The organism is Paraburkholderia sp. RL17-347-BIC-D (assembly GCF_046027915.1).
In the GTDB taxonomy this organism is placed as follows: Bacteria; Pseudomonadota; Gammaproteobacteria; order Burkholderiales; family Burkholderiaceae; genus Paraburkholderia.
In genome coordinates, this window is record NZ_JARESS010000039.1 from 1 (window position 1) to 57671 (window position 57671).

49 protein-coding genes (1 of these 49 running past the window's edge) are annotated in these 57671 nt (G+C 60.6%); 27 read left to right on the forward strand and 22 right to left on the reverse strand.

Features of this window, described 5'->3' with window-relative positions; genetic code table 11:
* Positions 1–54 precede the first annotated feature (54 nt).
* The 10 genes from P0D96_RS35015 (at position 55) to P0D96_RS35060 (ending at position 12321) form a co-directional block, all read left to right on the forward strand.
* Positions 55–999 (forward strand): PDR/VanB family oxidoreductase, encoded by a 945-nt coding sequence (locus P0D96_RS35015; RefSeq protein ID WP_408318209.1) that lies wholly within the window; start codon positions 55–57, stop codon positions 997–999.
* A gap of 65 nt (positions 1000–1064) precedes the next feature.
* Positions 1065–1826, forward strand: coding sequence for a 3,4-dihydroxyphthalate decarboxylase (gene phtC / locus P0D96_RS35020; RefSeq protein ID WP_408318211.1), 762 nt, complete (start codon positions 1065–1067; stop codon positions 1824–1826).
* 66 nt (positions 1827–1892) lie between these two features.
* Positions 1893–3635: a hydantoinase B/oxoprolinase family protein gene (locus P0D96_RS35025; RefSeq protein WP_408318213.1), complete on the forward strand. Its 1743-nt coding sequence runs from the start codon at positions 1893–1895 to the stop codon at positions 3633–3635.
* Between the two features lie 63 nt (positions 3636–3698).
* Positions 3699–5747 carry a hydantoinase/oxoprolinase family protein gene (locus tag P0D96_RS35030; RefSeq protein WP_408318215.1) on the forward strand — a complete coding sequence of 683 codons (2049 nt, stop codon included), beginning with the start codon at positions 3699–3701 and terminating at the stop codon, positions 5745–5747.
* 91 nt (positions 5748–5838) lie between these two features.
* A complete protein-coding gene (locus P0D96_RS35035; RefSeq protein WP_408318217.1) occupies positions 5839–7323 on the forward strand; it encodes an aldehyde dehydrogenase family protein in 1485 nt (494 codons plus the stop codon).
* 33 nt (positions 7324–7356) lie between these two features.
* Positions 7357–9126: a GMC family oxidoreductase gene (locus P0D96_RS35040; RefSeq protein ID WP_408318219.1), complete on the forward strand. Its 1770-nt coding sequence runs from the start codon at positions 7357–7359 to the stop codon at positions 9124–9126.
* The gene (locus tag P0D96_RS35045) at positions 9123–9971 is read left to right on the forward strand and encodes a TauD/TfdA dioxygenase family protein (protein ID WP_408318221.1); all 849 of its coding nucleotides are present in this window, start codon (positions 9123–9125) and stop codon (positions 9969–9971) included. Before P0D96_RS35040 ends, P0D96_RS35045 begins: the two co-directional genes overlap by 4 nt.
* 39 nt (positions 9972–10010) lie before the next feature.
* On the forward strand, positions 10011–11390 hold the full coding sequence (locus P0D96_RS35050) for an NAD(P)H-dependent oxidoreductase (RefSeq protein ID WP_408318222.1): 1380 nt from the start codon (positions 10011–10013) through the stop codon (positions 11388–11390).
* Between the two features lie 2 nt (positions 11391–11392).
* Positions 11393–11686: a DUF4148 domain-containing protein gene (locus tag P0D96_RS35055; RefSeq protein WP_408318224.1), complete on the forward strand. Its 294-nt coding sequence runs from the start codon at positions 11393–11395 to the stop codon at positions 11684–11686.
* Between the two features lie 41 nt (positions 11687–11727).
* Complete coding sequence (locus P0D96_RS35060) at positions 11728–12321, forward strand: carboxymuconolactone decarboxylase family protein (RefSeq protein ID WP_408318226.1); 594 nt, start codon at positions 11728–11730, stop codon at positions 12319–12321.
* Between the two features lie 66 nt (positions 12322–12387).
* Here the strand turns inward: P0D96_RS35060 and P0D96_RS35065 are convergent, their stop codons facing one another.
* The 3 genes from P0D96_RS35065 to P0D96_RS35075 all read right to left on the reverse strand — a co-directional run bounded on the left by P0D96_RS35065 (position 12388) and on the right by P0D96_RS35075 (position 16062).
* Positions 12388–13674: a Rieske 2Fe-2S domain-containing protein gene (locus P0D96_RS35065; protein ID WP_408318228.1), complete on the reverse strand. Its 1287-nt coding sequence runs from the start codon at positions 13672–13674 to the stop codon at positions 12388–12390.
* A gap of 197 nt (positions 13675–13871) precedes the next feature.
* On the reverse strand, positions 13872–15293 hold the full coding sequence (locus tag P0D96_RS35070) for an MFS transporter (RefSeq protein WP_408318230.1): 1422 nt from the start codon (positions 15291–15293) through the stop codon (positions 13872–13874).
* A gap of 169 nt (positions 15294–15462) precedes the next feature.
* Positions 15463–16062, reverse strand: a complete 600-nt coding sequence (locus P0D96_RS35075; protein WP_408318232.1) for a MarR family winged helix-turn-helix transcriptional regulator — start codon at positions 16060–16062, stop codon at positions 15463–15465.
* A gap of 88 nt (positions 16063–16150) precedes the next feature.
* On the opposite strand from P0D96_RS35075, the gene P0D96_RS35080 reads away from it, so the two are divergent.
* On the forward strand, positions 16151–16456 hold the full coding sequence (locus P0D96_RS35080) for a MafI2 family immunity protein (protein WP_408318234.1): 306 nt from the start codon (positions 16151–16153) through the stop codon (positions 16454–16456).
* A gap of 63 nt (positions 16457–16519) precedes the next feature.
* Here the strand turns inward: P0D96_RS35080 and P0D96_RS35085 are convergent, their stop codons facing one another.
* Complete coding sequence (locus tag P0D96_RS35085) at positions 16520–17494, reverse strand: NAD-dependent epimerase/dehydratase family protein (protein ID WP_408318236.1); 975 nt, start codon at positions 17492–17494, stop codon at positions 16520–16522.
* A 410-nt stretch (positions 17495–17904) separates the two neighbouring features.
* Between P0D96_RS35085 and P0D96_RS35090 the strand changes: the two genes are divergently transcribed.
* The 8 genes from P0D96_RS35090 to P0D96_RS35125 all read left to right on the forward strand — a co-directional run bounded on the left by P0D96_RS35090 (position 17905) and on the right by P0D96_RS35125 (position 28026).
* Positions 17905–18795: a branched-chain amino acid ABC transporter permease gene (locus P0D96_RS35090; RefSeq protein WP_408318238.1), complete on the forward strand. Its 891-nt coding sequence runs from the start codon at positions 17905–17907 to the stop codon at positions 18793–18795.
* On the forward strand, positions 18792–19829 hold the full coding sequence (locus P0D96_RS35095) for a branched-chain amino acid ABC transporter permease (protein ID WP_408318240.1): 1038 nt from the start codon (positions 18792–18794) through the stop codon (positions 19827–19829). The genes P0D96_RS35090 and P0D96_RS35095 overlap by 4 nt, the downstream gene beginning before the upstream one ends.
* Positions 19826–20596: an ABC transporter ATP-binding protein gene (locus P0D96_RS35100; RefSeq protein WP_408318242.1), complete on the forward strand. Its 771-nt coding sequence runs from the start codon at positions 19826–19828 to the stop codon at positions 20594–20596. Before P0D96_RS35095 ends, P0D96_RS35100 begins: the two co-directional genes overlap by 4 nt.
* The gene (locus tag P0D96_RS35105; RefSeq protein WP_408318244.1) at positions 20593–21309 is read left to right on the forward strand and encodes an ABC transporter ATP-binding protein; all 717 of its coding nucleotides are present in this window, start codon (positions 20593–20595) and stop codon (positions 21307–21309) included. The genes P0D96_RS35100 and P0D96_RS35105 overlap by 4 nt, the downstream gene beginning before the upstream one ends.
* 281 nt (positions 21310–21590) lie before the next feature.
* Positions 21591–23666 (forward strand): hydantoinase/oxoprolinase family protein, encoded by a 2076-nt coding sequence (locus tag P0D96_RS35110; RefSeq protein WP_408318246.1) that lies wholly within the window; start codon positions 21591–21593, stop codon positions 23664–23666.
* A 7-nt stretch (positions 23667–23673) separates the two neighbouring features.
* Complete coding sequence (locus P0D96_RS35115) at positions 23674–25389, forward strand: hydantoinase B/oxoprolinase family protein (protein WP_408318248.1); 1716 nt, start codon at positions 23674–23676, stop codon at positions 25387–25389.
* 308 nt (positions 25390–25697) lie between these two features.
* The gene (locus tag P0D96_RS35120) at positions 25698–26768 is read left to right on the forward strand and encodes a porin (RefSeq protein ID WP_408318250.1); all 1071 of its coding nucleotides are present in this window, start codon (positions 25698–25700) and stop codon (positions 26766–26768) included.
* Positions 26769–26808: 40 nt separating this feature from the next.
* A complete protein-coding gene (locus P0D96_RS35125; protein ID WP_408318252.1) occupies positions 26809–28026 on the forward strand; it encodes an ABC transporter substrate-binding protein in 1218 nt (405 codons plus the stop codon).
* 251 nt (positions 28027–28277) lie between these two features.
* On the opposite strand, the gene P0D96_RS35130 is transcribed toward P0D96_RS35125, so the two are convergent.
* Positions 28278–28604 (reverse strand): transposase, encoded by a 327-nt coding sequence (locus P0D96_RS35130; protein WP_408318292.1) that lies wholly within the window; start codon positions 28602–28604, stop codon positions 28278–28280.
* A gap of 796 nt (positions 28605–29400) precedes the next feature.
* Here P0D96_RS35130 and P0D96_RS35135 point away from each other — a divergent pair.
* A complete protein-coding gene (locus tag P0D96_RS35135) occupies positions 29401–29721 on the forward strand; it encodes a DUF4148 domain-containing protein (protein WP_408318254.1) in 321 nt (106 codons plus the stop codon).
* A gap of 789 nt (positions 29722–30510) precedes the next feature.
* On the opposite strand, the gene P0D96_RS35140 is transcribed toward P0D96_RS35135, so the two are convergent.
* Genes P0D96_RS35140 through P0D96_RS35155 form a run of 4 tightly spaced genes read right to left on the reverse strand, consistent with a single transcriptional unit; the run spans position 30511 to position 33709 of the window.
* The gene (locus P0D96_RS35140; RefSeq protein ID WP_408289298.1) at positions 30511–31332 is read right to left on the reverse strand and encodes an amino acid ABC transporter ATP-binding protein; all 822 of its coding nucleotides are present in this window, start codon (positions 31330–31332) and stop codon (positions 30511–30513) included.
* Positions 31333–31352: 20 nt separating this feature from the next.
* Positions 31353–32012 (reverse strand): amino acid ABC transporter permease, encoded by a 660-nt coding sequence (locus tag P0D96_RS35145; RefSeq protein WP_408318256.1) that lies wholly within the window; start codon positions 32010–32012, stop codon positions 31353–31355.
* The gene (locus P0D96_RS35150) at positions 32009–32653 is read right to left on the reverse strand and encodes an amino acid ABC transporter permease (RefSeq protein ID WP_408179627.1); all 645 of its coding nucleotides are present in this window, start codon (positions 32651–32653) and stop codon (positions 32009–32011) included. The genes P0D96_RS35145 and P0D96_RS35150 overlap by 4 nt, the downstream gene beginning before the upstream one ends.
* A 21-nt stretch (positions 32654–32674) precedes the next feature.
* Positions 32675–33709, reverse strand: coding sequence for a transporter substrate-binding domain-containing protein (locus P0D96_RS35155; protein ID WP_408318258.1), 1035 nt, complete (start codon positions 33707–33709; stop codon positions 32675–32677).
* Between the two features lie 289 nt (positions 33710–33998).
* On the opposite strand from P0D96_RS35155, the gene P0D96_RS35160 reads away from it, so the two are divergent.
* The gene (locus tag P0D96_RS35160; protein WP_408179628.1) at positions 33999–34649 is read left to right on the forward strand and encodes a DUF1989 domain-containing protein; all 651 of its coding nucleotides are present in this window, start codon (positions 33999–34001) and stop codon (positions 34647–34649) included.
* 8 nt (positions 34650–34657) lie between these two features.
* Positions 34658–35203, forward strand: a complete 546-nt coding sequence (locus P0D96_RS35165) for a MarR family winged helix-turn-helix transcriptional regulator (protein ID WP_408318260.1) — start codon at positions 34658–34660, stop codon at positions 35201–35203.
* A gap of 146 nt (positions 35204–35349) precedes the next feature.
* Here P0D96_RS35165 and P0D96_RS35170 read toward each other — a convergent pair whose 3' ends face one another.
* The 6 genes from P0D96_RS35170 to P0D96_RS35195 are packed head-to-tail and all read right to left on the reverse strand — an operon-like array spanning position 35350 to position 42294.
* Positions 35350–36531, reverse strand: coding sequence for an oxamate carbamoyltransferase subunit AllG family protein (locus P0D96_RS35170; protein WP_408318261.1), 1182 nt, complete (start codon positions 36529–36531; stop codon positions 35350–35352).
* A complete protein-coding gene (locus P0D96_RS35175) occupies positions 36528–37232 on the reverse strand; it encodes an SRPBCC family protein (protein WP_408289168.1) in 705 nt (234 codons plus the stop codon). The genes P0D96_RS35170 and P0D96_RS35175 overlap by 4 nt, the downstream gene beginning before the upstream one ends.
* Before the next feature lie 29 nt (positions 37233–37261).
* Positions 37262–37780 carry a (2Fe-2S)-binding protein gene (locus P0D96_RS35180; RefSeq protein ID WP_408179632.1) on the reverse strand — a complete coding sequence of 173 codons (519 nt, stop codon included), beginning with the start codon at positions 37778–37780 and terminating at the stop codon, positions 37262–37264.
* Positions 37777–38604 carry an FAD binding domain-containing protein gene (locus tag P0D96_RS35185; protein ID WP_408318263.1) on the reverse strand — a complete coding sequence of 276 codons (828 nt, stop codon included), beginning with the start codon at positions 38602–38604 and terminating at the stop codon, positions 37777–37779. The genes P0D96_RS35180 and P0D96_RS35185 overlap by 4 nt, the downstream gene beginning before the upstream one ends.
* On the reverse strand, positions 38601–41000 hold the full coding sequence (locus tag P0D96_RS35190; protein ID WP_408318265.1) for a xanthine dehydrogenase family protein molybdopterin-binding subunit: 2400 nt from the start codon (positions 40998–41000) through the stop codon (positions 38601–38603). The genes P0D96_RS35185 and P0D96_RS35190 overlap by 4 nt, the downstream gene beginning before the upstream one ends.
* A 31-nt stretch (positions 41001–41031) precedes the next feature.
* Positions 41032–42294: an amidohydrolase/deacetylase family metallohydrolase gene (locus P0D96_RS35195; RefSeq protein ID WP_408318267.1), complete on the reverse strand. Its 1263-nt coding sequence runs from the start codon at positions 42292–42294 to the stop codon at positions 41032–41034.
* Between the two features lie 342 nt (positions 42295–42636).
* On the opposite strand from P0D96_RS35195, the gene P0D96_RS35200 reads away from it, so the two are divergent.
* A complete protein-coding gene (locus P0D96_RS35200; RefSeq protein WP_408318268.1) occupies positions 42637–43164 on the forward strand; it encodes a MarR family winged helix-turn-helix transcriptional regulator in 528 nt (175 codons plus the stop codon).
* A gap of 219 nt (positions 43165–43383) precedes the next feature.
* Here the strand turns inward: P0D96_RS35200 and P0D96_RS35205 are convergent, their stop codons facing one another.
* From P0D96_RS35205 to P0D96_RS35220, 4 genes are all read right to left on the reverse strand, one after another.
* Positions 43384–44424, reverse strand: a complete 1041-nt coding sequence (locus P0D96_RS35205) for a LysR family transcriptional regulator (protein WP_408289150.1) — start codon at positions 44422–44424, stop codon at positions 43384–43386.
* 409 nt (positions 44425–44833) lie between these two features.
* Positions 44834–45457: an FMN-dependent NADH-azoreductase gene (locus P0D96_RS35210; RefSeq protein ID WP_408318270.1), complete on the reverse strand. Its 624-nt coding sequence runs from the start codon at positions 45455–45457 to the stop codon at positions 44834–44836.
* A 371-nt stretch (positions 45458–45828) separates the two neighbouring features.
* Complete coding sequence (locus tag P0D96_RS35215) at positions 45829–46608, reverse strand: alpha/beta hydrolase (protein ID WP_408289142.1); 780 nt, start codon at positions 46606–46608, stop codon at positions 45829–45831.
* Positions 46609–46981: 373 nt separating this feature from the next.
* A complete protein-coding gene (locus P0D96_RS35220; protein ID WP_408289139.1) occupies positions 46982–47236 on the reverse strand; it encodes a hypothetical protein in 255 nt (84 codons plus the stop codon).
* 145 nt (positions 47237–47381) lie between these two features.
* On the opposite strand from P0D96_RS35220, the gene P0D96_RS35225 reads away from it, so the two are divergent.
* The 4 genes from P0D96_RS35225 (at position 47382) to P0D96_RS35240 (ending at position 54938) form a co-directional block, all read left to right on the forward strand.
* Positions 47382–48134, forward strand: a complete 753-nt coding sequence (locus tag P0D96_RS35225) for a tetratricopeptide repeat protein (RefSeq protein ID WP_408318272.1) — start codon at positions 47382–47384, stop codon at positions 48132–48134.
* Positions 48135–49070: 936 nt separating this feature from the next.
* Entirely contained in the window at positions 49071–51491 is a 2421-nt protein-coding gene (locus P0D96_RS35230) for a glycoside hydrolase family 95 protein (protein WP_408318274.1), read from the forward strand.
* Positions 51492–51580: 89 nt separating this feature from the next.
* Positions 51581–53710 carry an alpha-galactosidase D gene (locus P0D96_RS35235; protein ID WP_408318276.1) on the forward strand — a complete coding sequence of 710 codons (2130 nt, stop codon included), beginning with the start codon at positions 51581–51583 and terminating at the stop codon, positions 53708–53710.
* Between the two features lie 22 nt (positions 53711–53732).
* Positions 53733–54938: a hypothetical protein gene (locus P0D96_RS35240; protein WP_408318278.1), complete on the forward strand. Its 1206-nt coding sequence runs from the start codon at positions 53733–53735 to the stop codon at positions 54936–54938.
* 134 nt (positions 54939–55072) lie between these two features.
* Here the strand turns inward: P0D96_RS35240 and P0D96_RS35245 are convergent, their stop codons facing one another.
* The 3 genes from P0D96_RS35245 to P0D96_RS35255 form a co-directional block, all read right to left on the reverse strand.
* Complete coding sequence (locus P0D96_RS35245) at positions 55073–55492, reverse strand: c-type cytochrome (protein ID WP_408289122.1); 420 nt, start codon at positions 55490–55492, stop codon at positions 55073–55075.
* Entirely contained in the window at positions 55485–57053 is a 1569-nt protein-coding gene (locus P0D96_RS35250) for a flavin monoamine oxidase family protein (RefSeq protein ID WP_408289119.1), read from the reverse strand. Before P0D96_RS35250 ends, P0D96_RS35245 begins: the two co-directional genes overlap by 8 nt.
* A gap of 524 nt (positions 57054–57577) precedes the next feature.
* A protein-coding gene (locus P0D96_RS35255; protein ID WP_408179648.1) for a transposase crosses the window boundary here: on the reverse strand, positions 57578–57671 show its end. Its footprint extends 623 nt past the window's final position; the window shows 94 of its 717 coding nt (coding positions 624–717); the start codon falls outside the window, past its right edge — the gene reads right to left on this strand; the stop codon is at positions 57578–57580.

A 57671-nucleotide genomic window follows, 5' to 3' on the forward strand; every position in this document is an offset into this window, starting at 1 on the left:
TTAAAGCAGCGCGGACCGGCAACGAATAGACCGGGAACGTGCACAGGGAGAATCATGAATTTGCTTGTGAGTCACAAAGCGCAGATTGCGGGTGACATCTACCTGTTCGAGGTGCGCGACGCCAACGGCGCCGCGCTGCCCGAGTTCACGCCGGGTGCGCATGTGGAGGTGACTGGCCCGACGGGTCTCGTGCGCAAATATTCGCTGTGCAGTGCGCCCGGAGAAACAGGTTATTACCGTTTCGCCGTGAAGAAAGAACATCACGGTCAGGGCGGTTCGCGAGCGATGATCGAAGGCGTGCATACGGGTGATCGACTGGATGTGTCGACGCCGCGCAATGATTTTCCGCTGGAAGCGTCGGCGGAGAGATTCCTGTTCATTGCGGGCGGCATTGGAATCACGCCGATCTACGCGATGATGCAGCACCTCGACGCGCGTGGCGTTCCTTACGACCTGTACTACTTCGCGCGTACGGCGTCGGTGACCGCATTTCTGAATGAAGTCAATGCGCCGCGCGAGCATTCCAACATCACGGTTTATCACGACGAAGGCGATCCGAGCCGCGCGTTCGATGTCGCCGGATTGCTCGCGGCGCGCGAGCCCGGCACGCATATCTACTGCTGCGGCCCACGTCCGCTGATGGACGCAGTGCGCGAGGCCGCGGCGAACTGGCCACGCGGCACGGTTCATTTCGAGGACTTCGGCTCCGCGAAGGTCGTTGAAGAATCGAACGAGAACCGGCCGTTCCGGTGTCATCTGGCGAAAAGTGGCGTCACGCTCGACATCCCGGCGGACAAGTCCATCGTGCAGGTCATGCGCGAACACGGTTTCGATGTGCCGACCTCATGCGAAACCGGCTCCTGCGCGACATGCAAGACCGCGTTGATCGCGGGCGTCGCGGATCACCGCGATCTCGCGCTGTTCGACGACGAACAGGACACCTTCATCATTCCTTGCGTGTCGCGCGCGAAAACGCAGGAGATCACGATAGATCGCTGACGCGGCGGGATGAGTCGAAGCCGCGCGGTCAACACCGCTGCACTCAATCAGGAGAGGCCGTATATATGGATACCACGCTTGATGAACTTCGTGAAACGATTGCCACGTCGTGCCGGCTCCTGGCTCATCTGGGCCTGGTGCGCGAAACTACGGGCCACGTCAGTGCGCGAATCGAAGGCGAACGCATGCTGATCCGCTGTCGCGGCAAGAGCGAAGCGGGCCTGATCCGCACGCAGGCTGAAGCGGTCCACGCGTGCCGTTTCGACGGTTCCGAACTCGAACATGCGGATGCCTACGAGACGCCCACCGAACTGCCGATTCATGGCGAGTTGTATAAGGCGCGGCCCGAGGTCAACGCGGTCGTGCATGCTCACCCCCGCGCGTCGATGCTTTGCACGATCCTCGGCCTCGAACTGCAACCGATCTTCGGCGCCTACGACCCCAACTCGATGTACCTCGCGGCCGAAGGTGTGCCGATGTTCCCCCGCGCAATGCTTGTGCGCGACGCGGCGACCGGTCAGCAACTCGTCAAGTCGATGCAGAACAAGTCGGTCTGCCTGATGTATGGCCACGGCGTGGCGACAGTGGGCGCGTCGGTGGAAGAAGCGACGATCAAGGCGATCCAGCTCGAAACACTGGCGAGCATCACGCTCGAATGCGCAAAGGCCGGCAAGCCCCCCATGCTGCTCGGCGAAGAGGATCAGATGTACTTCAAACGTCTGCGCGAAGCACAGAACGCCAAGCTCTCGGCGCACAACAAAGACGTGTTCAAGTGGACGTGGCGTCACTATGTGAGCGTGCTTGAAGACCATGAGCGTCGCGCCTAGCCGTATGGTTTCATGCGGTTGCGCGGCGGCGCAGCCACCTTTCACTTCAGCGTCGCGGAGGTTCGGATGGATGGCATCGATCTGGAAGTCATTTTTCAGTCCACATTGCAGATTGCACGTGAGCTGACCATGAACATGCTGCGCACCGGCTATTCGACCGTGATCAAGGAAAGCCAGGATTTCACCTTTGCGATTTTCGACCGCCATGCGCGAATGGTGGCGCAGGGCATTCCCCAGCCGGCGCATATCGGCCCGATAGCCGCGCAAACGCGCGAAATCCATCGGGCTTTTCGCGGCAAGATGGCGCCGGGCGATGCATTCATCGTCAATCATCCGTACCGTGCGTGTCAGAACCATGCAACCGACGTCACGATCGTCTCGCCAGTGTTCTTCGAAGGAGAACTGGTCGCGTATATCGGCAACACGGCGCATAAGCCGGACATCGGCGGCAAAGTGCCGGGCACCAATAGTCCCGACGCGACTGAGGTTTTCCAGGAAGGTCTGCTGATTCCGCCGGTCAAGCTGTACAACGAGGGCGAGTTGAACGCGGCGCTGTACGAACTGATCTGCGCGAACACGCGCACGCCAGAAATGACCTGGGGCGACATCAACGCGCAGGTGCAGACCAACGTTTATGGCATCCGCAAGTTCGGTGAACTCTTCGAGAAGTACGGCACGAAATCGGTGCTCACGTGCTGGACGCGCTGGATGGACATCTGCGAAAAAGAACTGACTGCGCAGATCAAACAGCTCAAGCCCGGCACGTACGGTCCGGTTGTCGACTATCTCGACGACGACGGCATCGACCGCGAGAAGTCGTATCGTATTTCGCTGTCGCTCGAAGTTGCTGGCGACCGGCTCAAGTTCACGCTCGACAGCGATTCGCAAGCGCGCGGTCCGATCAATCTGCGACCATGCGTGTCGCGCAACGTGATCGAGTGCTGGGTGAAGATGGCTTTCGCGCCGCATCTGCCCGTCAACGACGGCATGTCGCGGCCGATCGACGTCGCGTATCCGCCGGAAGGGTCGCTGCTCAATCCGCGCTTTCCAGCGCCGGTCAATATGTATGTGCGTGCGAGTCAGTTGATTAGCACGCTGGTCGCGCGTGTGCTCGGCGAGGTGGCGCCCGACCGCATTCCGGCACCCGGCAGCGGCGCGAGCGGCGGCTTGACCGGTTCGGGCCTCAATCCCCGCACCGGCCGATGGTTTTCGATTCACGAGATCTACAACGGTGGCGGTGGTGCAAGGCCGCATGGCGATGGCGTCAGCGTTCAGGATGAGCTCGTGCTGAACGTGATGAACACGCCGGTCGAAGCGGTCGAAACAGAGTTTCCGTTGCGCATTCGCCGTTACGCGCTGATTCAGGATTCCGCCGGCGCCGGTTTGCATCGCGGCGGTCTTGGCGCGATGCGCGAATGGGAGGTGCTGAGCGACGAAGTGACCTTCAATCTGCGCGCGGATCGCTTCAAGCATGCGTCGCCGGGTTCGCTCGGCGCGTTGCCGGCGCGGGCGTCGAGTGCGGTCCTCAATCGCGGCAAGCCGGATGAGCGTGCGCTGCCGTCCAAAGTGGCTGGGCTGCGCCTGCACGCCGGAGACGTTCTCGCGTGGGGACTCGCGGGCGGCGGCGGCCGTGGCGATCCCTTTGAGCGCGACTCCGAAGCAGTGCGACTGGACGTGTTGCGCGGCTATGTGTCGATCGAGGCGGCTCGCACGCTATACGGCGTCGCGATTCACCCGGAAGACGGCAGCGTCGACGTTGAAGCAACCGCGCACTTGCGCGGCAGCAAGACGCGTTCCGCTACGCACTGACACCCGCACACCAGAAAACACGTCAAAACCCTAATTGCGTCCGTTATCAGAAAAGAGGTGGCTATGAAACTGCGGATCGGCATCGATGTCGGCGGTACATTCACCGATGTGACGGCATTCGACGAAGACCTCGGCGACGTCACGGTAATCCGCAAGTATCTGTCGAACCGGGCAGAGCCGATGCTCGTGATGGACACGATCATGAAGGACCTGCAGACGGAGTTCGGCAAGGACGCGGTATCCCTGATCCTGCACGGCTCGACGGCGGCACTCAACACCTTGCTCGAAGACAATGGCGTGCGCGTCGGGTTGCTGACGACCGCGGGATTTCGCGATGTATATGAAATGGGGCGTCAATGGCGCGGCGGCGATGTGTTCAACCTCTATGCGCCCGCGCCGAAAATGCTGCTGTCGCGCGATCGCATTCACGAAGTGCGCGAGCGCCTCGCGTTCGACGGAACCGTGATCGAGCCGTTGCAACGCGACGACGTGGTCGCCGCGGTAGAGAAATTGCAGGCGCAACAGGTGGAGGCGATCGCTGTGGCGCTGCTATTTGCATACGCAAACGCAGGGCACGAGCAGGAAATTGCGAGAATCATCGAAGAAGTCGCGCCCGGCATGTACGTGTCGCTGTCGAGCGAGGTCAACCCAGAATGGCGCGAATATGAGCGCACGGCATCGACCGTCGCGAATGCGTATATCGGGCCGCCGGCCGCACGTTATCTGAAGGATCTGGAGACGCTTTCGCTCGGCTATTTTCCGGGCGCGCGCGTGCTCATGATGAAATCGGACGGCGGCGCCGCGAGTTCGCGAATGCTCTCGCGCACGCCGATCCAGACGGTGATGTCTGGTCCGGTAGCCGGGACGATCGGCAGCCGCTACCTCGGCTCGGCCAAAGGTGTCGCCAACCTGATTACGTTCGACGTGGGCGGCACCAGCACGGATATGGCCGTGGTTCCGGGCCAGTTGCTGCATAAGTCGGAGGTGTCCGTGGGACGCCATCCGATCCGCACGCACGCGGTCGATATCGATACCGTTGGCGCGGGCGGCGGCAGTCTCGCATCGATCCAGCTCGGCGGCGTATTGAAGGTGGGACCGGAAAGCGCGGGCTCGAATCCCGGACCGGCCTGTTATATGCGCGGCGGCACGCATCCGACGCTCACCGACGCGCTGGTCGTGCTCGGCCATCTGAATCAGCATGCGTTGCTCGAAGGGAAAATGGCGATCTCGCGCGATGCGTCCTACCAGGCGGTCGAAGAGCACGTCGCGCGACCGCTCGGCATGAGCATGCACGAGGCGGCGTGGGGAATTCTGCGGGTGTTGACGACGAACGTCGTGATCGCGATGCGCACGATCAGCGTCGAGCGCGGCTACGATCCGCGCGAGTTTGCGCTGGTGCCGTTCGGCGGCATGGGGCCGACGACAGCCGCGAGAATCGCAGCCGAACTGGGCATCAACCGGATTCTGATCCCGCGCGATCCCGGCACGTTCAGCGCATACGGGATGCTGGTGAGCGACGTGCAGCAGGAGCGCAGCCTGACGCGCATCACGCGAATGGAATCGACCAGTTGCGACGAGCTCAATGCGTTCTATCGCGACATGGAAGCGATCGTACTGAACGACCTCGTCAACGAAAATATTCCGCGCGAGCATCTGACCACCGTGCGCCATGCAGGTATGCGATACGCCGGCCAGTCGTATGAGGTCGATGTGACGGTGCCCGCGCTGAACGGCCCGCAAGACCTCGAGACGTTGCAGCAGCGCTTTCATGAAGCGCATCACCGCCGCTACGGACACATGGCGCAGCAACAACTGGTCGAGATCGTCAACTTCCAGGTGACGGGCGTCGGGCAGATTCCGAAGCCGGCGATGAAAACCTTCGAAATCGCGCAAAACGTCACGCCGGCCCCGTTCGAAACGCGCGATGCGTGGTTCGGTCCGCAAGCGCCAGTTCCGACACCGGTCTATCGCCGCAACGATCTGTATCCGGGCACGCGGCTCATCGGTCCATTGATCGTCGAGGAACGCACGTCGACGACGGTGGTTTATCCGGGCCAGCACGTAGAAGTCGATACGTTCTGCAACATGCTGGTGACGGAGATCGGAGCATGACCGTACCCGCGAAAAGGGGTTACTCCTGACTTGACTTGCTACTGATCCGGCATAAGCTTAGGTATCTTATTTTAAATTTACCAGCGAGCGAATGGTGGAGACGACCTCGGTACGTGCCGGCGACGAGACCGGCTTGCGGGATTATCCGTTGCTGATCGACGGGCAGCTTGGCGCGGGCGTGCGCGGCGAATGGGCGGTCTCGCTGGATCCCGCCGACGAAACGCCAATTGGCCGTAGCGCAATTGCCGACGCTGACGACGTGGAACGCGCGGTCAGTGCAGCCGAGCGCGCGCAACCCTCGTGGGCCGCGCTCGACGTGAGCGATCGGGCCGAGCGGCTACGTGAGCTGGCCCGCCGCCTGATGCAACGCCGCGACGAGATTTTGCAACTCGAAGTGCGCGACACCGGTAACACCATTGGCAAGATGCGCGGCGATCTGGCGGGCGCGGTGCATCTGCTCGAGTACTACGCGAGCATTGCGTGCGAAATCAAGGGCGAGACGCTGCCATTTTCGAAAGAGCGCCTGCATCTGTCGATGCGCGAGCCGTTCGGTGTGGTCGCGCGCATCGTGCCGTTCAACCATCCGATCTATTTCGAAGTAGCAGCGCTCGCGGGACCGCTGATGGCGGGTAACGCCGCGTTGATCAAGCCACCGGAACAGAGCCCGTTGTCGTCCGCGATACTCGGCGAAGTGTGTGCCGATGTATTGCCCGCCGGCATCGTCAATATTCTGCCGGGTCCGGGGCAGATCACCGGCGACGCGATCGTGCGCCATCCGCGTGTGCGGCGCATCGCGTTCACCGGATCGGTGGGCACGGGCATGATGATTCAGCGCCGCGCGGCGGAAGTGTGCGTCAAGCAGGTTTCACTCGAACTGGGCGGCAAGAATCCGATGATCGTGTTTCCCGACGTCGATCCTGATGTGGCGGCGAATGCCGCGATCGCCGGAATGAATTTCGCGTGGCAGGGTCAGTCATGCGGCTCGACGAGCCGCCTGCTCCTGCACGAGTCGATTCATGACGCCGTAGTGGAACGTGTTGTTGCGGCAGTCTCGTCGCTCAAACTCGGCGACCCGCTTGACGAAACCTCCCAAATGGGGCCGATCAATTCGGAGCGTCATTATCGGCGCGTGCTCGAATACATCGACATCGCGAAATCCGACGGCGCGCACCTGGCGACAGGCGGCAAACGGCCGCCGGGTGAATCCTTCGGGCGCGGTTATTGGGTCGAGCCGACCGTCTTTACCGGCGTGACGCGGGACATGCGCATCGCGCGTGAGGAAGTATTCGGTCCGGTGCTCTCGGTGCTGAAATGGCGCTCGCCTGATGAAGCGTTGGCGCTCGCGAACGCGACCGAATACGGTCTGGCCGCGGCACTCTGGTCGAACGATCTGAATGCGGCCTTGAAGATTGCGATGAAGCTCGATTGCGGCTATGTCTGGGTGAACGGCGGCGGTGGCCATTACACGGGCATGCCGTTCGGCGGAACTAAAAACAGCGGCGTGGGGCGTGAGGAGTGTATGGACGAATTGCTCAGCTATACCAGGCAAAAGTCCCTTCACGTCACATTGCGCTAATTGGTCCAATATTTACGTGTTCCGACGGCGCCCATGAGCACAACATCGCGATTCGATTACATCATCATCGGTGCGGGCTCGGCTGGTTGCGCGCTCGCCGCGCGCCTGACCGAGGCGGGCGATACCAATGTTTTGCTGATTGAAGCGGGCGGATGGGATCGCAGCGCGTGGATTCACATTCCACTTGGCTGGGGGCGTTTGCACGGCTCGCCGCGTTTCGATTGGGGTTTGCACAGCGAGCCGGAAGCACGACTCGACAGTAGACGTATTGAGTGCGCGCGGGGCAAGGTGATTGGTGGCTGTTCGTCGGTGAACGCGATGGCTTACGTGCGCGGCCATGCAGGCGACTATGATCGATGGGCCTCGTACGGCTTGCCTGGCTGGTCCTATCAGGACGTGCTGCCGTATTTCCGCAGGCAGGAGCATTGGGAGGCCGGAGCGTCGGAGTTTCGTGGAGGCGTCGGGCCCGTCGCGACATGCACGTCGCAATATCCTGATCCGTTAGTGGACGCATGGATGCGCGCGGCGCACGAAGCCGGCCTGCCGGCCACGCCGGACTATAACGGCCATACGCAGGAAGGGGTAGGCCGCCTGCAATTGACCTTGGCTAACGGTCGCCGTTCGAGCGCGGCTTCCGCGTATCTGCGACCCGTGCTCAATCGCAGCAATCTGCGTGTGATGACGCGCGCCGCGGTGCAGACGCTGCTATTCAGCGGCGACCGCGTGACTGGCGCGCGAGTCGTGGTGGACGGCGAGGCGCAGAACGTCGAAGCCGATCGCGAAGTCATTCTCTGCGCCGGGACGATTCATTCGCCGCATCTTCTGATGCTGTCCGGCATCGGCGACCCCGCGCAGCTCGAACGTCATGGCGTCCCCATCAAGGCCGACGTGCCGGGCGTCGGGCGCAATCTGCAAGACCATCTGTGGGCAAGCGTTGAATTCTCACGAAGCGTACCGGGGATCTTTCAACGTGAGATGCGCCTGGACCGAGTGGCGCGCGGGATCGCCCAGGCGCTTCTGTTCCGCAACGGCTTCTGGACGGACCTGCCGAGCGGCTGGACCGGCTTCCTGAAGACCGACAATGCTTTGGCACTCCCCGACATCCAGTTGCTGTTTCGTGCCTTGCCACCGGGCGCGGGTCCGTGGTTTGCACCGTTTCGCTGCCCCGTAGCTGATGGCTTCGCGTGCCGCGCGGTGCTGCTGCGTCCTCGCAGTCGCGGTCGGATCGAACTCGCGTCGGCAGACCCGCGTACTGCGCCAAAAATTCACTTCAATTTCCTCGAAGACGAACGCGACGCGCGTACGCTGCGCGCTGGCATGCGGCTGATCCGCGAAGTCGCTAGCCAGGCCGCGCTGCAACCGTTCATCGGCAACGAGACGCTGCCGGGCGCCGATCAGACATCCGACGCAGCGCTCGATGCGCATATGCGGCGCACATCGGCCACTTCGCATCACCCGGCGGGCACTTGCCGGATGGGCACCGCCGACGACCCACTCGCCGTTGTCGACGCATCGTTGCGCGTCCGCAATGTGCGCGGCTTGCGGGTGGTGGATGCGTCGGTGATGCCGGACATCGTCGGCGGCAACATCAATGCCGCGGTGCTGATGATCGCGGAGAAGGCGGCGGAGATGATCGCCAGCCGATCCAGCGAGTCGTCCGCGCTGCGCGCATCGGCGACACATCCAACGTCTCAGCAGCAGGACGCGGATGTGCGGGCTATGGTGAACGTTACGCCGAAGCCCGACACCGCATTCACGCATCACACAAGTCGATCCGCAAGCGATTCAAGGAGACAGTTATGAGCGAGCAAACACAGATGGCGGGCCTCGTGACGACACGGCCACTATCCGACGCATTGGGAGCCGAGGTGCAGGGTATCGATTTGCGCGATCTCTCGCCCGAGCAGAATCAGAAGATTCTCGACGCGTGGCATGAGAACTTGGTCGTGCTGATCCGCAACCAGACGTTATCCGAAGAGGACCAGGTGCGCTTCGGCAGGCTGTTCGGAGGTGGCGCGCTGTCATCAGGCCATATTCCGGCTCTCGAACGTGTCGAGGGACTCGTCTACGTGACAAATGTGAAGCAGCCGGATCGTCCGGACGGCATTCTTCCCGACGGCGAGATGCAGTTCCATTCCGACCAGTGCTATCGCGATCACCCGTCAACAGGCACGATGCTGTATGCCATCGAGATTCCGAGCGAAGGCGGCAATACGCTATTCGCCAACACGTACAAGGCGTATGAAACCTTGCCGGACGACGTGAAGCAAAAAATTAAAGGTCTCAGGGCGCTGAACGTGTACGACTACGGGCTGAATCCGACCCGACGCGGACAGCCGAATGCGGAAGCACCCAGCCACGTTCATCCCGTGGTGCGCACTCATCCTGTCACACGGCGCAAATCGCTGTTCGTCAATCGCTTGATGACTGCACGTATTGAAGGCATGCCGGAAGAAGAAAGCGATGCGATGCTCGAGTATCTGTTTGTTCATCAGGAGCAGCAACAATTCATCTACTCGCATCGCTGGCAAGTCGGCGACGTGCTCATCTGGGATAACCGCTGCGCTTTGCACGCACGCACGGACTTCGATCCCAAACAGCGTCGCGTAATGCGGCGCATCACGTTGCCGGCGGAAGCGGTCGAATGACCGGAACGTAATACGCGCCACACGCTGCGGAGGACGTTCATGTCGTTGATCGCGAAGCTCGAAGCCCGGGCTGCGTCGAACCGGCCGATACGTGTCGGCTTGATCGGCGCGGGCAAATTCGGCTCGATGTATCTGTCGCAAGTGCGCACGACACCTGGCGTACATCTGCTCGGGATTGCCGATCTGTCGCCGCAGCGCGCGCGCGATTCGCTGCAACGGGTAGGCTGGTGCGCGTCCGCCTATGCTGCGACGGATTGGCGTGACGCCCTCGACACAGGATCGACGTTCGTTACCGACGACGCGTCCGCGCTCATTGCCTGCGGGGCAGTCGACGTCGTTATCGAAGCGACCGGTCATCCGGCTGCCGGCGTGCGTCACGCGTTGCTGTGCTGCGAGCACCGCAAACATGTGGTGATGGTCAACGTCGAAGCAGACGTGCTCGCGGGTCCGCTGCTGGCGCGCCGCGCTCAGGAGGCGGGTGTTGTCTATTCGATGGCATCGGGCGATCAACCGGCGCTGATTGCGGAACTGGTCGACTGGGCGCGCACCTGTGGCTTCGAAATCGTTTGCGCGGGCAAAGGCACCCGCTATTTGCCGGCTTATCGACAGTCGACGCCGGATACCGTCTGGCGCCACTACGGCTTTACCGACGAGCAGGTGCAAAGCGGAGATTTCAACGCGCAGATGTTCAATTCATTCGTGGACGGCACGAAATCGGCACTTGAAATGGCGGCTGTTGCGAACGCCTGCGCACTCACGCCCGCCACCGATGGACTCGCGTTTCTCGCCTGCGGCGCCGACGATCTTCCGGCACTGTTGAAACCGGTCGACGCCGGTGGTGTGCTGGAGCGGAGCGGCACCGTTGAAGTCGTGTCATCGCTCGAACGCGATGGACGCCCGGTGTTTCGCGATTTGCGCTGGGGCGTGTACGTGGTCATCGAAGCAATGAGCCGCTACGTACGCGAATGCTTCGCGCAATACGGCTTGAGAACGGACGCAAGTGGCCGCTTCGCGGCCATGTACAAACCCTATCACCTGATTGGCCTCGAACTGGGCACGTCGGTGGCGAGCGTGGCGTTGCGCGGCGAAGCAACGGGATCGACCGGCGGCTTCCGGGCCGATGCGGTGGCCACAAGCAAACGCGCGTTGCGCGCGGGCGAGCGCCTCGACGGTGAAGGTGGCTATACCGTGTACGGCAAGCTGATGCCCGCCACGGATTCGCTGGCGATCGGCGCGCTGCCGATCGGTGTCGCGCACGGAATGGAACTGGTCCGCGACATCGCCGCGGGCACGGTGGTGCGATGGCAAGACATGCGCTATGACGCCAAACGCCAGGACGTATGTGTGCGGCGCGAAATGGAAGCGATGTTTGCCGTGGGCGAGGAGAGCTTCACGAAACTAACGAACAAGGAGACATAGCGATGTCGACGGTCACACAATCATGGTTGGTCACGATCATGGCAACAACGCTGATGACGGTTTCGGCAGCGCCGACGTGGGCGCAGGGCTCGGACGCTGCCTCCAGCGCGGCCACGAAAGCCGAGCGCAAGGCGCAACGTAAGGCAGACCGAAAAGCTGCCCATGCGAAGAACAAAGCTGAATTGCGGACGCTCGAAAAGAACGGTTATAAGCCGAATCAGGTGGGATCCACTTATCCGTCGAATCTGCAGGACGCGCAGAAGAAAGCGGGTATCGGACAGGCGGCGAGCCAGTGAGGGCGCAAGGCGCGTCAAGTGCGCGTCACGGAGGCCACACCATGTATCCCATCGACATTGATCCGCAATCGGGCTGCCGGTTGCCGCTACCCGATCGCGCGAGCCTCGACACGGAAGCGCAAGCTATTTTCGATGCGCACGTGAAGCCCGGGGCGCATTCGATACGTGGCCTGCGCGGGCCGGGCGGTCTGCAATTGCACAGTCCGGAACTCGCCAAGCGCAACCGTCCGCTGTTGCGCTATTTGCGCTTTGAAGCGGCATTTTCACCGCGCGTACGTGAGGTCGCGATACTCACCACAGCGCGTTGTTGCGACAGTCAGTTCGAGTGGGCCGTCCATGAAGCGGCCGCGCTCAGCGCGGGCGTACCGGAAGACACCATCGACGCGATTCGGCGCGATCGGCGCCTCGCCGCGCTCGATCAAACCGACGCGCTTGTCATTACGTTGGGCCGGGAAATATTTCGCGCGCATCGCGTGAGTTCGCGCACTTACGAACGGGCGCTCAAGACGTTCGGCAAGCGCTCGCTGATCGATCTGGTGGCGTTGATGGGTAACTACTCGACGATCGCGGCGCTACTGGCCACTTTCGATATGCAGCTCGATCCGGGTGTCGAGCCGCCATTAGTCACCAACTAGCGGTGTCATTTCATTTAGTGGCAATGTGAAGCGGGCGCCAGACGGCAGCACCCGCCGTCATCGCTTCTAGAGCATCTCCAGAACGCGCTCGAAGGCCTCGGCGTGCTCCGGTGAAAAAAGCCGGATGAGATCGCGCGCATAGGGTGAATACCGTGCCTGAGTGCGCCCGAGCATGCTGGTGAAGCCGTCGTTGTAATGATACTTGTCCTGTTCCAGCGGCAGATGAATCTGCTCGTTCATCGCTGCGTCGCGCACCGTGCCCAACGGGTCCTCGCCGCGCGTGACCTTGGCCTGTTCACGATGCACCATGCGCCTGAGGATCGCCACGCCCTGGTCGGTCGAGCCGAGATTTTCCTTTGTGCGATCGGCGATCGGACCTTGCGTGATCCACGCCATGATGTCCTGCGAATCGATCATGTCGAGCAGATAGTCGCCACGCCGGTCGACATAGGGCACCTCATAGACCGGCACGCGTTCGCGCAGATGCGCTGGAATTTCGGTGCCTGCAGGCGGCACGAACGTGGTGTACCAGAGGTGCAAAGTATGCGAGTCGTCCATCGGCGTACGAATCTGGAACGACATGCGGCTGCCCGCTTTCTTCGACGCATAGCCTACTGCCAGCATGTTCGGAAACACGAGTGGATGGCCGACCTGCCAGTCGTCGCAATCTTCGCTTTGACCTTCGAGCAGACGCCGCTTGATGATCCCATGCTCGAACTCGGTAAAGCCGATACGGACGTGCTTCTTGGTAATTGCGACGCGCACACCTTCTTTCTCTTTCAGGTTCTCGTACAGATGACCATGCAGCCATTCCGTATGAACCTGATCGACCGAGTTCTCCATGATCTGCAGCCAGTTAGCCGGGATCACCGCACGTCCGATCATGCGTACCGCCGGTTCGATCACGAAACCATCGAAGCGCGGCAGCAGCGGGCGCGGCTCCGGTCCCATGTACGCGAATAGCATGCCGCCGAGTTCTTCGACTGCATACGCCGGCGTTTTGACGCGTTCCTTGAAGCACGTTTCCGCCGACTCGTTAGGCTGGTCGATACAGTTTCCTTGCGCGTCGAAGTGCCAGCCGTGATACGGGCAGCGAATGCCGTCCTCGGTAGGAATGCCGTATGCGAGCGACGCACGCCGGTGTGGACAGTGTTCCGCAATCAAGCCGAAACGGCCTTGACGGTCCTTGAATAACACGAGGTCTTCGCCGAGCAACCGTACGCGACGCGCGCTGCGGCCGTCGGAGAATTCGTCGACACCGGCAATGGGATGCCAGTAGCGGCGCATCAGTTCGCCGCCGGGCGTTCCTGCACCAACGCGCGTAAGCAGCTGGTTCTGTTCTGCTGTCAGCATGAGTTCACCTCCGGGAGAGATCAGTGACAATCCGTCGTGCGTATCAGCTGACTCATCACGCAGCGCCGCACACGGAAGAAGCGGTCAAACAGGTTGATTTATATTAGCTATCTATGTTTATTGCGTCAACGTCAAACCGTTCGAAAAACTAACTATCGCGTGGGGAAATGAGCGCGATGGCGGCGCGCAGCGGCAGTTCACTTCGCCGGACGTGCGGCGGCGAGTCTCGACAGGCTCACACATGCCGCGAGCGCGGAGAAGCCGGCCCCCGCCGCGAGGGCGACACTGGCTTCGTGCTGTGGAACGACCTCGAATGCAAACGCGACAAGCGCGGCACCGATTGTCTGACCCAGTGTGCGTGCCGTACCGATCATTCCGCTGGCGCCGCCGGTTCGCCCGCGCGGTGCGGCGGCCAGAATCGCGCGATTGTTGGGTGACTGGAAGAGGCCAAAGCCGAGACCGCACAATGCCATCCGCCAGGCGATGGTGATGGCCGGAGGATCGGCGGGCAGCCACGCAAGTAGTGCAAGCCCGGTTGCGAGCGCTGCGAGGCCGATGCCGCCAAGAACACCGGCTGGGTAGCGGTCGGAAAGAACGCCGGATATGGGCGCCATGCATAGCACGGCGAGCGGCCAGGGCGTCAAGAGAAGGCCGACATGTGCAGGGGTGTATCCAAAGGTCCGTTGCAGCAAGAATGGCAAAGAGACGAATGCGAGCATCTGCGCAATGAATGAGCAGATCGAAGTGGCGACGGAGAGCGCAAAGACCGGATCGCGCAGCAGATCGACCGGAAGGAGAGGTGTCTCGCGACCGAGCTGACGCTTGACGAACGCGTATCCGACGCAGACCGTGCAGCACAAATAAAGCATGACGGTCAGCGCGTTGCCGCCGTGCCCAAAGGCATCGACAGCCAGTACCAGCGAGCCGATCGTGAGTACGTTGAGCAAAGCGCTGATCACATCGTAGCGGTTGCGATGCGTGAGACTGCTCGGCAGCGCGACGAATCCGAGCAGGAGCGCCGCGATACCAAGCGGCACGTTGACGGCAAAAAGCCATGGCCATGACGCGATCGACAGGATCGACGCGGCTACGGTAGGTCCGGCCACCGACGCGGTGGCGATCACCGAGGCGTTGATGCTGACACCGCGGCCGAGCAGGCGGGAGGGATAGAGCGTTTTCACCAACGCCGTATTCACGCTCGCAATGCCGGCTGCACCGAACCCCTGCGCGACACGCGACAAAGTCAACTCGACGAGCGTATGCGAAAGCGCGCACGTGAGCGACGCGAGCGTGAACACAGTGATGCCGGTCAGATAGACAGCACGATAGCCGATGCGGTCCCCGAGCGAGGAGAACGGCAGTAGCGAAATGGCGATAGCGATCTGATAGCCGTTGATGATCCAGATTGAGGCGGAGGGGGACGCATGCAGGTCTTGCGCGATGGTCGGCAGCGCCACATTGGCAATAACCGTGTCCAAAGCGCCTAACGCGGTGCTCAGCGTGACGACCAGAATGCCCCAATAGAGTTGCGGAGCGCATACGCCGTCTTGCAGCACGTTCGCCGTGCCGTCCCGTGCCGCCGTATCGGCGATGGACGTCTTCCCGATAGATGCTTTCACGTCACGCCTGATCCGGAATGCCGGCGCGCGGCTCTGCAGGAGATGAAGATTGGGACCGGTGCGCACGCGCGAAGCGCCGGTCTTCAGGCGGTTTTATTATATCCCTAAGTATTTGTTGGGCGCATGCGATTTCCGGCGATTCCTGCAACCGCATCGCCCGTCATGGGCATCACACGATCTTGCGCGAAGGCGGCATGAGGCGGTTCGCTTCGAGTTCGTCTTCTTCGAGATTGCGCACCATGGTTTGCAACGCCTTGCGCACGATGGCGAGGTCCTTGTCGGCAATGCCTCGAACGGCGACTTCATGCAAATCTTCGGCGAGCGGAATGAGTTGCTTCTGAAGCGCCTTTCCCGATGGCGTCAGGTAAACGCAGATATTGCGCATGTTGCCAGGCAACTTGCGGCGCGTGATGTATCCGAGCTTCTCCATTTGCTGCAGCGCGTTATAGGCAGTTGGTTCACGCAGTCCTGCAAGCTCGGCGAGGTCGCGCTGAGTCAGGCCTTCCCGCTCCCACAAAATGCGCAAGAAAGGCCAATAACCATACGAAACCGAATGCTCCATCAGGCGAATTTGCAGACCGCGCGCCATGGCGCGCGCCGCGTCCTTGACCAGGTGCCCGAGCCGATCGTTCGGTACGGCGTCGCGCCAGTTGCGCGGCATCGGTAGCGCCGGTTTTTCGTTATGTTGGGTCGCCATCGCAATCCAGGAAGGTTGTTTGTTGATTAAGGATACACGGCAGCCTGCCAACCCGCCAAACGGTTCGCGCACTGCCGCAGGCCTCGGAATCGGCAATTGACAGGGGATGTAGTGCGACGCTACATTATTAGCGATCTAATTCTATTTTCCTGAGGGTATCATGACCAACGAAGAACATCGCCAGTTGATCGGCAGTGTCAATCGCGCGCTCAGTTGGCCGCTGCCGGAAAAGATCCGTTCTATCTCAGCGGATCTGGCGCAGCGCCAGGTGACGCTTCAGTTCGTGCATGACGGTGAGGCAGGCGCGGCTGAAAAGGAAACCATCGCGGGTATTGAGCGCCAGGTGGAACAATCGATGGGGGACTATCGCGTCGACTCGACGCTGATCAGGGTGGACGCCCCTAGACCTTACGCGGAGCAACTGCTGCCCATCGTCGTACTGGCCATGTTCGAACAGGAGGAGTGACGCAACTGGTACGTTCCACCGGCGCCGCCGGTGAGCGGCGCCCGTTGCGAACCGCAGACTGCTTCAGTGAGGCGCGGGCGCCTGCAGATTGAGCCGACGCATGGTAGCAATGTAGCCGTCGACGATCCGGTCAACATCATGGTCGGCTACGAAACCCAAATCTTCTTTCGCGCGGCTTACGTCCAGAATGCAATTCATTGATCCGGTATCGGTACCCGGTCCGATGGATATCTCTGCGTCTGGGAAGCGCCGTTTGACGGCCGCACCAAACTGCTTCAGCGTAAAGCCGGTCCCGGTTGCGATGTTGTACACCGAGTGATTGAGGCGGGGAGCGTCGAGTGCCGCAATAATGCCGCGCGCTACCTCGCCGTTGAATAGTGCGTCGCACACCGCGTCGCCGCCTTTGGGAATCTCAGCCGGCAACCCCGCCATTGGATTTTCCATAATCACGCTGTACCTGCTGTGCGCGCCACCATGACGGGAGATCTTGCCTGGTCCGATCGTCGAGCCAAAGCGCAGCGCGGCGAATTCAACCCCGTGGCGATCGCGAAACCAGCGGCCGAGCAATTCGCCCGCCAGCTTCGAGATACCGTACACGGTAGCGGGTTCGGTGGGCGCAGTCTCCGGCATGGGCCGATAGGTCGGATGGGCGAATTCTCCGCTGATGGGTGAATAAGCGGCTTTGCTGCTCGCCATCACTACGCGTTTGACGCCGTGCTTTCTTGCTGCTTCCAATACGTTGGCAGCGCCGCCAACGTTGAACTGCATACCGAGCGCGGGCGTATTCTCCGTCACGCTCGTGAGGGTTGCGCCGAGATGCGCGATATGCGTGATGCCGTGGGCGCTGATCGCGGCGTCGACGCTGTCGGCAGCGGACGCGTCGCCAGTCAGCAGATCACACGAAGCTGCGATGTCGCTGATCAGTTCAGTGTTACCGCTTCGCGACATCACAACGGGGCGATGCCCGGCTTCCACCAGTGCACGAGTGACAAAGTGACCGATCACCCCGTTGCCGCCGATCACCAGATATCTGGACATAGTGTCTCCTTGCTTGTGGTCGAAGCGCGTTGTTGAGTCTCGAACGCAGCCGCTTGGATGAAACGATTAGCAGTCTAACAAAAGAACATGCTTTGTCAATTGACGCCTGTTTTATCGCATCGCAGCACACTCGCTTGACCCTCTGTGCGTCGTCGCACTTCGCGTTTACGCGGGCGTCCACTCGTCTTGACTTCACTGTACCCCTGGCATAATCTTAGACATCGAATATTAAATGCATAAGAAAGCTCGACACCATGAGACAGGGATCGCATAGGGAAACATGCAATGGTCCATGAGACGGCGATTCACACCGAGGAGGCTCACGTGAACGTTTTCCCGATCTGTTGTTCGGCGTCCCCGATGCTGCTGCAAGTCTGACCTTCACACGAACCGAACAAAGGACCGCGGACATGGGCTTGTTCATTCAATTGCTGTTCAATACGCTGGAAATCGGTTCGGTGTATGTGCTGTTTTCACTTGGACTCACGCTGATCTTCGGCACGATGAAGATCATCAATTTCGCGCACGGTCAGTTCTTTGCCGCTACGGCGTTGCTGATTTCGAGTGCGCTACCGACATTGACGAACGCCTTCGGCTGGCCCGTTTGGGCCGCGTATGTCGCTTCTTTCGTCGGTTCAATCGTTTTCATCGCAGTGCTTTCCATGGCGCTGTACTGGGGCGGTTTCTACAAATTCACGCGCGACCTGCTCGGGTCGTTCACCTTATCGCTGGGCTTCCTGTTCATGGGGCAAGGCATCCTGCTCGCGTTGTTCGGCGGTGCGCCACGCGTCACACCACGGCTTGTATCAGGCGATATCACCGTGCTAGGTGGCGTGGTCAATGCACAGCGATTGCTGATCTTCGGCGTGGCGATTGGAGTCACGCTCGCGCTCAACGCGTTCGTGCAGCGCTCCCGTCTGGGTAATGCGCTGCGCGCCATCTCGGACGATTACGAGGCGGCCATGCTACAAGGCATCCGCTATCGCCGGATTTCGTGCTACGGGTTCGCGCTGGGTTCCATCCTCGCGGCAGTCGCCGGAGGTCTCATCGCTCCGCTGGTCTCGACGACACCGACGATCAGTGACGACTATCTCGTCAAGGCGTTCATCATCATTATCGTCGGCGGCCTGGGCAGTATTCCAGGTGCGATTCTCGCCAGTTTTCTTATCGCGGCCATTGAGAGTTTCGGTGGCTATTACTTTGACCTCACCAGTGCGGCGATCGTGTCGAACATCCTGGTGATCATTTTCCTACTCCTGCGTCCGCGCGGATTCATGGGCCAAGCGGTGAAGATCGTATGAACACGGAAAAAGGAAGCGTGGCACTCACGGGGCAATCGGTCAGGAAGACGCCGCGCGTCGGCCGAGTGTTGGTTGCCGCAATCTTCATCGCGCTACTCGCCTATTCGATCTTTGCGGAAAATCGCTACGGTCAGAGCATGGTGATGTGGATCGCACTGAATTCGCTGGCGGCGGTCTGCTTGCGCTTTGTTCTGCTGATCGGCGAGAAAAACGTTGCAACCGCAGCGTTCATGGGCTTGAGCGCATACGCCACGGCAATCGCCACGGTCAACTTCGGCTGGCCGTTTATCGCGGCGATCCTGCTGGGTAGCGCGGTGGCCGGCGTGACGAGTTGCCTGTTCGGCGTTGTATGCCTGCGCGTCAAAGGCCCTTATTTCATGCTGATAGGCTTCTCCTTCACCGCATTGATGGGGCTGATCTATACGAAGTGGGACTACGTAGGCGGCAATGCGGGCATGGTCGGGATCTATCTGCCGCCCTACATGGAAGGCTGGTTGCCCGCACTGGTGTTGAGTGTGTGCAGCGTATGGATGCTGATTCTCTATCTCTGCGAACGCTCGCCACTCGGCAGGCTGTTTCAGGCGATTCGCGACAACGATTCGATCGTGGCGTCGGTCGGTGTCGATATCATTCGAGTCAAAGTGGTCTGTCTTGTACTTGCTTCGGTGGCGGTCGGTTTCGTCGGTTCGCTGACCGCGTTTACGAATGCGATCATCAGCCCGCCGGACTTCCAGTTCTCCGTCGCGGTGTTCCTGCTCGCGTACATCATGATCGGCGGGCAGAGTCACATCATTGGCACGGTGATCGGCGCGGCAATCCTGACATGTCTCGATCAGGCCTTGCAGGGTCATAGTGAATGGGAAGAGATTGTGTTCGGTGGAGCAATCGCTGCAAGCATGTTGGTCTTGCCCGACGGGTTGCTGGGTGTCTGGCGCTGGATAGTCGAAGGTTCGTTCTGGCGGACTGGATGGCGTTCGTCGCTTCGCGGCTCGGAACAGCGTGTGGGGAGCCGCACGGAGGTGTCAAAGCAATGAGTACACCCGCTACCTCGTCGGCCAACTCATCGGTCAACTCAAGCAGCGAACCGCTGCTCGTCGCAGACGGCATTAGCCGGCAGTATGGCGGCGTCAAGGCGCTGAACAATCTGAGTTTTCAGGTTCGAGAAGGCGAAGTGCTTGGACTGATTGGTCCGAACGGCGCAGGAAAGAGCACGACATTCAACGTGATTAGCGGGCACACGCGAGCTTCGCGCGGCCGCATCTATTTTCGCGGCGAAGATGTGACGAAGCTTCGCGCCACCAAGATCAGCCGTCGCGGTTTCGGTCGTACGTTTCAGCACAGCAGTCTGCTTCGCACGATGAGCGTCTACGACAACATCCTTGTCGGCACGATGCAAAGCCTGCGTGATCACGCGTCACGAAAACGGCGCGTACTCGAGACTGCGGAATTGCTGGGACTAGAGACGCTTCTCGATCAAACAGCCGGCACGCTTCCTCACGGCCGCCAGCGCATGCTGAGCATTGCGATCGCATTTGCCGCACGGCCGGTTCTGCTCGGCCTTGACGAGCCGCTCACCGGATTGAACTCCACCGAAAGCAACTTCGCGATCGACATCATCAAGCGCATTCAGGCCGAGTACGGCACGACGATCATTCTTGTCGATCACAACATGCGTTCGGTGATGGGGATTTCGCACCGGATCATGGTGCTCAACTATGGGCAACTGCTCGCCTCGGGAACACCGGCGGAGATTCGCACCAACCCTGAAGTGATCAAGGCCTATTTGGGAGACGATGCATGAGCAGCGAGTGTCTGGCCGTCGAGGGACTCGAGATCCGCTACGGTAAGGTGTGCGTCGTGTTCGGCGTCGACTTTGCGGTCAAGCATGGCACGCTGACCACCTTGATCGGTTCGAATGGCGCCGGCAAGACGACCATCATGAAAGGCATCACCGGCATGCTGCCGGTTGCGAAAGGGCGAGTGCGCTACTACGGCGAAGACATCACCGGTTTGAAGCCCGATCAGATTACACAGCGTGGCATCGTACTCGTACCGGAAGGCCGAAGACTCTTCCACTCAATGACGGTACTCGAGAACCTGAAGATTGGTGCGTGGCTCAGGACCGACAAGGTGGCCATCAAGCGCACGCTCGATCAGGTGCTCGAGTACTTTCCCGATCTGACGACCAGGCTCAATGCAAAGGCCTCGATGCTGAGCGGCGGCCAGCAACAGATGGTCGCCTTCGGGCGCGCGTTGATGGCAGCACCTCGTCTGTTGATGATGGACGAGCCTTCGGTGGGCCTTGCTCCGGTCATCGTTCAACGCATTCTCAACATCATTCGTTCGGTCAGCGAAGACGGCATCGACGTGCTACTGGTCGAGCAGAACGCGTCGCTGGCGCTTAAGCATTCGGATGAGGCCTACGTCGTGGAAAACGGGTATATCCATCTGCACGGGCGGTCGAAGGCGCTCGCCGACGACGAGAACGTTCGCCGCGCCTACCTGGGACTCTAGTCCGCGCATCCCGCAGTTCTGGAGCCGCATGCGTAAAGCATGTGGCCTTTTGCACTTGCCCATTCGCTCGTGCGGTTGTGCGCTTGCGTATCAGCGTGCAGCTTGCCATATTTTCCGTCGCAAGGGTTCTACCTGGTTGAAAGTGGGACTGTGCGTTATATTGTTAGGTATCTAAGTTGAGTTGGAGTGAAAACGGAAGCGGCCCGGATTGTCAGGGGTGAATGTGGTTTTCCGGCTGCCTCGTGGGAGCAATACGCGAGCGCAGTACATCGGAGTGTTGAATGTCTAACTGGATAATCGGAATCGACACGGGTGGGACGTTTACGGACGTCGCCGCGCTAGAAGTGACAAGCCAGACGCTGCATGTCACGAAGGTTCCGTCGACCCCGGATGACCCTTCGCGCGCGGTGCTCAACGCCCTGACCACGCTAATGGATGAGTTCCCGGCGGTGACACCGGCCGAGATTCGGTTCTTCGCTCATGGCACTACGGTTGCGACCAATGCGCTGCTTGAACACAAAGGGGTGACGGCGGGGCTGCTGATAAACCGTGGCTTTCGGGCCGTATATGAACTGCGCGGTGGATTGCGGCCGGTGGGTGCGGATGCGATCGATACATTCTGGCGCAAGCCTGGCCCACTCGTACGTCAGCGCCATATCGAGGAAATCGACGGACGGATCGCTTTCGACGGCAGCGAACTGGAACCGCTGGACGAACTCGGCGTGCGCGCGGCGGTGCGTCGATTGAGAGAGCGGGGGGTGTCGGCAATTGCTGTGGCGTACCTCTTCTCGTTCATGAACGATGCTCACGAAGCGCGCACGGCGCAGATCATTCGTGAGGAATTTCCTGGGTGCCGCGTGTCGCTGTCGAGCGTCATTCTGCCCGTGATACGCGAATACCAGCGTATGTCGACGACCGTGGTGGACGCTTATGTTGGTCCGGTAATCGAGAACTATCTGCGCCGGCTGTCGACGGGCCTGAAAGAGCTGAATCTTACGACACAGCAACGTTTCATCATGCAGTCGAACGGCGGCCTGATGCGTGTCGACATGGCCGCGAACTATCCAAACCAGACGTTACTGTCCGGCCCGGCGGCGGGGGTGGTATTCAGTGCACAACTCGGCCTGGCCGTGGGTGAGCCGAATGTTGTCACGTTCGATATGGGTGGCACCAGTACGGATATCGCCGTGCTGGTGGGCGGCGAATACCAGGAAAATCGCGACGGCAGCATCAACCACCAGGACGTCGGCACGCCGATGATTCACATCAACACGCTGGGCGCGGGCGGCGGCACAATCGCGCGTATCGGTCCGGACGGATTGCTCAAGGCGGGGCCGCAATCGGCAGGCGCCGCGCCGGGTCCCGCGTGTTACGGCCGCGGCGGCGAGTTGCCCACCGTGACCGATGCCAATCTCGTGCTCGGCTATCTTGAACCGCATGCGCTTGTGGGCGGCAAGGTCAAGCTCGACGCGAACCTTGCGCGCGAAGCGATTCGCAAGCGCATTGCCGAGCCGCTGGGGTTGAGCGTCGAAGAGGCGGCGCTTGGCATCATCGCGATTGTCAATGTGAACACGGAAGTCGATACGCGCCTTGCGTTTGCCGAGCGCGGGCTCGATCACCGGACCTTCGCGCTCGTGGCATTCGGCGGTGCGGGGCCGGTACACGCAGCGCGCGTGGCGCGAAACGTCGGCATTCCACGCGTGATCGTGCCGCCGCATCCCGGCATTAGTTGCGCGATGGGGCTACTGCAAACGGACGTCAAGCATTTCTACCTGCGCAGTCATCCCGCGCCGTTACCAGCGCTCTCCGTGGCCACGATCAATCAGCTGTTCGGCGAGCTCCGCGAACGGGCGCTTGACGAAGCGTACGCGGAAGGTTTCACGTCCGATGAAGTGGAACTGCATTATCAGATGGACTTGCGCTATCCGTATCAGGGCTATGAACTGACGATTCCATGCGTGGCGCCGCCGTTCCTCGATGCAGATAAGGAAACGGTGCGGCGTGCATTCGACGAGGCCCATCTGCGCGTATACGCGATTTCCGCGCCGCACGAAACGCCGGAGGTCGTGAACTTGCGGCTGGTGTCCGTGAGTGCGGTCCCTCATCTGACCTTACCCGATGTGCCGCAAGGAGAGGGCTCCACGGATGCCGCGCGCGTGGGCACGAGGCGCGCCCGCTTTGAGGAGTTCGACGACTATATCGACACGCCGGTGTATCACCGCGAGCGCTTGCGGCGCGGTGATGTGATCGAAGGACCGGCGATCATCGAACAACTCGATTCGACTACGGTGCTGCTGCCGCGACAGAAGGCCGAAGTCGTGCGCTTCGGCACGCTGATCATCACTGTGGAGGTGTGAGGCGATCATGATTGTGAATCCTGTCACGCTCGAAGTTCTGAACAACCGGCTGCGCGAAATCGTGTCGACAATGGAACATCTGCTGTTTCACGGCGGCTACTCGACGATTTTGCGCGAGTCGAAAGACGGCAGCGCGGTGATTACAGACCGCGACGGCTGCGCGGTATTCTCAGGCTCGCAAGTCCACCTGATGCCCTATCAGTTCACGTTGCGCGCCATTCTCGAACAATACCCGCTGGATACGATGCATGAGGGCGACAGCTTCATCGCCAACGATCCGTATCTGGGAGGCTCGTTCCATGCTTCCGATATTGCAATCGTCACACCGATCTTTTTCGACGGCGACGTGCTCGGCTTTGCGGCGAGTATCGCGCACAAAAGCGATATTGGCGGCATGGTGCCCGGTTCTGCATCGGGCGCGTCGCGCGAGTTGTATCACGAAGGCTTTCTGATTCCCGCGGTCCGCTATGCGACGGCAGATGGGCCAATCGAAGACGTCGTTCGATTGTTGATGCGCAATAGCCGGCAACCCGATGCGTTGCGCGGCGATTTGCAGGCACAGGTTGGTTGCACACGCGTCGGTGCGGAGAAGGTGAGGGCGCTGTGTGAGAGTTACGGGGTGGACACGATCCGCGCGGCGTTTCAGGAGTTGCAGGACGTTACCGAAAGACGCGTGAGGCGCGGTCTGCTCGAATGGCCGGACGGAGAATATACAGGTGAAACCCATTTCGAGGCCGATGGTCATCTGTTCAAGGCGCCAGTACGCTTTAACGTCAGAGTGAGAAAAGAAGCCGACACAATCACATTCGACGTGACCGGCAGCAGCCCGCAGGTGGCAAGCCCGCAAAACATTCGTCCGCAATCGCAACTTGCCGCGGCGGCACTCTCGCTCATCACGAGTATGGATCCATCCATTCCGCTTAACTATGGCGCATTGCGGCCGATTCGTCTTGTCAGTAAGCCCGGCCTGGTCACCGAAGCGAGGTTTCCCGCGCCAGTCGGATCGTATTTTGCATCGACTGCCATGCTGTACAGCGCGTGCCTGATGGCACTCGCACGCTTCAATCCCGCACGTGCGGTGGCGACGAGCGGATTTGGCACCTCGGGGCCAGTACTCGGCTTTCGCCAGGCCCGCTCGGGCAGGCCGGCGGTCTCCTATGAACTGATGTCGCCCTCGCTTGGCGGAACGCCGACGCACGATGGCAATCTGGCCGTCAATCCGATGCATCAGTACACGCCGTACACGCCTGTCGAGATCATCGAGACCGAATATCCGGTGCAGGTCGAGCGCATCGAAACAATTGCGGATTCGGCGGGCGCCGGCCAGTTTCGGGGCGGTTTGGGCTATCGAAAACGCTACCGCGTACTGGAAGACTGCACGCTCAACTTCCGTCGCATGCAGGCGGGAGAGCCACAAGGTGCATTTGGTGGACGCAGTCCCCTGCGTCTGCGCTCGTCGATCAATCCGGATACGGACGATGAGAGACCGCTTACGCATTCGGCGGCATTCGAGCTGAAAGCCGGTGAGACATTCCAGTATCAGTCTCAAGGCGGCAGCGGATACGGCGACCCCTATGCACGTGATCCGCAGTCGGTACTGGATGACATACTCGACGGTTACGTGTCGGTGGAAGGTGCGTTGCGGGATTATGGCGTCGTCATCGATCCTGTCACGCATGCGATCGATGCCACGGCGACTGCCGCGCGCCGATCGGTGCGGTGACAAGCGCGACAGCGGCGAGTAGGGCATCAGCCGATAGGGATTCACCTGATTGGCTACGAAACTTAGATGGCTAAACTAAAGTCATTCTCCGGGAAAGGTTGGCGATGTTCGGAGTAGAAGGGCGGAACATCATGAATCTCGAAGAAGTTGTTTCAGGAAGGACGATTTGTCTTTTGATTAAATAGGATACCTATCAAATAAAGATTGATGAGTTTCGGAGAAAAATCAGTGCGCGACGAGCGTGGGTCTTCTGATCTCTGGCTAATGCGCGCTTCATCCTGAGCTGGACTGAATTGAAAGGGTCTCTCATGACCAACAAGAAAATCTGCGTCGCGCTGGCGTTTGGCGCCGTGTCCGGAATAGCTAGCGCGCAATCGTCGGTGACGCTGTACGGCTTGCTCGACGTCGGCATCGAATACAAGAATCAGGTCCCCACGACGACCGGTAACAAGACCAATAGCAGTCAGGTCCAGATGCAGGCGGGCAATCTGCTCGGCGATCGATGGGGCCTGAAAGGGGTCGAAGACCTGGGTGGCGGTCTCAAGGCGATTTTCACCCTTGAATCCGGCTTCCTCATCAACACCGGTCAGTCTTCGCAGGGCGGTCGCGAGTTCGGGCGTACGTCGGTAGTCGGCCTGGACAGCAAAACGTGGGGCACGGTCACCGTGGGCCGGCAAAAGAATCTCGCGTACGAATATCTATGGACGTATGACCCCTTGCAGTTCGCCTTTTATTCGGCGTATCCGATGGATTCGTTCCTCGCCTCGCGAATGGACAACTCGGTGCGTTACACGATCAATCGTGCTGGCTTTACGTTGGGCGGCATGTACAGCACGGGCTTCGATTCAACGATCGTGAACGGCGCGCAGGTCCCCGGCGCAAGCAAGGTCGGGCGTGAATGGGAACTGATGGCCATGTATCAGGGTTCGCTGCCGATTAGCGCCGGTGTCGTGTTCGATCAGCAGCAGGGCACGTCGATTGCCACACAAAGCAATGCGCTGCAGCGCGTGGTGGCCGGTGCGTCCTATACGTATGGCAGTCTTACAGGCTATCTGGGGTATCGCTGGCTGAATGGGCAGAACGGCGCGTCGGCGCAAAGCTCGAACCTTTACTGGTCGGGTCTGTTCTATCGCTTCACGCCGGCGTTTTCGCTGTCCGCGGGCGGGTACCACATGCAGATCCGCAATTTGCACAACGGCCCGACAAGCGGCGTGATCCTCGCGGACTACTTCGTCTCCAAGACCACGGACTTCTACGCGCAGGTCTCGAAGATCTGGAACACGAAAGGCAGTAACGTTGGCATTGACGGAGCCGGTTTCAACACGTCTTTCGGCGCGTCCCAAACCGGCGGCATGGTTGGCATCCGGCACACGTTCTAGCTGGCCGACACGCCTGCGCGGTGGGGCTACAGGGGGGACGATGCATAACTATTCGTTTGTACGTCGGACGCTGGCCGCCGCATGCGCGGCGTGGGCGATCAACGCGACGTTCGTCATGCCCGCGTTAGCGGACGACGTGATCCACCTTGGAATGACGGTGCCGATGTCGGGTGCTGGAGCGAGTTGGGGCATGAGTGCGGAGTGGGTCGCGCAAGTGGCCGTCAAATATGTGAACGACCATGGTGGCGTCAATGTCAACGGGAAGATCTATCACTATGCGGTGACGGCGTACGACAACAAGTACACGGCGGCCGACGGGGTCAAAGTCGCCCAGACGATGTTCAATCGGGACGGCATCCGCTATGTCGTATTCGGCATGTCGACGCAGGCCGTCGCGGCGACGCAGAGTATGTCAGAGCGCGCCGGTATTCTCATGTTTACCGTGAGCTGGTCCAATTCGATCAAGGGTCCGAAATATCCACTAACCTTCACGATCACGAACACGCCGACCGAGTTTCTGGGGCCGCTCTATACACTTGTCAAGAAACAGAATCCGTCGATCAAAACGATCGCGCTGATCAGCCCGAATGACGCTGCCGACGAAGAGGCAGTGGCATCCGCCATGCCGCATCTCAAGGCGCTGGGCATTCAGGTTCTCACTTACGTGAAATACGAGCGCGGCACTACCGAGTTTCAACCGGTGGCAACCAAGGTCGTGCAAACCAAACCGGACGCGATCGATACACTAGGTGCGCCGCCTGGTGACATTGGTGTGCTCTATCGCGCGATCGCGGATCAAGGGTGGAATGGTGTTCGCATCGCGTCTGCGGGTACGGTGTCCGATGCGGTGATTCGCACCGGCGGCAAAGCGGTTGAAAACCTTTATATGGGGCTGGGCGCCGACTTTGCCGGACCCAACGCGACGCCGGTGCAGCGTCAAGTGGCCGCAGCGTTCGAGCCGGCGATGCACGAGCCGCTCGATATTGCCGGCATGTCGGCGTGGGAAGCTGTGATGGCGCTCAAGGCAGGAATGGAGAAGTCGGGGAGCATCGATCCGCGCGTCGTTGCTCAGACGCTGCCGAAGATCACCTTCGAGTCAAGCTACGGACCGGCCGCGTTCGGCGGAGCGTCCACCTACGGGGCGCCGCAGGAGATGCTGCTGCCCGTCATCATTACGCAGATACGCAACGGCAAAGTGATCGAACTGGCACGCATCCCGTCGCCTGAGTTGGAAAAACGCGTGGCGCGAGCGAAGTAGCGCCGCCGCTCGTGATGGGCGGAACGGAGATCGACAGGGGAGCTTGACCGGAAATCTCGGCGAGACATCACGTGATATATGGCGAGCACGCCGCCGTGCGCGAAATAGTTAGACCGGTTCGAATTGTTACGCGTTATTCGACACCCGCCCTTGTTTGCGGCCTAAGGAGTACACGACAACGCGCGCTGGCGGGCGGGACGCGCTCGAGGGAGGGCCCGCGAAGTGGTCCGAGAGGCGGGAGTCTTGTGCGGCTAGGGGAGTGAAGTGCTCTCATGAACGGCGGAGTTTCTCGGCCATCGCTTGCGACTCGCAGCCGGTGCGCGTAGCGACGTCCCGTATCGTCGCCAGGTTGCCTGACGCACCGCATTGGCCAGCAGACCGGAGTGACGGAAGCGATGGAAGCTGGCCGGCAGCAGATGCAGCGGGAAGCGCCGCATGAACTCCTGCGGCTCTCGCGTGATCGTCTTCTGGTGCGTGCGACCGCTGCCCGATGTTCCCTCCAGCGGAAGGCGACGCCCCGGTCGTCGAGTGCGGTGAGCCGCTGCTTGAAGTTGATCACGGGATGCGTACAGCGCGATCGATAGACTAGCGCCGCGTCAGTTCGGCGAGCGGGCGCTTCGTACATACACCCATTCACTCAGACGCAGCGGCGCGACCCACGGTGCGAAGCTTGGCGTACTCACCAAAAAAACAACTGGCCCCCTGGTATGCATGAGTGAGCTCTTCTAGGCGCGTCGCCGGATCAACCCCGAATGCACGCATATCGGCAGGAAGACGGCGGCCCGTAATGGCACCCACCGCTCACCGCCCGGCGAAATGCCCCCGCTGCGAACAATGAACGAACTCCCCACTTCGCGCCGGCTCCGAGAGAAGCCCCTTGAGGCCCGGCTGGAGCGTTCTTGTCAAACGTTGCACGCAGGAGAAAGCAGTCTACAAGTGTGTCAGCAAGCATGCGCATTCCAAGTTGCCGAACCTTCTTCGTTGTCGCCGGCGACGAATTCAGAGAGCCAACGAGCCTCGCGCAAGGCGGTGTCGTATCGTCACACTGCGCAAAACATCCTGCGGCGGAGCCACGGGCGTCGGTGCCCCGCAATCATCTTCAGTCCGTGAGCGCCGGGTGAGATGCCTGCCACAGCGTTACCTTTCAGCCGCGCTAGTCTGGAAAACAACTGACACGCCATACACTTCAAATCCGTTAGCTTGGCGGGTTGGCGCGGCCATGCGGCAACCGTTTCGACTACTGTTTCGATTCCCGCAACAGTGCTTTCATCAATTAGGTATTTACCCTGATAAATACGGCTCGTAGACTGCTTTGATGAGTTGCAGACCGGTGTGTCTGTAGCAACACTTGAAATGATCGCTGAGGTTCAAATCATGAAATCGCTCATCAATGCCATCGCTGTTGCATTCGTTCTTGCCGCTCCGGCCGTGTCGTTTGCACAAGTGAATCAACCCGTTACGCGCGCCGAGGTCCGCGCTCAACTGGCCCAGCTCGAGAAGGCTGGCTATGACCCGGCGCGGGCAAATAGCTCCGATTACCCGCAGAACATCCAGGCCGCCGAAGCACGTATCGCTGAACAGAACGGTTCGGCAACCTACGGCGGCGTAGTAAGCGGCTCGTCGACGTCGGGTGTTCATGCCTACAAAGCCGAGGCAGACTCCACTGGCCCGCGCTCTGTATTTTTTGGTCAATGATCGAAGAGTTGGGCGGGCCGCTGCTGCGCAGTCCACCCAGCAACACAGTCCTTGGAGCGCGGTTCCGCTGTGCACCGACATTCATGCAACCGGCTCGCAACTGGGAGTCATCTCGATAGCGAGCCGGTTTTATTTTAATTCTTCCCAAACCACGAAAACTCCTGGCGGATTTGCGCAATCCGCTGGCGTACCTGATTGAAGCACGCAGTACGCACGACACGCCGCTAGAGCTCTTGGCTCAGGCAAATCCGCTCGTCTCATCAAGGCCGCGCACGAGCTCGTCGTCCTTGACGAGCGTGCAGTGTGAGAGCAGGGCGCCCAGGAGCGCCAGCCGGAGATTGCGACGCGGGTCTCGTGGGCTGTCGGAGCGACAGGTCTGTCGCACGTCGCTAACAATTGGCCCTACGAGCTTATCGATGGCATTCGCAATCGGGAACAGTCCGGGTTGGATGACTGTTTGGGTATGACGAAAATGCAACTAACAGTCGATTCTGCCGGAACCTTTAGTCGCGGTTTTACCGCTCAAAAGGCGCCTTCAAAGCGAGTCCAGGTAAGCCTAAAGTAATGTCCGGCATGAGATTGATCGAGCGGGGCACTACCGCACATGCGGGACCGCCGCGTCTTAGCCGCTCTGTAGCCGATCCCTCGAATCCGCTGCATGTCGCGGTGCCCATGCCTTGGTTCGATCGTGACCGTGGCTCATCGTGCCCCAACTCTTCCTACCTGGTATAACCGGCGCACGCCATTTCCCGTCGCGCGCAAGCTCGGGATTAAAAGTCCGTCTCGACCTCAAACCGAAGTGTTGCCGCCATGCCCATGAAATCGAGCGAGAAACTGCCTTGCGCGCAGCGATTCCGGTGAGCCGAAAAATTTGGCTGGCGTCGCCGTTTCGACAACCTGGCCGCCGTCCATGAACACGATACGATCGGCTACCTGTCGCGCGAATTCCATTTCGTGCGTGACGATCACCATCGTCGCCCCTTCGTTGGCAAGCGACCTCATCACGCTCAGCACTTCCCCAACCAGCATCGGATCGAGCGCGCTGGTCGGTTCGTCGAACAGCAGTACGTCCGGTTTCATCGCAAGAGCGCGGGCAATGCCGACCCGTTGCTTCTGCCCCCCGGAAAGGCGTGAGGGAAACTGGTCGTGCTTGTCGGCAAGGCCGACGCGGGTAAGCAGTTCGATCGCTTCCTCGCGCACGGTCGCGCGGTCGCGTTTGAGCACGTGCAGCGGTGCCTCCATCACGTTTTCGATGACGCTCAGGTGCGGCCACAAAGCAAAATGCTGAAAGACCATGCCGATTTTGGCACGCATTTTCGCCAGATCCGCATCGCTCATCCTGATACGGGTATTGTCGCGCACGCCCATCCGTTGGCCGGATACATGCACGCTGCCTGCGTCGGGCACTTCGAGCCAGTTGATACAGCGCAGCAGCGTCGACTTGCCGCATCCGGACGGTCCTAGCAGGCAAACGGTCTCGCCCTGCGCGACCTGCAAAGACACGTCTCGCAGAACGTGGTTATCGCCAAACGACTTGGAGATGCCGACGAGCCTAAGGACGTTCGGCGATGTATCGACGGGGGGCAAATTTTCCGTTTCTGTTGCAGGCATTGTCAAAGGCAAGGTCGGGGTCACGCTCGACGCTCCTCGGCGAATTTGTTCAGCATCCCGGTGCCGGCTTCGATTGCAAGGCAGAGACACCAGTAAAGGAGGACCGCCGCGACGAACGCAGCGAACGGAATGAAGTAGGTGGCCTGAATGCCCGTCATTTCATGGGTCAGTTCGCCGACGGCGATGACGGTCAGAAACGCACTGTCCTTGACGATCTGGATCAACTGGTTGCCGACCAGGGGCATCGCGCGCAGCATGACCGGCGGCAGAATGATCCGTCGTAACAGGGTGAGACCGCGAAATCCGAACGCCTTGCCCGACTCGATCAACGATGCCGGAAGTTCGAGCCAGGCGCCGCGAAGCAACTCGCCCATGTAAGCCGTGTTGTAGAGAATCAGCGCGACTGCGCCAGCCGACCAGTTCGACATTCTGATGCCGAGCGTCGGCAAGCCGAAGTAGATCAGGTAGACAAACAGCAGAAATGGCGCGCAACGCATGGCATCGACGTAGGCGGCGGCCGCGCGGCTGACCGCCTTGTTCTCCGACATGAGCAACGGCGTAAGTAGCGCGCCCAGTACGAGCGACGCCACGCCGGATATGACTAGAAGGATCACCGTGTTGAGCAGGCCAGCCAGCGCGATGTCGCGCTGCTGCCAGATGATCAGGAAGTTGTTGATCAAATCATGCCTCCGGAGCGAAGACGTTTCTCGACCGCGCGTTGCAGCTTGATGAGCGCGAACACGATCAGGCCGTAGAGCGCGAGCGCGAAGATGAACGGAGGCAGCGGCTCATACGTGTTCGAGCCGACACGCAACGCAGCGCGCGTAATCTCGACAATGCCGATCACTGCCACCGCGGGCGTCGACTTGATCTGCAGCGTCATTTCGTTCACGAGACCGGGCAGACTCGCGCGGCAAACCTGTGGCATCACGATGCGCCGTATGCGGGTGAAACGCGGCATCGCGAACGACAGCGCTGCATCGTATTGATCTCGCGGAAATTCGACGAGCGCGCTGCGCCATATCTCGCAGTTGAAGGCCGACGTGCTGATAGTCAACGCGACAATCGCGGCGGGCAGCGGATCGAGCGATAGTCCGAGCTGGGGCAACGCGAAGAACACCAGCAAGGTCAACGTCACGGTCGGACACGACCGGATGACGCTGACGTAGGAGTACACGAAGCGGTCGAGCACCGGCACTTTCGCCCAGCGAATCAGCGCCAGTGCGAGCCCGAGCGGAACGCCGAGCACGATGCTGATGAGCGACAGCGAAATGGTCGCGAGTGCACCCTGCGTGATGCTCCAGTAATCGTAAGCGGTCATTAAGCGGGCTCGCCTGCGAGGTCAGTTGATGGACTGCGGCATCGATTCAAAGCTGGCGCCGAACCACTTCTTCTGAACCTGGTACATCTCACCACTCTTGCGCAGGTCGAGGAGCACGCTGTTGACCATCTGCAGCGCAGCCGTGTCGCCCTTCTTGACCGCCCATGCGATATACACTGGGCTGCCGATCTTTTGACCGATTACGAATGTGTCCGGCCGCGTCCTGATTAGTGAGTTGAGATTGATCTGCGTATTGGCGACGGCGTCGAGCCGCCCGAGCGCGAGATCCTGATAGGTCTCCGGATACGACTGATATTCGACAATCTGCTTGAGGCCGTTGCCGCCGTGGGTTTTCTTCAGTTGCTCGTCAAATGCTTTCACGTCGGCCAGCATTGCGCTGCCGGTCTGCACGCCGATCACCTTGCCGATCAGGTCGTCGGCGGACTTAATGGGCGATCCCTTCTTGGTCGCAAAAAACGTCGTCGATTCCGCCAGCGGCGCGGTGAAATCAAAGGTACCTTTGCGCTCCGGCGTGACTAGAACCGCAGTGACAGCCATGTCGTACTTGCCTGTCGTTACGCCCGGCAGGATGCCCGACCACGGCATGATCTGCTGCTTCACCTGTACCGGAAGCTTCTTCTTCACTAGCGCGAGCATCTCGTTGTCATAGCCGGTGGGGGCACCGTTATCGACGAATTCGAATGGCTTGAAATCGTCTTCGGTCGCGACCGAGATATAGCCGCGCGATTTGATCTCGTCGACGCTGGCAGCCGATGCGATGTGCGCAGCGCCCGCAAAGGCGGCAATAGCGAACAGCGAACGCAGAGACGACAGCGCGAGCCGCCTGAAGCCGGTGCGGAAAGTCTTGTCCGTTGCGGCACTTTGGATGGTGAGAGACGACATGAATACCCCTCTTGGCTGTAATGACTCGATGGCGCGCGAAGCGTGCGCTTTGGTGGCCGAAAGGCCGTCTCGTTCATGCGCAATCGAAAATTCGTATGCACACTGACAAGTTGCGCATCTCCGATGCAATTCACATGCCAGTTCGACGAACACCGCGCCTTGCCGATGTGAGCGTCGAGGCGAGCGCATACATGCGTCGATAGAGGGCAATCTGCGCACCAACAAAAGACTTAAGCCCCCACAGAATGGACGAAATGCACTCATTTGAGTCAATGCAGAGGCTTTGGCGCCGTTGCGCGATAAAGCAGACGGCGCACAAAAAACGTGCGTGACGGACAGAGACGAGAAAGAAGAGAATTTCTGTTTTTGTACTGATACGATGCATACTGACGAATCAACTTCCCGTTGAGCAATTTGATAAGAAGCATGGAGGCTTGACCAAATGAAAGGCGGCGATCTTACGTTACAAGAACCGGCTTATCGTGAAATCATCGAACCGGGCGGCCGCTGGTCGATGCGGCTGGAGACGGGCGATCAGTTGCGTATCGTCGATCTGGAGGGGCAGCAGGCGGTCGACTTTCTCTGCTACTCCGGCGAGTTGCCACTCGACCGGCTCAACGTTCCGAACACGGTAAAACTCAATCGCTCGTTGTATGTGACCAAGGGCACCACGATCTATTCCGATCGCGCGCGCAAGATGTTTTCGGTGCTCGACGACACCTGCGGTTTTCACGACACGCTCGCGGGATGTTGCAGCCACGAGATGGACTTCCTCCGCTACGGCGTGCATAACAAGCTGAGTTGCCGCAGCAACTTCGCGCAGGAACTGGCGAAGTGGTCTCTGGGGCCGTCGGAGATCGTCTCGAACATCAACTTCTTCATGCGTGTGACGTTCGGCCAGCAGGGCGAGGTCGAGATTGCGCCAAGCCCGTCGAAAGCAGGCGACTACGTGGTGTTGCGCGCGGAGATGCCCGTTATTGCTGTGTTGTCGAACTGCCCGCAACAGAACAATCCCTCGTCGGGCTTCCGACCCACGCCTGTCGAGGTCACGGTGTCGCGCGCCCCGTCAGATAACCCTCCGCAGGCAAAATAAGGCAGGTCATGGTGGCGAGTCCGAATAAAGCAAAACCCGACAGGGCAGGCGCGAGCGATAGCGCGTCCAAGGACTGGCGTCATACCGCGCTGGATGCACGCCCAGGCTTCCTGATCCGCCGGCTGCATCAGATCCATGTCGCGTTATTCGTCGAAGAGTGCGCGCCAGAGGGTATTACGCCAGTGCAATACAGCATCCTCACTGCGCTGGAGCAGATAGGGCCGTCCGAACAGATTGCTTTGTCGCGCGCCGTCGGTCTCGATCGCGCCAATACCGCCGACGTGATCGGGCGGCTTGTCGAGCGGCGTTTCATTCAGCGGCGCGTGTCGAAGACGGATAAACGCAAGAAGGTGGCGGAGCTGACGGAGATTGGACGGGCGCTGCTGGCGCGGCTCGAGACGGGCGTCGCGCGGGCTCACGAGCGGACGCTCGCCGCGCTGCCGCCCGAGGATCGCAAGCGCTTCATGACCTTTCTGACGTTGCTCGTCGAGACCAATAACGATCTGAGCCGAACACCGGTCGGTGGCGCCGCGAAGAAAAGCGACGACGACTGACATTTCTGCCTTTTGGCGAAGCGTGGATCGTGCGTGCGACAGTGAGGATTTGCCAGGCGCCATCGATCCGGGCCTCGGCTCTGCGACTGACAGCCCAGAGGCGATTCTGGTCGGGAAGTCGTTGCCAAAGGCGGTCTCGGAACAGCTCACGAGCATCGCGTTTCGAGAGATTGAACGGCCGACGCAAACAGACTCTGCGGAGCAGCGAAGAGACCGCGGCCTAGCAGACCGGCACGGCCATCGGCGCCGATCATTGCGATCGCAGCGAGCGGCGCGACGCGGTGTAAGGCGACTCGCGCGGCATCGAGTCCGCAGTGGAGATCAGTAAAGCAGGGGTGGGAACCCGCGTACAGTTGGGCTTGCTCGCGTTGCCATTCGGGCGGCAGCCACGCGGCGAAGGCACCCGCCGGTTCAGGCGCGAGCGCGAGCGCCTGCGCTCCAAAACCGGCTATATCGATGACGCCGCTGTCTCCGGTCAAAGGAGCGGCAGCGACCTTGAGCGCGAGATTGATGGCCGGCCCTGCCGGCGCAGCAGCAGCGGCGGTGTGCCAGAGCGACGGACGGCCCGCCAGTTGAATCCCGACGTCGATGCCGTTTCCCGCGAGCGAGACGACGAGCGTCGATGCCGGATCCGCATTTCGCGCGGCAGCCGACGTCATCAGGCGACACGCGGCCATCCACAGCGTGAGGAAGAACAGCGGCGTCTGCTGCAACATCGTATGGATCGACGAATCGGTGAGTCGTGCGGACAACACGTCGTAGAGCGCTGCGCTTGCGGCGGTCGTGCGGGCGTGCAGATCGTCGCCGTTGTCGAGGCCGTGCCGGGCGAGCGCGAGGAGATCGACGGGTTCGCCGCGCAGCGCTGTGTCGAGTGCCGGCGCGAGAACCGAGTCGCGCCATTTCATGCGGTCGAGAATCGCGGGGTCGCGTGAGCCGAAGCGCAGTTGCGGCCCCGCGCCGCTGCCCAGCAGCGACCAGGCGGCGCCAGTCGGATCGCCGGCTTCGACAAGCGCCGTGCTGCCCGAAATCACGGCTGCGAGCGGCGTAACCACGCCATAGGATTGGGCGCTGACAAGGTTCACGCGGCCGGTGGCGATCAGGCGTTCGGCATCCTGCTCGCTTGCCGCCCAGCCTTCATACAGACAGCACAACACCGCCGACGACAGCACCGGCGGGGGTGGCCTGCATGGGTCTTCATACGGAGGGCCTGCATGCAGCAGCGTGAACTCGGGCAGCCCAACGGCATTGCGTGCGAAGCGCACAGCGCGCCATTGAGGACGAACCGCTTGCAGGCGCTGAAGCGCGGCATCCTGGACCGGGGATGTCATCTGCGGGCTCCGAAGCCGAACAGACCGCAAACACGCGACCACAGGATTTTCCAGAACATGTTGCCGAGGTTGAGCGGGGCATTAGCGGACGGCTGCGTAGCCGGGTTAGCCGTATGGGCTGGTATGACATCCGTAGGCTGCAAAACGGGTGGAACTGTTGCGGCTGGCGTCGTCACCGGGTCGGGGGCTGAAACGGTTGCCAGTTCCGGCTCGGCAACAGGCGCGGTGGTCGTAGCTGCGACTTGCGAAGCCGAGAGATCCAGCCGGGCCTTGAGGTTCGCAGCGAAGGCTTCGGTCATCCGTGTGGCGAGTTCCTTTACGATGCCGCCACGCGAGAACTGGGCAAGGCTGCCGGCGATCGCGTAGTCCACCTTCACGTCGACGCGCGTCTCGCGAGGCGTCGGGTCGTCGAGTGAGAACGACGCTTCCCCCTTCACGCGCGACGCGCTCTTGCGGTCCACGCCGCCGCCAATAACGCTGCCACGCCAGGCTGTATCGTCCAGCTTCATTTCGCCGTCGCCGGCAAAGCTTGCCACGATTGGCCCGAGTTTGACGGTCATCGCGAGCTTCAGCCGGCCGTCGTCCGGTGGCGCGGTCAGCGACGCCCCGGGCAGACACGCTACGATCCCAGGCGTATCGCGGAAACAGGCCCATACGACATCGCGTGGGTAGGGCACTGTAAAGTTTTGCTCAATTTCCATTCGTGGTCCGGTCTCTTGAGACTAGGGGATCAGGTTGCTGCAGTCGCGGCGAGCGGTGCACGCTGACTCGCCCGGTGCGCATCCAGTACGCGCCGGATCGCTCGCACGATACCGACATAGCCGGTGCACCGGCACAGGTTGCCCGACAGTTCGAGGCGCACGCGGTCGTCGTCTGCGTCGGGCAGGCGGGTCACGATATCGCGTGCCGTCACCAGCATTCCCGGCGTGCAGTAGCCGCATTGCAACGCGTGCTCTGCTGTGAAGGCGGTGCGCAGTTCGTTCATCACGTCGTCGCCGTCGAAGCCTTCTATGCTCTGCACGTCGGAACCCGAGCACGAGACCGCCGATGTGATGCACGAGCGGGTCGGCATGCCGTCGACCATCAGCGTGCACGCGCCGCACACGCCCTGTTCGCAACCGAGGTTCGTCCCGCACAGCATCTGATGCTCGCGCAGGAAATCCGCGAGACTCGTGCGCGGTTCGACAGCGGCCGACACCTGCTCGCAATTGATCCGGAGTTCGATCCGTTGAGTGAGGATATCGGTCATTGCTGCTTCCTGTTTTCGCGGACGATTGCGGCAGCCCGTTCAAGCGCCACGCGATGCACCTGGTATTCGTAGCTCCCGGTTTCGAGACCCGCTGCGTCGAGATGCGGATCGAGCAGCGCTGCATTGGGGCTGTCGAGCAACGCGCGCGCGTTCTCGATCAAATGCGGCGGCCCGTCGATTGCACCGATCACGGCGCGGCAAACGCCGGCCGGCGCATCGTCGATGAAGACCGCAATCGCTTCCGCGAACTCGCCGGGCTTGCGATTGAACTTGTAGTAGCTCCAGCGCGCGGCAGGCGACAGGCGCCGAAAGCGCACGCCGGTGAGAATCTCGTCGGCCTTCAGCGCGGTCGTGAACGCGCCGCTCATCCAGCCGGCCGCCGTCAACGAGCGGGTCCCATGCGGGCCCGCGACGAGAAATTCCGCGTCGAGTGCATACATCGTGTTAATCCAGTCGGCAGCCGGATCGGCATGAGCGAGACTGCCGCCGAGTGTGCCGCGATTGCGCACCGCGCGATACGCGATGCCGCGCGCCACGTAGGGCATCAATCCCTGTGTACCGTCGTCGATCTTGCGATCTTCGATCTCCGCGTGCGTCACGCATGCGCCGATCAGCGTCCTGTTACCTTCGTTGCCGCATTCACGCAACGCCGCGATACCGCGCAGATCGACCAGCGTCTCGGGTTGCGTGAGCCGCAGATTCATCATTGGGCCAAGCGACTGGCCACCGGACACGAACTTCGCCATTCCGTCGCTGGCGCCAACCAGCGCGATCGCGCTATCTTCGGTAACGGGCTTTGCATAGTCGTAGATCGCGGCTTTCATGCTGGCATCCCCTTGGCGGCGCGAGCCGGCGTTGCCGATCGCATGGCTTCGACAATGACACGCGGCGAGATCGGCAACTGGTCGACCTGAACGCCGAGCGGCCGCAGTGCATCGTTGACGGCATTCGCGATCGCGGCAGGGGAACCGATCGCGCCGCTTTCGCCGATGCCTTTTTGCCCGAATTCGGTGTACGGAGCGGGCGTTTCCATGTGTTCGATACGGATAGCGGGGACTTCCGTGGCGCCGGGCAGCAGGTAGTCGGCGAGGGTAGAGGCAAGCGGCTGGCCGTCCTCGCTGTACGGCATCGCTTCGTAAAGGGCCGTGCCGATTCCCTGCGCTGCACCGCCGAATACCTGCCCATCGACGACCATCGGATTGATCAGCACGCCGCCGTCCTCGACGATCACGTAATCGAGAATTTCGGTCTTGCCGAGTTGTGTGTCGACGGCAACTACGACCGCATGGCACGCGTAGCTGAACGTGCCGGTATCGCGTTTAGCCTGATACGACGTCGACACTTCCAGGCCGCGCGGATCGACGTCGGGCGGCAGCAGTTGTGGCGCGAGATACCACGTTCGCGCAATGTCGGCGATGGTGTAGCGGCCTTCCGCACCGACAACTGCGCCGTGCTCCCAACGCACGGCGTCGAGCGGCTCCTTCAGCAGCCATGCGCCGATTTTCATCATCCGCTGTCTGAGTTCCTTCGAGGCCTGCCCTAGTGCGCCGCCAGCCATCACGATCGAGCGCGAGCCCCATGTGCCGGTCGAATACGGCGTCACACCGGTGTCGCCAAGTACGACGCGTACGCGTTCCGTATCGATGCCGAGCACCTCGTGCGCGATCTGCGCAAGCGTCGTCTCCATGCTCTGACCGTGCGAATGCACGCCGGCCCGCACTTCGAGAATCCCGTCGGGGGTAAGGCGAATGACGGCCGGCTCGCGGCCCGGCACCATCGGAATACCCCAGCCATGATAGACGGAGGTGCCGTGTGCGCCTTGCTCGCAGAAGACCGCGAGACCGAAACCGATCCGGCGACCATCGGGTTCGCCGCGCCGTTGACGCGCGCGTATCGCGGGAAGATCGATGGCGGCGATGGCCCGCCGTACGGCCTCCGGATAGTTGCCGCTGTCGAAGTGCTTGTTGGTGATGTTGTCGTACGGCATTTCGTGCGGTTCGACGAGATTGCGCAGGCGCACTTCGTAGGGTTCGATGCCGGCTTCCACGGCGATTGCATCCATGACCGATTCGATCGCGTAGCACACGCCGGTACGAGCCACGCCACGGTACGGCAGGATGGGCGGCTTGTTCGTCGCGACCGACCAGGTGCGGCAGCGATAGCGATCCATCTTGTATGGGCCGGGCAGAATGCTGCCCACTTGCGCGGCCTCGAGGCACGCGGAGAACGGATACGACGAGTAAGCGCCTGAGTCGACGCTAGCCTCGCACTCGACGGCGATAAGCCGGCCGTCGAGTTCGGCATACGCGGTGATGTCGTAGTCGTGCTCGCGGCAGTTGGCATTGGCCGTCAACTGTTCGCGGCGATCCTCGATCCAGCGGACCGGCTTCTCCAGATGCATCGCAAGCCAGCCACAGCAGACTTCTTCCGGCAACAGGATGCCCTTGTAGCCGAACCCCCCGCCGACGTCGGGCGCGATCACGCGGACCTGGCCCTCATCGAGACCGAGGCAATGCGCGAGGCCCGTACGAGTGATGTGCGGCATCTGCGCCGACGTGTGGATGATCAGCTGAGAGAGGCGTCTATCCCAGTGTGCGACGACGCCGCGACCTTCCATCGGCGCCATGCTTTGGCGCGAGGTGCGTAGCTTGCGGCGGACCTTGATCGGCGCATCGCGGCGGATCGCTTCGAGGTCGACGTCGGGCTTCGCATCGACAAAGGCTTCGAGGAAGACGTTGTCCCCCCAATGCTCGTGCACGAGTGCGGAGCCTTCGCGGCGAGCGTCGAGCATGTCGACGACAGCGGGCAGTTCTTCGAAGTCTACGAACACCTGCGCTGCGATGTCTTCCGCGGCAGCGCGCGTCGCCGCGACGCACATCGCAATGGTTTCGCCCACCTGCCGCACCTTGCCGCTGGCGAGTACGGGCTGTTCGGACGGCTTGAAACCCGGCAACCCCGAATTCGCTACGATCGGTTTCACATTGTCGAGATCAATCAGCGTGTAGACGGATTTTTCCAGACCGGCCGGCTTCTCTATTCCAACGATATGGCCATGTGCGATCGGGCTGCGCACGAACGCGACGTCGACCATTCCGACCATGCGAATATTGCTGACATATTCGCCGCGGCCATGCAGGAAGCGGTCGTCTTCCTTGCGCGGCAGCGATACGCCGATGCCCTGCGGCCGGTCCGGCGACTTGACTGTGACTGCACGTTTCATCGTTTGCCTCGTGAAGAGAGCCGGGTCGGATTTACGCCGCTCGCGCGAGCGGCAACTGGGACGCATTGGCGTCATAGCGGACGCCATCGCGTACACAGAAAAGCGGTGCAAGCATGCGATCGGTGATCACCTGGGTGCCTTCGTTGTCTTCGAGCACCCAACGGCCACGGCGGTCGTCCAGCACGCTGATGTCAGCGACGCCGCCCACCTTGAGCGTGCCCAATTCACCGTCCATGCCGATCATCTTCGCGGCATGGCTGGTCGTCATCGCAACGACGTGATCGAGAGGAAGACCGAGCGCCAGCATGCTGGTCATCGCACTGACGAGACTGAACTGCGTGCGGCCGAGGAATGAGTGCTCTTCGTCGGGATGGCTGTCAGGCGTGCCCGCAGGCGAGGGCACATGCGTGTTGTATCCATGCATGTCCGCGCCCAGCGTGTCGGGGATCACGCCGCTGTCGAGCACGACGCGAGCTGTCTTGAAGCTGAAGTGCGAGCCGTGACCGACGTCGATCTTGAGGCCGCGTGCGACCGCTTCATGAACGAGCGGATGCAACTGGCCGTTCTCCTCGACAAACCCGCCCGGATGCCGGCTGAACGGATGCGCGAGAATATCGCCGGGCTTCAGGGTCTCGACGACCTGATTGAAAATCGAGTCGGGATTGACCGGCATGCCGCCGAGCTCCGGCTTGGGCCAGAGCTGTCCGAAGTGAATGTAGACTGGCAAGGCAGCATCGCGGCCAATTTTCGATGCGATCTTCATCACGTCGAGTCCCCAGCGCGCGAAGCCGCCGATCTCGGCATGCGCCTTGATACCCTTGACCAGATCGGCGTTGGCGAGCGCTGACTTGACGGTTGCTGCCGCATCGAGACAGTCGGGACGGTACAGGTCGGGATAGTAATGACCTTCGAGGCCGCCGACGAGATAGGCCGAAATAAAGGCGAACACGCGGGTTGCGGCGCGCTCGGCGACGAAGTTGCGAAAGCCCGGAATCGTGATGCAACTCGCTCCGCCTTGATCGACTATGGTCGTCACGCCGGAGTGCACGCCGCATTGATCGGCATTCAGGCCAAAGCGGCCGGTCACGTATTGATAAACGTGGCCGTGTGTGTCGATCAGGCCGGGCAGCACCAGCCGGCCGCGGCAATCGATGATTTTGGCTGACGGCGCCTGGGCGACGAGCCCGGCACCGATCGCGGCGATCGACTTGCCGTCGACGAGAACGTCGAGCGTGGCGTCGATGCCGGCGGCCGGATCGATCACGCGGCCACCTTGAAGTAGAAGCTGGGACATGTTTTGTGTGCGTTTCCGGGACGAGATGCGTGGTGTACCGCAAATACTGTGCCGGTTTGAATCCGTTGCTTCAATGATTCGGAAAAGCCTTTTGCATCAATGAGAAACCGTCGATATGGCCAACAGATGTGTGCCATACCACGGATTTTCCCGAGCGACTTCGCACCAAAATGAAGACTCTGAGGCGGATGTGCACCGGATTCTTGCCCAGTGCTATTTTTTGGTGAATTGTGTGGTGTGCCGCGCATTTGAAACGGGGCACGTCGTTCGCATAGAATGCTGCCATTGAGCGCGCGGTTCGCGCGTCTACGTCAGTTCACCAGTCACGCCAGAGACCGCACCATGTCGACCTTGATCATTCCGGAAATGGACCTCGAAACAACCCGTGCTGAGCTTGAGCGGCTGCAGGCAAGATCCCCATTGTTTGGGCGGCCTGGTTTTCTGATCAGGCGCCTGCATCAGATTCACGGGTCGTTGTTCGCCGAAGAGACTAGCGAGTTCAATATCACGCCCGTGCAATACAGCTTGCTGACCACGCTTGAAGCGCTAGGCGAAATTGACCAGAACACGCTGTCTATCGAGATCGGCCTTGAACGTTCGAGCGTGGCCGAAGTGATTCCGAGGTTGCATGCGCGCGGCCTCGTCAACCGAAAGCAGGCTGCGCACGACAAACGCCTTAGGCTCGTACGGCTTTCTGCCCAGGGCAAGCGTCTCGTGGCAAAAATGGCGCCGGCCGTGCAACGCGCGCACGACAGAACGATCGAGCATCTGTCATCTGTAGAGCGCGATTTCTTCATGTTGCAAATGATCCGGCTCGTGGAGGCCAATAATGAGCGGACCGTCGTGCCGTTGAGGTTGCCGGAGGGTTAGTGGTGGACAACGTGAGAAATTCGGTTGCCACTTGTCTTTGTCGAGGTCAGATTCCTTTGTCAATGGATCCGCAGTTTTGAGGAAGGGCGATGAGCGCACGTTATAGAACCACCACGGGCAGCATGACCTGGAAGATTCCAGCTCGAAATGTATACACAGCGTAGTGCCCGTCGACTCCCTTAGAGGTGGTTCCGTTCGTTCAGACTGTCTTCATGCGATCTAAGGTGGAAGCTGCTGGACCTCACGTTGCTGTTCTGATCGCAGGTAGCCGCGCGAAGTGGGCGCTTGCGGCAAGCATAAAGAGCTTTGGTGTCCATCTCGGTCTTTCATCGCCCTCGAGCTGGCAAGCATCGCTTTGTCGCGCGCGATGACCCCTGGCAAGTGGGCGCGCAGGAGATCGACCCACGTGCGTACCTTCGCATCGGTGAACTTGCGTGAAGCGTAAAGTGCGTAAATGTTCATCTTCTGCAGCGTGCGATCGGGTAGCACGCGAACTAGCGTGCCGTTGCGCAGACCGTCGACTGCGGCATACAACGGCAGCATCCCGATGCCCATGCCTTCGCGGATTGCGACAACAAGCGATTCGGCGATATTCACTTGCAGCGGGCCCCTGACTTGTAGCAATTCGCTGTCGTCAGGTCCTTCGAGTAACCACTCGCGCTCCGGAAAGCCAGGCGTGTTCAGCGTCAGGCATTCATGCTGCGCCAGATCGCCCGGTTGCCGCGGAGTGCCGCGCGAGCGCAAATAGTCCGGCGATGCGCACAGGATGCTACACGTCGAGCCGAGCAGGTGCGACACCATCTCCGAGTCAGAAAGAGACGGCGCTACGACGACGGCAACATCGCTGCCGCCACCGAACAGATCCGGCGTACTCTGCGACAAGGTTAGTTCGACCGAAACTTCCGGGTACTGGGCACGATATTTCGAGATCGCCGGCAGCACATAGTGTTGTCCAATGCTCGCCAGGCTGAACATCCGTAAAGTGCCGGCAGGGCGTTCGTGCGCACTGCGAGCCTCCTCTTCTGCAATGTCGAGGTCAGCTAGGATCTGTTGACAGTTTTGCAGATATCGCTCGCCAGCCGGTGTGAGGGCAAGACGTCGCGTCGAACGGTTCAGCAGGCGGGTTCGCAGATGGGCTTCGAGTTCTGATACCGCTCGAGACATGACTCCGGTCGTCGTATCGAGCGACCTGGCAGCGGAAGTGAAGCTGCCGGTCACCGCGATTCGCGTGAACGCGCGCATTTTTTGCAATGTGTCCATAAAACCCTCAGATTTAAGTGGACGGTCAACACACTACTCGTTGCTGCTGCGCTTGCCGCGGTCGCGGATTTGTCCGGAAACTCGACCGGCCTCCCCGACTATAAATGTCTCGTTGGCAAACTGTCGCGACCACGATCGATGCCATACCGAGGCGAGCACTGTCGGCCCAAGACCAGACAGGTGGTGTCGATAGCGGACCACCGCCGTGTCAGGAAAAGCGTAGCTTTACCAAGCGACCGAGACCGGTGATTAGGCGGCCAGACGCCAAAAGCGCAACACAAGCAACACGAAGAATAGGGCGGCGAACAGGACGATCCGGTAGATAGCGTCGACCGTCTCGCCAGAACATTTTCAAGGTGCTGTAGTCGCTAAACAAACAGGCGCTTGCGGGTACGCTGTGTTAGCACGATTAGAAATCTGCGGCCATCGCAATCGCTCGAGCTTTCCCCTGCTCGATAGTTTCCGGTCCCTTAGCATCCCAAGTGTGTTCCACCATCAGGCTTTTAACTTCATCCACACCGATGAACTTCAGCCAGAAATCGATGTAATCGGCTTGATGTTTAAACCCTGGGCTACTGATACCCGCACCTCTATCGTGGCTCTGTCCGCGAACATAGATGACGAGGGCCCTCGGGATCTTCAGCATTGGGCCGTATCTTTCGCCATCGAAGGTGAACAGCATGTTCCTCTGACTGACAAGATCAATCAGTTGTTTCAGCTTATAGGGATATCCAAAATTCCACATCGGGACACCGACCACTATCCGATCGGCTTGTTGAAAACGCTTCACAAGAGACTGTATCCGAATCCAGATCGACAATTCGGCGCTATCCATCGGCTCTTTTGATATTCCTTTGTACTTTGCACCAATCGCATGACGGTCAAAGTCAGGCAAGTTTTCGTCCCAGACGTTCAAGGTGTCGATCTCAATCGAAGGAGTAGCCTTACCATACGCATCGAGAAACGCGTTAGCGACAGAGATTGAGACTGACTTGGCGCCACGAGGAGAAGACACGATGTTTAATAGACGCATGATGCGTGACCCTGATGCGAAAGTGTGAACAATAGGGGTGAGTGCAGAATGCCTTGTTTCTTTATGTCTTGCACCGAGTGGTCCACGCATGCCGGGCCATAGCGGTCGGCCTGCGTCTGGAATAACGCCCCCCGCGAATGGGACGGCGTTTGATTGGACACAATTGCTCTTGCGAAGACATGAAGTCAGTCTACGGAGTGCACGACACCAGTTCAATAACGCTGGGCGGGTAGACGTTACCCACCACGCGAACGATCGTTCAAGGCCTTGTGGCGAACTTCGCACATCGCCCCGACGACGGTCGGCCGGTCGATCGATATGCCACCGCCTAATTGACCGCTCGCGCTCTATACGCCGATGCGAGCACCGCCTTACTTCTGCTCACCGGTCGCTTCGAGGATCAGATTTGCCACTTCAGTCGGATGCGACAGCAGCGACACATGGCTCGACTTTAGCTCGATCGTATGCGCGTGCATCCGGTTCGCCATGAAGCGCTCCAGATCGGTGTTGATGGTCCGATCTTCAGTCGACACCGCATACCACGTTGGCTTGTCGTGCCACGCGGCGACAGTCGTCTTCGCCATCGTGATCGCCTTGCCGATGGGCTGCTGAACCGCATAATACTTTTCTGCTTCAGCCGTCGGCAGATCGCCGGCAAAGTCTTTCAGAAATGCCTGCTCAGACAGCGCGCCGTAGCCGTCCGACCACTGAAGCCCCGCCGATGCGGGCGCGGCCGGGAATTTTTTCGTCAGCGCCGGATAGTCCTCGCCGGCATCCGGTGCACGCGCGGCAATGTACACGAGACCGGCCACCTTCGGATCATCGCCAGCCTGGCTGATCACCATCCCGCCGTACGAGTGCGCGACCAGCAGCGTTGGGCCCTGCTGCTGCGCAAGCGCGCGCTTGACCGCGTCCACGTCCGCGTCGAGCGAGGTCGTCGGATTCTGCACCGCCGTAACGTGCAGGCCCTTTGCCTGCAGCAGCGGGATCACTTTCCCCCAGCTTGAACCATCTGCAAACAGTCCGTGAACCAGCACGACGTTCTTGATCGGTGCGGACGGGGCGGCGGTGCTGTCCTGCGCGAATGATGTCGTTGCACTCAGCAGCGTGGCGCAGGCGAAACCGGCGAGGACAAACGAATTCAACTTCATGAGACTTCTCCGAGATAGTGAGGGATGAGATTCGCGGATTTCGCTCAGCCGCTGCGGCGAGTCGATAGACGAACCATACCCAGTCAATCATCCGGTCGATGCTTCCGACTGCAAGCGGGCGCTGGATTCTGGTGTACGAAGGTGCAAACACAGGCTCGGAGCAAACATTCCATTCGCTGCAATTTTTTTTATGGCGTCAAATGTGCCGCGACGCGAGACCGTCGGAGAACGCCGAAAAAGGATCCCGTTGCGATTTGCGGATAGACGCTTGACGCGAGACCGTGTGAAGCATGCCATTGCGGGCTGGGTCCATGGGCGGGCTAGTTTGCGGCTGCACGGCTATATGCCGGTGTGGCGCTGCTGCATCGTCTCGTCAGCCGACGTGGAGAAAGTCGGGTATGGGCTGCAAGAACTTTTGCATCCAGATGGTCAAACGGGAAAAGCCATCTTTCAAATCCCGCTTAATTTCACAGCCGTAAACGGGGTTGGAAAAAACCGGTCCTAGACGCTTTCGAATCCGGTCCCTGTTGTCTTCCAAGGCATCGTTGAGCCAATAGAGAGCCTGGACGACGCGCATCGCAGGCCTCCCGGCCCAATAAAGACGGCGGGGAGCGATGATGCGGGGCATCCGCTGCCGCGGGCCGGGCTAAGTGCCAGGTGGCGGGAAGGGTGCCGTTGAGCTACCAGATATGGCAGCGTGTTTCTGTCACAATAGCGCTCAGCCGTTTCGCTGACGTACCCTCGGCAACGCCCCACAACTGACCTTCTCGTAAATGCGCATCTTCGGAATCAGCCTTTACGTCATCATCGCCCTGTTCTTTGCGGTGCATGCCGTGCGCACTCAGCAGAACATGTACTGGCTGCTGATCCTGTTTCTTTTCCCTGGCCTTGGCAGTGCGGTCTACCTCTTTGTCATTTACTTGCCCTCCCTGCGCCAGTCGCGTGGGGCAAGGGCGGCAACGAGGGTCATCTCGCAGCTTGTCGATCCCAATCGAGCGGTGCGCGGGGCGCGCACTGATTTCGATCGCGCGCCGACCGTCGCGCATCGCATGCGGTTGGCCGCAGCGCTGCTCGATGCAGGAAATGCCGCCGAAGCCCTGGAGCATTACCAGGCGGCGGCCAGCGGGCCGTTCTCATCCGATCCGGCTTTACTCCAAGGGCTGGCGCGTGCGCAGTTTGCCAACGGCAATGCTTCGGCCGCGCAGGACGCACTGGAAAAACTGTTCGCCGCCCATCCTCTCACCCGTCGGCAGCCGGAGCCTGCCTTGCTGTATGCACGGGCCTTGGACGCGATTGGCGCGCCAGGCACACGCGCCGCGTTCGAGATTGCGCTCGCGAGCGCAAGAGACGCTGCACCGCGTTGCCTCTACGCCGATTGGTTAGCGGTGCAGCCAGACGAGGCTGACCACCAGCGTGCGCGCGAACTTTACGCCGAGATTGTGCAGGATGCCAGGCATTGGCCACGCCACGCCCGCGAACATAACAGCGAGTGGCTGCAACGGGCCCAGGCCGCCCTAAGCCGATAATCCACGGGCGCCCGCTTGAGAGCGGCAGACCTTTGGCTGCGGGCTCAGTCCGGGCCGAAGCCTGCCGAAGGCCCCATTAAACCTGACAGATTCGAAACGACCGGTTCATACGGTCTGCGCGTAAGCCGCTGTTCGCGAGCGATATGGATGACGCGAGTGCTTCGCGTATGGGAGCCCGATGAGCTTTCCCTGATTCCAGAGTTCTCATGCTCGAGACTGGCTGTTAATCCTCCGTGACGGTTTCTGTCAGATGCCTGGTGCACCAATCTACGACGGGCGGCCTGAATTCGTCAGCACCGGTCAGGGCAGCCAGTTCACCAGCGAGGCGTTCACCGACGCCGTGCTCGGAAATGTCCATAAGGCCTTTATCGTCTGGGGCGGATTTTTGCCCCACCTCTGCCCCCACACGACGGACGGCTCTCGCGGGAACAGAGCGGAATTGTCGGCATGGGCAAGTGGCCGGCCGCGTTCGTTTGTTCGCGAGCTTGGGGCTACTTTGCGTGCTCGCATATCAATGCGTGATCTACACGCGCGGCAACCGGTCATACCGATAACGCTGTCCCATTTCTGACGGGTCGGGGACTGCCAGCCGTCCAAACGTAAGTCGGCGGAGCAGCAGTTAATTCGCTTAAGAGAACCAAGGATTTGTGTCGGGAACTAGCCGGACTGGGTTGCGTAGAAACGTATCGTTACCCACTGAAATGACCGCTTTATCCGCACGCGGTCCCGTATGCCATAAAAAATACGGTTTCCTAAATTTCACCAAATTCCGATCCGCAGACATCCCACAGCAACATCAAATCGCCCGCATCTTCATCCCACCATTTGCAACGCGGTATTAGGGGAAAAACCTAATGTCTGACGAATCCTTACGCGTGCATATTTGAACTAAATATTCATAGGTGGATTCAGCATAATTTCCTAGCAGGAGAGACGATGAAAATTCCCACCAGTCCAAAGCGTCGCAAGCTGCTGAAGTTAGGCAGTGCTGCTGTCATCCTCCCGGTTGCAGCACGTGCTGGCGCTGCAACTCTTTCCTCGCCCGGTGCGACCGGCGATCCCTCTTCAGTTCCATCCGATACTTTCGATTCAGCCAACGCTTCGACGCAGGCGGATTCGGCGCGCGTTCCCACCGATCAGGCACTGCTGTTCCGATACGACTCGCCTGCTGTCGAGTCCAGCGTCCAGTTTCAAGGCCTGCCGGTCGGGAACGGACGACTCGGTGCGATGGCCGGCGGCGCGAGCGAACGTGAGGTGCTCTACCTGAACGAAATCACGTTGTGGTCGGGCAGCAAGAACGTTGTCGATCCGGCCTACACGACGACGGGGATGGGCACCTACCTGTCGCTCGGCAAGTTCTACATCGATCTGCCCGGTCACGCCGGCGCCACGAACTACCAGCGTTCGCTGGACATCAGCAATTCGATCGTACGCACGCAATACCGCGTTGGCGGCAAAACCTATCGGCGCGAGATCTTCAGCAGCTTCCCCGACAACGTGATCGTCGTGCGGCTCACGTCCGACGGCGGCACCTATAACGGCGCGGTGTCGCTGGTCGACGGGCAGGGGACGCAAATCATCGGTGAATCGAACCACGCGCTGTCGTTCTCGGGCGCGGTCAGCGGCAGTGGCGAGCTGTACACGACCTACATGCTGGTCGTTCCAGATGCGGGCGTCGCTTCGCTCGACTCGGCCAACGCACAGATCACTCTTCAGGGTTGTCCGGCGCTCACGATCATCATCGCGGCGCGCACCGACTACAACGGGCGCTACGTCGAAAACTATCTGACGGGCGTCAATCCGCGCGGTGCAGTGATCGCTGACGTGAAGGGCGCCGCGTCCCTGCGTTACCGCGAACTGCTCGAGCGTCACGTGCGCGACTATCGTTCGCTCTTCGGGCGCATGGACCTCGATCTCGGCAGGTCGAGCGATGCGCAACGGGCACTGACGATCCCGGAGCGGTTGCTGGCGCGTCAGGTGAATCCCAACGCGGCCGACCCGGAGCTCGAAGCAATGTACGTGCAGTTTGGACGCTATCTCACGATCTCGTCGTCACGCGGTTCGATGCCGGCGAATCTGCAGGGTTTGTGGAGCACCACGAACAACCCGCCGTGGATGGCCGACTACCACACCGACATCAACATCCAGATGAACTACTGGCTCGCCGATCGAGCCGGTTTGCCGGAGTGCCAGCAACCGTTCGCCGATTACGTCACCGGGCAGTTGCCGTCGTGGGTTCAGTCGACGAAGAATCACTTCAACGATGCCGCGAACGTGAACTACAGCAATTCGAACGGCAACGTCGCGGGCTGGACGGTCGCCATTTCGACGGGCATCTACGGCTCTATAGGCTGGGACTGGAGTCCGCCCGCGAGCGCCTGGTATTGCCGCACGCTGTGGAATCACTACCAGTACACGCTGGACAAGGCGTATCTCGCCCGCATCTATCCGGTAATGAAGTCCGCGTGCGAGTTCTGGCAGGCGCGTTTGATCAGAGACCCCGTGACGGGTCTGCTCATTGACGACAAGGACTGGTCACCGGAGCAGGGACCGCATCAGCAGCTCGGGATCACCTACGCGCAGGAACTCGTGTGGGATCTGTTCACGAACTATCTGACCGCGAGCCAGTTGCTCGGCAAGGACGCGGATTTTGCTCGCTCGATCGGGAGCATGAAGGCGCAGCTCTATCTGCCGAAGGTGAGTCCCACGACAGGGCAGCTTCAGGAATGGATGAGCGACAGCATCGTCGGCGAGACGGGGCATCGGCATCTGTCGCCGCTGATCGGCTGGTTCGAAGGCGAGCGCATCACGCTCGACAGCGATCCGAAGCTCGTGGCCGGCGTGAAGGCGCTGCTGCTTGCACGCGGCTTCGACTCGTTCGGTTGGGGGCTCGCATGGCGCATCGCCTGCTGGGCGCATTTCCACGACGCCGCCAACTGCTATTCGATGATCCCAAAGCTGCTGCGCTATTCGGTGGGCAATGACGGCGTGAGCGGCACGTTCGCCAACATGTTCGACGCGTATGCGTTGTCGAGCAACTCATCGGCGTTCCAGATCGATGCGAACTTCGGCGGTCCGGCGGCAATACTGGAAATGCTGCTGCAAAGCAGGATGGATCGCATCACGCTGCTCCCCGCGCTGCCGTCGCAATGGAGCACGGGGCATGTCACGGGCGTGCGGGCGAAGGGCGGATTTGCGGTGGACGTCAAATGGAACCGCGGCGTGTTGTCGTCCGTGAAGCTCGTCAGCGTCGGCGGCACGCGAACCACACTGCAATACGGCAACGTGGTGCGAGCCGCGTCGGTAAGGGAAAACGGAACGGCACGATTCGACGGCAACCTGCAGCCGGTTTCCTGAGCTCCCCAAAGCGGCCGGGCAGCCCGAAACAGACGCCGCACAGCAGTTTACCCGGAAGTCCCAGTTTCATTTTTCAACAAAGGAAAATCATGAAGATCCTGGGTCGCACACAGGTGTATCTGTTTTTCGCGAGCATCATGATGGTTTTCGGTTTGTCCGGCTGCGGCGGCGACCAGCAAGGTTCCTCCGACGGCGCGAGCGTCATGCAGGCCGCGGCCAACTCCGCAAACGTTTCCGCACAAGGCGGGCCATCGCAAACTCAGGCCCAAAGGTCGATTGCACTACCGCCTATGGGTTGGGCGTCGTGGAATGCATACGGCTGCAATATCACCGAGGATCTGGTGAAAACGGCCGCGGACGTTATCTCCGACGGCCTGAAGAAAGACGGTCCGTTGATGAAAGCGGGCTACAGCTATATCAACGTCGACGACTGCTGGTTCGCGCCATCCCGCGATGCGCAAGGCAATCTAGTTGCCGACCCCGTGAAGTTTCCGAGCGGCATCAAAGCGCTGGCCGACTACATTCACGCCAGAGGTCTGAAGTTCGGCATGTATGAAGTGCCCGCAGCCGAAACCTGTGCTCAGCGTAACAATCTGTACCCTGGGCACACCAACCCGATGGGCAGTCTTGGGCACGAAGTTCAGGATGCCAATACATTCGCGGCGTGGGGCGTCGACTACGTGAAGTACGACTGGTGCTCGCCGGATGGCACCGTCGACGATCAGGTGGCCGGTTTCCGAAAGATGCGCGATGCGCTGGACAGTGCGGGTGCCGCGGTGAATCGGCGGATCGTCTACAGCATCAATCCGAACAGTTTTCACACCGACAAGACGGGCAGATCGTATGACTGGGGGCAAGTCGCGGATCTGTGGAGAACGACCGAGGACATCACCTATGACACCGGTACACCGGGTCATCAAAGCACGCCGGATTTTTCCAGAATCGTGAACCAGAATTTCTACGGCAATCTGTTTCCGGAAGCGCAACATACGGGTGTCTATAACGATGCGGACATGATGCTTGCCGGGTTCGGTCTGAGCGCCGCGCAGGATCAGACGCACATGAGCCTGTGGGCCGTTTCCGGTGCGCCGCTTATCCTGGGTCTCGATTTCACGACGCCGGTCAGCCCGGCAACGATGACGACGCTGACCAATCCTGAGGTGCTCGCCGTCGATCAGGACCCGCGTGGCCTTCAGGCGATCCGGGTGGCGGTGCCGCAGAACGGTCTGGGCGTGTGGGCCAAGTTGCTCGCCGGTCAAGGTCGCCGTGCGGTAGTTCTGCTCAACACGACCGGGTCTGCCGCTTCGATCACGGTGAACTGGAAGGATCTCGGACTGGACCCCGCTGCTTCGGCCAGCGTGCGGGATATCTGGGCGCACCAGGATCTTGGTTCGCACACGTCCGGGTATACGGTGTCCGCTGTTCCGGCCGGCGGCTCCGTCATGCTGACCATCGCCGGCGTGGACGATGCATCGAAAATCCACCCGGCCAAACCGGTCACACATGAAGACGGCGTAGCACGCTATACGGTGAATGCAACCACGGGCGGGTACATCGACGTGACGTACCGGAACGAAGGAAAGTCTTCGCTGAAGGTGCCGCTGATTCTCAACGACAGCGTACTCACGACGATCCAGCTGCCCGTTACCACCGGACAGGCCCAGGGCACCGTCACGCTGTACATGCCGCTCGTGCCGGGAAGCAACAAGCTGACTTTCGTTCTTCCGGACAAGGGCCGCCGCGCTCCGTCGATCGGCAAGGTGACGCTGATCGCCGCTCCGCAACCCGCATTGCCGCCCATCGCCTATGAAGCGGAAAGCTCCACCAACATCATTCAGGATGCGGCAGTCCAGGCATGCAACATATGCAACGGCCACGAAAAGGTCGGCAATTTTGTGAACTCGGATTCGAGCCTCCAGTTCAACGGAATCGTGGCGCCTGCCGATGGCGAGTATGCGGTCCCCGTGGTGTATATCAGCGCGGACGACGGTGGCGGTTCGCCTCGTGCAATGAGCGTGAGCGTCAACAATGGCCCACCGGTCCCCGTGCAGTTTCCCGGTGAAGGCACCTGGGACTTTCCGATCCTGTCGAGTGCTCAGGTCATGGTCCCACTAAAAGCCGGTACGGCCAACACCATCAAGTTCTCGGTGATTTCCGGCAACTACGGTCCCGATATCGACGGCCTGGGCCAGGCAGTCAGCCAGCCGGCCAAACAGTGACCGGCGATCCATGGAGACAGGCATGAAGAATTTCTTGATGCGGATTGCGCTGCCGTTCGTATTGGCTACGAGTGGGGTACAGATGTCCGTTGCCGCCGACGCGACGGCCCAACCGAATGCCGCCGCGGCGCAATCGTGGGAGAAAGGATCGCGATTCCGCCACGACGAAGTGGCGGTCCTGTTCGTGATGGGACAGAGCAACAGTGCCGGTCTTAACGGCCTGCCCGCGGAACTGACGTTGACGGGAGCTTCGGGTGCAGGCGCGGGCACCGGCGGGATGCCGGCACCCAATGTATGGGGCATCCGCAACGACGGTTGGGGGAACATCACCGGTAACGCCGACGGGACGGGTGCGCCATTTACCCAGCCGATATCCACGATCGATCACGTGTCGTGGGTGAACTGGTCGGACAGCACGTCGTCCGACATGAATCTCGGCTACTACGGCGGCAGCGGAAATGCCGCCAATTTCGCCGCGTATGCGTGGCAGGCGGCGATCAATGCGGGCGAGCCGCTGCCCGATCTGTACATCATTCATATCGGCTGGGGCAGCCAGGGCGTGGACGTCGCAGACGACGCGTTCAGCGGCTGCTGCGGCTGGACGGTGCATGGCGTTAATCTCTGGCAACCCATGCTCGATGCAAGCAAGACGCCGACGTATGCGCTTGCACCGTTCGCGCGCCGCATGATGTATCTGGGACTGAAGCAGATTCTGGCGACCGGCAAGAAACCGCGAATCCTCGGCCTGGAGTGGAACCAGTGGGAGGCAGAAGCTGCACCGCTGAATTCGGCCGGCAACGCAACGACGATTCATCGCGCGCCGCAGAATTACGCTGACCTCTTCGGCAGTTTTTTTGCTGCGGTGGGTTCGACCTTCCCGGTGCTGATCGTGAAGCCGTTGTCGACCGCTTACGACAACGTCACCAACGCGGTAGCGCCTTATAATCCCGCCGCGCTTGCGTCGATGCAGAAAGTGTTCGGCGGCTTCGTCGACGCGAATCCTCGCATCTTCAGTTTCGTCGATGCGTCGCAGTCGCCGGACTGGAATGGACAGCCGCCCGGCTTCGGTATTTTCCAGGGCGGCGCGTTAGGCGGTGGGGACGGCAGCGTGCACTACAACCTCGACACGCAGAAATGGTTCGGCGAGCAGGCGCTCGCATCGTGCCTCGGACACTCCCGATTCTGTGGGCCGCGCGTCACGGATCTTCCGCGGCGCCTGCCGAATTGACGAACGGATCACTCCGTACCACTCGGCACCATCGCCGCGCTGAAACGGACCCGGGTACATCGTGCCATAAGTCTCGTGAAGCGAGTGGAGAAGGGTGCGGGAAAGCGGCCTGGCGATAGCCATGCCACGTGAACTCAGCGCAAACCTCTAACCTCGCTCGGCGTGACAGTTGCGGCAAATCGATTGCCGAAATGGGTTCTCGTGTAGTTGACGACAGCAGCGACCTGATCGTCATTCATCGCGTCGCCAAATGATGGCATCGCCTTCCGGCCGTGCAGGACGTTGACGATGACGTAGGTTGCCGCTTCGACTGCCGGGTTATCAGCGAGCGCCGGGTAGTGACCCGCGCCCTGTGCGCCTTTTCCGTCCGGCATATGGCATCCCGCGCAGGTAGCGTTGTAAAGCGCTTCGCCGCTTTTTTCGGTGAAGCGATAGCCCGGCGAAATCGTGAAAGTGCGTGGTGCTTCCTGTGCCACGGCCTGAACCGACACTGTCGCGGCTCCCATCAGCAAGGCCATCAGCATCGCGCCGAGGATCAGCGTCGGCCTATCCATTGACGATTCTCCGATGCAACCGGTTGATCGCATCCAGCGACGACAGCACGGCGCCTTCCTGCCATGCGGGGATATGGGACGCGTGCTCTCCGGCAAGGACGATCCGTCCGTCGATCTGACAGAGATTTGCGTAATGCGCTTTTCTCAACGCATCCGTCCATGCGGCGAAGCAGCCATTCGTGAACGGTGATCGGCTCCAGCTCATCGCGAAGCCGGTCTGGTACTCGCGCGCGTACTGCGGATGAATCTGGCTGCCCTGGCTCAATGCCACCGCGATCCGTTCGGCAGGGGGCAGCGCACCCATCTCATAGCTGGCGGGCCCCCACATGTAGGCGCCAAGCAGCACCGCAGGACCGGTCGATCCGTAACCTGTTGCCGGATAGCCGATCGTCGAGATCGGCAGATCAGTTTGCGTGATGCCGCCGTAGATCTGCTCGTCTTCTTCCCAGAATCGCCGGCCGAATTGCAACCCGATTTTCACCGATGTCTCGTAGGGCACCGCATCGATCGCGGCGCGCATGGCCGGACCGACCGCAATGTCGATCTGACTCAGAATCGAGAGCGGAATGGTGCACACCAGCCAATCCGCGTGCGCGTTCCGTTCGGTCCGGGTGGTCGTATCGGTATAGCGCACTGTGACGCCTTGCTCGTCCTGCAAGATAGCCGTGACTTTGGCGTTGAACACTACGGCGCTCGCGATCTGCGAATGAAGCGCATGGGCAATCCTGTCCATGCCGCCGACAGGCTGGAAAATGGTGCTCTGGAAGTCCTGCTCGTTTCCAGACGAGAGCCATTGCCACAAACGCGATGCAAGCAGGGGGTCGCGCGGGAGCAGATCCGACGGCACGGCCTCTGGCATCAGCCCACCGCCGTGCGCGGTCGCGAATCCGCGGCGTTCACTGCTTCGCCGGCCCGCCTGATAGCTGCCATCCCGACCGAGCGCACCCCATTCGCGGAGGGATTCGAGTAGCAGATGCGCATCTTCGCCTGACACCGCGTCGTCGAGTGCATCCTTGCGAATTGCTTTGGAAAGCAGCTCGGCGATATAGCCTTGATAGTCGGTCTGTACCGCCCGGAATCGTTGCGGCTTGCCACCGAAAGCCTCAGTCGAATGCAGGTATGCGTTGTAATTGACCTGGATGAACGGCTCGAGCGACACCTTCAGGCGTCTTGCGTAGTCGAGTACGCCCTGGTGGTGATACGGAATGCGCCACGGCCCCGGGTTCAGATAAAGCCCGTCAGCGAAATCGCAGTCCTGGGTGGCACCGCCGAGTTCTGTATAACGATCACCGCCCCTGACAGTCCAGGCCCGGCCACCCGCGCGGTCGTTGTACTCGAGCACCTGCACGTGGTAGCCCGCGTTCCTCAGCTCAAAGGCCGCGACGAGGCCAGCCATGCCCGCGCCGAGCACGAGAATTCGCGTTCCTTTGGGTGCGCCGTCGAGTCTGATCGGGCCGGCATAGGTCGAGGTAGCGGCGAACCCAAGCGTGCCCATGCCTTGCATCATGGCGGCCGCGCCGAGGTTCTTGCCGATCAGCGTCAGCAGGTGCCGGCGGCTCATCGCATTTGTGGTCATTCTCGACATAAGGACGTGGTGCCCCGACTGGAGAGAGACGATGGCAAACGAAATCCAATGGCATCCCAGATCGTAAGGCTCGAGTCATCTGGATCCGTATGTTTGCGGATTGCGTTGGGGCGTACTGCAACGGACTAGTTCATTTTATGCGATCACCCGTCGAGCGTCGTGATTCGAACACCAGAAACACCGGTGGTGAGCGCGCGATGTTGGTCGTCGCGCCCCCGTTGTGGCGCGAACGTCAGGAGGCCGCCTATTTCCACTGAAATAGGGCTCGAGGCGAATTAAAACTATGAACCGTTTCTCTTCACCACGCTCGACTGTCCGTTATCAGGACGGCCGACTGCGCCTTGTGGGTCGGGCTCGCCCGGACGCGTGAGACGACAGCGTTCGAGGACGAACGCGATGGGCTGGGTGGTTTCTCGACACCGGCCAAGCGGATTGAAACGCCCTGACCTGATGTAGCACCTCTCAAACAAGCAAGGTTTCCTTGCTTGTTTTTCTTCTGATTAGTCCACGTCTGCGAGGGCGCGTGTCGTGCGAACCTTGGACGGCCGGTCTCGCAGCAGCAGGGGCATCAAACGCCGGTTAGCGGTCTGCGCC

Excerpts from the sequence above, each read along its gene's own strand:
- P0D96_RS35015 (WP_408318209.1), top strand. The coding sequence starts at position 55 with ATGAATTTGCTTGTGAGTCACAAAGCGCAGATTGCGGGTGACATCTAC.
- phtC (WP_408318211.1), top strand. The coding sequence starts at position 1,065 with ATGGATACCACGCTTGATGAACTTCGTGAAACGATTGCCACGTCGTGC.
- P0D96_RS35025 (WP_408318213.1), top strand. The coding sequence starts at position 1,893 with ATGGATGGCATCGATCTGGAAGTCATTTTTCAGTCCACATTGCAGATT.
- P0D96_RS35030 (WP_408318215.1), top strand. The coding sequence starts at position 3,699 with ATGAAACTGCGGATCGGCATCGATGTCGGCGGTACATTCACCGATGTG.
- P0D96_RS35035 (WP_408318217.1), top strand. The coding sequence starts at position 5,839 with ATGGTGGAGACGACCTCGGTACGTGCCGGCGACGAGACCGGCTTGCGG.
- P0D96_RS35040 (WP_408318219.1), top strand. The coding sequence starts at position 7,357 with ATGAGCACAACATCGCGATTCGATTACATCATCATCGGTGCGGGCTCG.
- P0D96_RS35045 (WP_408318221.1), top strand. The coding sequence starts at position 9,123 with ATGAGCGAGCAAACACAGATGGCGGGCCTCGTGACGACACGGCCACTA.
- P0D96_RS35050 (WP_408318222.1), top strand. The coding sequence starts at position 10,011 with ATGTCGTTGATCGCGAAGCTCGAAGCCCGGGCTGCGTCGAACCGGCCG.
- P0D96_RS35055 (WP_408318224.1), top strand. The coding sequence starts at position 11,393 with ATGTCGACGGTCACACAATCATGGTTGGTCACGATCATGGCAACAACG.
- P0D96_RS35060 (WP_408318226.1), top strand. The coding sequence starts at position 11,728 with ATGTATCCCATCGACATTGATCCGCAATCGGGCTGCCGGTTGCCGCTA.
- P0D96_RS35065 (WP_408318228.1), bottom strand. The coding sequence starts at position 13,674 with ATGCTGACAGCAGAACAGAACCAGCTGCTTACGCGCGTTGGTGCAGGA.
- P0D96_RS35080 (WP_408318234.1), top strand. The coding sequence starts at position 16,151 with ATGACCAACGAAGAACATCGCCAGTTGATCGGCAGTGTCAATCGCGCG.
- P0D96_RS35085 (WP_408318236.1), bottom strand. The coding sequence starts at position 17,494 with ATGTCCAGATATCTGGTGATCGGCGGCAACGGGGTGATCGGTCACTTT.
- P0D96_RS35090 (WP_408318238.1), top strand. The coding sequence starts at position 17,905 with ATGGGCTTGTTCATTCAATTGCTGTTCAATACGCTGGAAATCGGTTCG.
- P0D96_RS35095 (WP_408318240.1), top strand. The coding sequence starts at position 18,792 with ATGAACACGGAAAAAGGAAGCGTGGCACTCACGGGGCAATCGGTCAGG.
- P0D96_RS35100 (WP_408318242.1), top strand. The coding sequence starts at position 19,826 with ATGAGTACACCCGCTACCTCGTCGGCCAACTCATCGGTCAACTCAAGC.
- P0D96_RS35105 (WP_408318244.1), top strand. The coding sequence starts at position 20,593 with ATGAGCAGCGAGTGTCTGGCCGTCGAGGGACTCGAGATCCGCTACGGT.
- P0D96_RS35110 (WP_408318246.1), top strand. The coding sequence starts at position 21,591 with ATGTCTAACTGGATAATCGGAATCGACACGGGTGGGACGTTTACGGAC.
- P0D96_RS35115 (WP_408318248.1), top strand. The coding sequence starts at position 23,674 with ATGATTGTGAATCCTGTCACGCTCGAAGTTCTGAACAACCGGCTGCGC.
- P0D96_RS35120 (WP_408318250.1), top strand. The coding sequence starts at position 25,698 with ATGACCAACAAGAAAATCTGCGTCGCGCTGGCGTTTGGCGCCGTGTCC.
- P0D96_RS35125 (WP_408318252.1), top strand. The coding sequence starts at position 26,809 with ATGCATAACTATTCGTTTGTACGTCGGACGCTGGCCGCCGCATGCGCG.
- P0D96_RS35135 (WP_408318254.1), top strand. The coding sequence starts at position 29,401 with ATGAAATCGCTCATCAATGCCATCGCTGTTGCATTCGTTCTTGCCGCT.
- P0D96_RS35140 (WP_408289298.1), bottom strand. The coding sequence starts at position 31,332 with ATGCCTGCAACAGAAACGGAAAATTTGCCCCCCGTCGATACATCGCCG.
- P0D96_RS35150 (WP_408179627.1), bottom strand. The coding sequence starts at position 32,653 with ATGACCGCTTACGATTACTGGAGCATCACGCAGGGTGCACTCGCGACC.
- P0D96_RS35160 (WP_408179628.1), top strand. The coding sequence starts at position 33,999 with ATGAAAGGCGGCGATCTTACGTTACAAGAACCGGCTTATCGTGAAATC.
- P0D96_RS35165 (WP_408318260.1), top strand. The coding sequence starts at position 34,658 with ATGGTGGCGAGTCCGAATAAAGCAAAACCCGACAGGGCAGGCGCGAGC.
- P0D96_RS35170 (WP_408318261.1), bottom strand. The coding sequence starts at position 36,531 with ATGACATCCCCGGTCCAGGATGCCGCGCTTCAGCGCCTGCAAGCGGTT.
- P0D96_RS35175 (WP_408289168.1), bottom strand. The coding sequence starts at position 37,232 with ATGGAAATTGAGCAAAACTTTACAGTGCCCTACCCACGCGATGTCGTA.
- P0D96_RS35180 (WP_408179632.1), bottom strand. The coding sequence starts at position 37,780 with ATGACCGATATCCTCACTCAACGGATCGAACTCCGGATCAATTGCGAG.
- P0D96_RS35185 (WP_408318263.1), bottom strand. The coding sequence starts at position 38,604 with ATGAAAGCCGCGATCTACGACTATGCAAAGCCCGTTACCGAAGATAGC.
- P0D96_RS35190 (WP_408318265.1), bottom strand. The coding sequence starts at position 41,000 with ATGAAACGTGCAGTCACAGTCAAGTCGCCGGACCGGCCGCAGGGCATC.
- P0D96_RS35195 (WP_408318267.1), bottom strand. The coding sequence starts at position 42,294 with ATGTCCCAGCTTCTACTTCAAGGTGGCCGCGTGATCGATCCGGCCGCC.
- P0D96_RS35200 (WP_408318268.1), top strand. The coding sequence starts at position 42,637 with ATGTCGACCTTGATCATTCCGGAAATGGACCTCGAAACAACCCGTGCT.
- P0D96_RS35205 (WP_408289150.1), bottom strand. The coding sequence starts at position 44,424 with ATGGACACATTGCAAAAAATGCGCGCGTTCACGCGAATCGCGGTGACC.
- P0D96_RS35210 (WP_408318270.1), bottom strand. The coding sequence starts at position 45,457 with ATGCGTCTATTAAACATCGTGTCTTCTCCTCGTGGCGCCAAGTCAGTC.
- P0D96_RS35215 (WP_408289142.1), bottom strand. The coding sequence starts at position 46,608 with ATGAAGTTGAATTCGTTTGTCCTCGCCGGTTTCGCCTGCGCCACGCTG.
- P0D96_RS35220 (WP_408289139.1), bottom strand. The coding sequence starts at position 47,236 with ATGCCCCGCATCATCGCTCCCCGCCGTCTTTATTGGGCCGGGAGGCCT.
- P0D96_RS35225 (WP_408318272.1), top strand. The coding sequence starts at position 47,382 with ATGCGCATCTTCGGAATCAGCCTTTACGTCATCATCGCCCTGTTCTTT.
- P0D96_RS35230 (WP_408318274.1), top strand. The coding sequence starts at position 49,071 with ATGAAAATTCCCACCAGTCCAAAGCGTCGCAAGCTGCTGAAGTTAGGC.
- P0D96_RS35235 (WP_408318276.1), top strand. The coding sequence starts at position 51,581 with ATGAAGATCCTGGGTCGCACACAGGTGTATCTGTTTTTCGCGAGCATC.
- P0D96_RS35240 (WP_408318278.1), top strand. The coding sequence starts at position 53,733 with ATGAAGAATTTCTTGATGCGGATTGCGCTGCCGTTCGTATTGGCTACG.
- P0D96_RS35245 (WP_408289122.1), bottom strand. The coding sequence starts at position 55,492 with ATGGATAGGCCGACGCTGATCCTCGGCGCGATGCTGATGGCCTTGCTG.
- P0D96_RS35250 (WP_408289119.1), bottom strand. The coding sequence starts at position 57,053 with ATGAGCCGCCGGCACCTGCTGACGCTGATCGGCAAGAACCTCGGCGCG.